Here is a 44,967-nt window from a genome sequence, read left to right as displayed (position 1 = left end):
GCAATCTGTGTTCGAGACCGCCCTTCTTTAAAGTGTGCTAGAGCAAGTAAACGCATCTTCATTTGTATAGACTTCTGCTGACTAGCGAGTTTTTTAAAGTCGATGTTGTCGAGGCTATCCATGGCATTCTCGTGTAGAAATGACAGCCTTAATTAGACCATATTTTTACTTAGATTGGTATTATGTGGGATAACAATAGCGCCAAAAATTAACTATTGACTCCATAGTCTCTTGTTATGTGAACGTTTTCGACATTTGCACTAGTTCTTCGCCTACATGCTTTCCATCTGCCAACTTAATGACTCGATAGGGTGAAAAACCATTATTCTTTAAAACTCTCTGGGAAGCTACATTACGAACCAAACACCCACTATATAGCGTTTTCAACCCCATGCGCTTAGCCTCTTCTACGGCAAACCCTAAAGCTTTTGATGCTATACCTTCTCCTTGCAAATCGAGGCGAACCCAATAGTCAAAATTAGCCTTAGACTCATGTAAGCTCAGAGCATTCATAGCTATGACACCCGCAAACTCTTTACCTAACTCGATCACAAAAATTCTAGCGCGATTTTCCGAAATCAAACTCTGGACATGGTTAAACCATATCTCTGCACCATTTTCAGGATATGGGGATGGAATATTGCTCATATCACTTAAAGATGGTTCAGATATATATTTTTGAACGTCTGAAATATCCTTTTGTTCTACGTCCCGAATATTAACACTTTCCATACAGAGTTCTCCCTAAGTCACATAACGAATGATATGGACTCCCTCTCCCTGAAACTCCGCGTGCCATACTGACTCAGTACACGCTGAAGAACTGGAGGTTATCATGTCCAACATTCAAACTATTGGCATTGATCTCGCCAAGAATGTGTTCAGTATTCACGGCGTTGATGCATATGGCAAGTGCATCCTACGAAAAACTGTCAAAAGAAACAAACTCTTAGACACATTCGCCAATCTACCACCCTGTATCATTGGTATGGAAGCATGCTCTGGTGCACACTATTGGGCAAGAGAGCTACGTAAGCTCGGACATAATCCTAAGATAATGGCATCCAAGTTCGTTATTCCATATCGACAAAATGAGAAGAACGATGCTAATGACGCAGAGGCCATTTGCGAAGCTGTATCCAGACCCCAAACACGATTTGTCTCTATAAAAAGTGAAGAGCAACAAGCAAAATAACAAGGACAGGCACCATAAAGAATATTGACCAGCAAGTCGTTGCCCTATATTTAGTACCAATTTTTAGTACAAGCAGCTTAGATATTGATTGTTAAAATACAAAAAGGGCGATAACTCAAAGAGTTATCGCCCTTTCCAAACGTTTGGTGGAGCTGGCGGGAGTTGAACCCGCGTCCAAAAACCATTCATCATTGGTACTACATGCTTAGTCGATCTTTAAATTCACCAAGTACCTGCGAACCGACACGCCAGTAAGTGACTATCCTGAATTATAATTCGCCGTTCATCTCTCAGGCGGGAGAATCCGGGCTAGCGCGTTTGGGTTTGATCCCTCGTTGGTCCCCGTCTTACGTGCGGAAGCTAGGGCGAGAGAGCTCTGAGCAGGGTATTAAGCTGCTAGTGCGTAGTTTTCGTCGTTTGCGACTATTTTTTTGCGGCTTTTAACGTGGCCAACCGCCCCACGGCATGCACCTCAGACTGCAAAATTCCTGTCGAATCCTAAATCAGCCCCAAGTGTTCTTCGCATAGTACCAGAAAAGTGTTACCTGTCTAGACTTGTGCGTTTAAGTGCTCAATATTAGCGCAGTGAGCTCTTCATTACGCGCGCTTTTTCGCGTGCCCAATCTTTTTCTTTAAGATCATCACGTTTGTCGTGCAGTTTCTTACCTTTGGCGACACCAATCTTCATCTTGACCCAAGAACGTGACCAATAGAGTGATAGTGCAGCCAGAGTCATACCTTCACGGTTAATACGACCCATTAGGTTGTCGAGTTCACGACGACTAAGCAGCAGTTTACGAACGCGGGTAGGGTTAGCCACCACGTGAGTAGACGCTTGGTTTAACGGAGTAATAGTCATGCCACTAACAAAGGCTTCACCATCGCGCATAAACACGTAGCTTTCTGCGATGTTAGTTTTGCCCTGACGAAGTGACTTAACTTCCCAGCCTTGAAGCTCCATACCTGCTTCTATTTCATCATCGATAAAATATTCGTGACGAGCTTTCTTGTTGACAGCGATGGTATTGCTACCCGCTTTTTGTTTGGATTTTTTCTTTACCATAGTGGGTGCATTATACGGCTAGGATTTGACTTAGGAAATCCCTTTATTTGCGCTTAGTGCAAATAAAAGTAAAATTGCACCATGCTTGAGGTTCAGGCGGATGTTATGAGGAGTCAATATGAAGCAAGTCAGCCGTTCTGCGTTGGTATCATTTAGTGCAGAACAGATGTTCGATCTGGTGAATGATGTGGCGAGTTACCCAGAATTTTTGCCAGGGTGCTCGGGTTCACGTGTGATTGAATCGAGCTCAGACGCGATGGTCGCTTCTGTTGATGTTGCAAAAGCAGGGATTAGTAAAACGTTCACGACTTCTAATGAGTTAGTTAAGGGTGAGGCTATCATCATGAATTTGGTTGATGGGCCATTTAAAACGCTGAAAGGCGGCTGGTTTTTTACCCCTTTAGATGAAAAAGCGTGCAAAGTTGAATTGAAGCTGGAATTTGAGTTTTCAAGCAAGATGATTGAAATGGCCTTTGGTAAGGTGTTTAACGAGCTGACCAATAATATGGTTAATGCATTTACCAAGCGCGCAAAACAGGTTTATGTAGCTTATGAGTATTGAGTCAGACATGATTCATGTTGAGGTGGTATACGCACTGCCTCATGAACAGCGTATATTTACGCTGGTGGTTAAAGGAGCGATGACAGTTGAAGAGATCATCGCACAGTCTGGTGTACTTGAGTTGTACCCAGAAATCGACTTAAGCAAGAACAAGGTCGGGGTGTTTAGTCGCAACGTTAAGTTGGATTCAACTGTTCAGGATAAAGATCGTATTGAGATTTATCGCCCGCTACTCGCTGATCCAAAAGAGATTCGTCGCAAAAGAGCTGAACAGGCGAAAGCGGCTGGAAGTGCTGACCCTGTTACTGGCGGTAAGAAAAATCCGCTCAGGAAAGAGGCTTAAGGAAAACGAGCTTCGTTCTCAAACGACTCCCTCAAAAACAAAAAGGGTTGGCACTGACTGCCAACCCTTCTGAAATCTTCCAGCTTTTTGCTAGTTGATGCTTTCGAAGAAGTCTGAGCTCGCAGGGAAGTCACCAGCAACGTCAACCAACTGACCGTTGTCATTGAAATTGACGATGAGATTTTTTTGTACTGAGTCGTTATGGCCTTCGGTGTGGTGGTAGATGTAATACCATGTATCTGGGTAGCCGTTCTCGACTAGCATTGGTGAACCCATAACGTAGCGTACTTGTTCTTTGGTCATACCAAACTTCAACTGTTCGACTGCACTTTGCTCAACATAGTTGCCTTGGTTGATATCAATACGGTATACCAGCTTTTCGAGAAGGGAGCAGCCTGTCAGCATTGTCATAGCGAGTGGTACAGCGATAAGCCACTTTTTAAATTGCATACTTAAAATTCTTGTAACAGATAAAATTTAAACTCAGCCGATAATAAACAAGCTAAGCGCCAAAGTAAAAAGCTGTGAGCATTTTGAATTGTTTCAGACCATGATTTTTGAATTTGGTTGCAAACTAGAGCCAAAATTTATCAAAAAAGATAAATCTGGCTCTTTAGAGGAGGGGTTATGCAGCGATCAAGAGTTCTTTGGCATTGGCGAGTGTAGAGTCAGTGATTTCACTTCCTCCAAGTAGTCGAGCTAGTTCGGTCACGCGTTGTTCATCATCTAGGCGGCGCATTTGAGTTTCTGTTTTACCTGCTTTGGTTTGTTTAGCCACAAATAGCTGCTGATGACCACAACCTGCCACTTGCGGTAAGTGGGTAACGCATAGTACTTGGGTTGATTCCCCCAATTTACGCAGCATTTTACCAACTACCGCGGCGGTTGGTCCGCTGATGCCAACGTCTACTTCATCAAATATAAGACTTGGTGTATCCACCTTCTGTGCGGTGATGACCTGAATAGCCAAAGAAATTCGTGACAGTTCGCCACCTGAAGCAACTTTGGCGATAGGTTGCATTGGCTGACCTGGGTTTGTTGATACAACAAAACAAACACTGTCCATCCCCAGTGGCGATGGGTGAGTTCCTTCGCTGCTGACTTCAATCTGGAACTGGGCTTTTTCCATGCTAAGTTCATGCATGCTAGCTGTGATCAGTTTGTTTAGCTCTTTGGCATAGCGGTTACGCGATTTATTTAACTTCTCTGAAGAGGTTAAAAATGACTGGTATTTATCGCTAACTTCTTGCTCAAGCTCTTCAAGACGCTCATCAGAACAATCTAATGCTTCAATCTGCGCGAGCAGGTCTTGATGGTGAGCGAACAGTTCTTCGGGCAATACATGATGTTTGCGAGCCATCGACATAACTTTAGAAAAACGTTCTTCAACGTAAGCCATACGTGCAGGGTCGACATCAATACAATCGAGGTAGTTTCGCAGCTCACTGTTCGCTTCTTCTAGCTGAATTATCGCTTCTGCAATCATATTTGGCAGCTCAGCCAGTTTTTCGTCCAGTTCCGCTAGTTGGATTAGGGAGTGATTGGCTGATTGCAAAATACCAAGCGCGTTAACTTCTTCACCTTCGTAAATAAGCTCGATAGCTTGCTGACAGGTTGAGGCAAGCTCGCCGCTGTTGGATAGGCGTTTGTGTTCTTGTTCGAGTTGTTCATATTCATCCTCGCCAAGAGAGAGTTCGTTTAGCTCTTTGATTTGGTATTCCAAGAGCTGTTTTTGCGCTAGGTTAGTAGCGCTGTTCTCTTTTAGTTGTTTGAGATTGTTGTCGGCTTGTCGCCATGCTTGGTAGGCATTGCGTGTGCTTTTCAGCAGCGCAGTGTGACCTGCATACTGATCAAGCATTGCCATCTGATACTCGCTCTTCATCAATTGATGGTGTGCATGTTGACCATGGATGTTGATCAATAACTGGCCCAAAGATTTGAGTTGCGAAAGAGGAACTGGGCTGCCATTGATGAACGCACGTGAACGACCTTCTTTACTGATAATACGGCGTAAAATGCAGTCGCTACCGTCGAGAAGATCATTGTCTTCCAACCAGCGAGTTGCGTTGATATTGTTCTCTAGGGAGAAAGCAGCACTGACTTCTGTTTTCTCTTCTCCCTGACGTACCATGCCGGCTTCAGCGCGCCCCCCTAAACATAACCCGAGAGCATCTATCGCGATGGACTTACCTGCGCCCGTTTCGCCAGTGATGGTTGTCATTCCTTTGGATAGCTCTAGCTGTAGAGACTTAACAATTGCGAAATTATTAACACTTAGATGAGCCAGCATTTTGTGTACCTGTTTAAATGAACAATACTGTATAAGAAAACAGTATATACTGTTTCTTTATACAGTAAAGATGCTGGTGAAAATTTTTGTGAGCAAGCGCGAACTTCGCTGCCGGATATCTAGAAAGAATTTGTTTCGTAGGAGATGCAATACATCCTCCCTGCTAAACAAAAAAGGGCTGACGCGCTACGCCAACCCTCCAATATTGCTAGTTATTTAAAATAATCTGCTCGACCATCCCAGCTTGTTTCGTAACACATGATAGTAGCTATAGTCTTTTGGATGGATGAGTTTGAGAATATTGGGGCTTTGATAGATGTGTACTTCATCGCCAGGAGAGACTGGAAGTGAAACCTGACCATCACAGCCGACTTCTTGGGTTCCGCGGTTATCTGGCGCCACAACCAATTTGATTCGGCGGTTTCCGTCAACCACTAGTGGTCGGCTTGATAGTGTATGTGGGAACATCGGAACGAGTGAAATAGCATTCAAGCTTGGAGATAAGATTGGACCACCACCGGATAGAGAATAGGCCGTTGAACCGGTAGGGGTTGATACGATCAGACCATCAGCTCGAAGTGAGAAGGCAAAGCTATCATCAATGTAGACTTCAAACTCAATCATATGTGCCACTTGGCCGGGGTGGAGTACGGCTTCATTCAGTGCTGCGTTGTGGCTTTTTACTTGCCCGTGGCGATGGACTTCTGCTTCGAGTAAGAATCGTTGCTCTTCAATAATCTCACCAGCAAGCACTTTCTTTAGCGCCGCCTGGAAATCCTCTGGGTTGAGGTCGGTTAGGAAGCCGAGATTACCGCGGTTTACTCCGATCACTGAGATATCGAATCGTGATAGTACTCGTGCGGCGCCGAGCATGTTTCCGTCACCACCGACGACAATGGCAAGGTCGGCAATGCGGCCAAGTTGTATCAGACTGGCGAAGTCATCCTTAGGAATATCGTCGAGAATCTCGCAAAGACGGTCATCGATATACACCTTATAACCTTCAGCTTGAAGCCAGGTATAGAGCTCTTTATGCGTTGCTATTGCTTGCTGATCTCTGGGTTTACCAATGATGGCGATCACTTCAAAAGGTTTTTTCATAGGTTTTCCGCACCAAATAGGCTTGATTCGACAATCTTCATCCCCATAATAATGGCAAGTTAGCAATTTATGCGAGTTTTTGTGTATTCCGATACGATAAACGTGAAGTGTTGGGTACCAATAAATATGAAGTCTGGAGATATCATGAGCAACGAAGAAAACAAGATCAAAGATGAAGAACTACAACAGCAAGCAGAGCTAGAAGCGGAAGTTGTAGGCACTGACGCTGATATCGAGTGGAACGAAGAGGAAACAGAACTAGACGAGCAAGAGGCAAAGATCGCTCAACTAGAAGCTGCGTTGCTTTCGAGTGAAGCTAAAGTTAAAGAGCAGCAAGATAGCGTTCTTCGTGCTAAAGCTGAAGTTGAAAACATGCGTCGTCGCACTGAAACTGAGATCGATAAGGCTCGTAAGTACGCACTAAACAAGTTCGCGGAAGAGTTACTCCCTGTTATCGATAACCTAGAGCGTGCGATTCAAGCCGCAGATACTGAAAATGAAGTGATTAAACCACTTCTTGAAGGTGTTGAGCTGACGCATAAAACGTTTGTCGATACCGTTTCTAAGTTTGGTTTGAAAGAGATCAATCCTGAAGGCGAAACGTTCAACCCAGAATTGCATCAAGCGATGTCGATTCAAGAAAGTCCAGATCATGAATCAAACACAGTCATGTTTGTAATGCAGAAAGGTTATGAACTGAACGGTCGTGTAGTGCGCCCTGCAATGGTAATGGTTGCTAAGTAAATTCTGACCTGTAGAACGACTTTTGTATCAAAAGAGAGGCTTAGCCTCTCTTTTTTTATGGTTAAAACCGGATTTCATACTGCCACACAAGGTGTTGATTTAGTGAATTATCCTTAGATAAAAGTGTAACCGAAAATTAATTTCTGATTAGAAACTTGTAACATTATCGTAAACAAAGGCTTTATTTTGTAACTTCAGTGTGTATTATGTGCGAACTCCACCATGAAACGTGGCGGAATAATCTATAAAAACATAATTAATAAACACAACATTCTGGAGATGGATGATGGATAAATCGCTTTCAAGCAAGATTTTTGTAGGCTTGTTTGCTGGTCTTCTGATCGGTACGGCAATCCAGTACTTATTTAGTGGAATTGCTATTTTTGATACTTACCTTCTTGGTGCCGCTGAAGGCGCTGGTGGTATGTTTGTATCGTTGATCAAACTACTTGTAGTGCCTTTAGTATATGTATCAATCGTATGTGGTATTGTCGATCTAAAAGACATCACCGCATTTGGTCGTCTTGGTGGTAAAACTTTTGCTCTTTACATTATCAACACCATTATCGCGATCGCAGCAGCTCTGACCGTTGGTATGATTTTCCAACCAGGTGCTGATGCCAACCTAGCTGGTACTATCTCAGAGAGCGTTAAGCTAACGACAACTGAAACACCAGATATTTTCTCTCTAGTCGTCAACATTGTACCAAGCAACCCTGTACAGGCTTTTGCTAACGGTGACATGCTACAAATCATCTTCATGGCGATTCTGACTGGACTTGCTATTCAAGCGCTTGATTCACGCGGTGGCCCTGCTATCCGTACCTTCAAGATGGCTAATGAAATTATGATGAAGCTTGTTGGTCTCGTCATGAGCCTAGCACCATACGGTGTATTCGCTCTGATGATTCAACTAGGCGCGACTCTAGACGCAAACACGCTTATGTCTGTTGCGGGCTATGTAGCACTCGTTGTAACAATGCTAGTATTCTGGATTTTCATCTTCTACCCAATGGCGGTAGGCATTGCAACGGGGACGTCTCCAAAGGCATTCCTACGTGCGACGCGTGAGCAGGTTCTGTTCTCACTATCAACAGCAAGCTCTAACGCAACGATTCCAGTAACAATGCGCACCCTAACTGAGAAACTAAACGTTTCTAAATCGGTTGCAGGTTTTGGTGTACCACTAGGTGCAACGATGAACATGTCTGGTGTGTCTATTTACATCGCATTGGCAACTATCTTCGTCGCTAACGCATTTGGTCAGCCTATCAATACAGCAGATGTGTTTACTCTAGGTCTAACTATCCTGCTTCTATCGATTGGTGCGGGTGGTGTACCAGGTGGCGGTGTTGTTATGGTTGGTGTTCTACTTCACCAACTAGGTCTTCCACCAGAAGGTCTAGCAATTATCGCAGCGGTTGACCGTATCAACGATATGTTCTGTACCTCTTCAAACGTAGTAGGTGACACAGCGGTGAACACCATTGTTGCAACAAGCGAAGGCGAAATCGGTAAAGATGAAGTAGAAGCAGAAGTGAAACCAGCTCAAGCAAACAACGCGTAATCTTAATTGATGAAAGTAGAGCGAGGCCAAGTGCCTCGCTTTTTTATATTTCATTCTTGCTCCTGCTCATTTATCTAATCTTTTTCTATTTTTTTTTGTTTTGTCCCTTGAAAAGAGATTTGGCGCCCTTATCTATTGGGCATAAGAGAAGCAAACATAATTATTTTTGTTTGTGAGCAAGGGTTGAAACCCGATTCTCGATCCCCCACATAGGGGATATAGCAAAACGAAAATAGAAATTTATTCGGAGATAGCCTGATGGGTAAAATCATTGGTATTGACTTAGGTACTACAAACTCATGTGTTGCTGTACTAGACGGCGACAAACCACGCGTAATTGAAAACGCAGAGGGTGAGCGTACCACAGCGTCAGTAATTGCATACACAGATGGTGAGACGCTAGTAGGTCAACCTGCGAAACGTCAAGCAGTTACTAACCCAGAAAACACGCTATTTGCAATCAAGCGTTTGATCGGTCGTCGTTTTGAAGACGAAGAAGTACAACGTGACATCGAAATCATGCCATACAAAATTGTTAAGGCTGACAACGGTGATGCTTGGGTAGAAGCGAAAGGCCAAAAAATGGCAGCTCCTCAAGTTTCTGCTGAAGTACTTAAGAAAATGAAGAAAACGGCTGAAGACTTCCTAGGTGAGGAAGTAACTGGCGCAGTTATCACAGTACCTGCTTACTTTAACGATGCTCAGCGTCAAGCAACTAAAGATGCTGGCCGTATCGCAGGTCTAGAAGTTAAACGTATCATCAACGAACCAACAGCAGCAGCTCTAGCTTACGGTCTAGACAAGTCTGGCGGCGACCGCACTATCGCGGTATACGACCTTGGTGGTGGTACTTTCGATATCTCTATCATTGAGATTGATGAAGTTGAAGGCGAGAAAACATTCGAAGTTCTAGCAACTAACGGTGACACACACCTAGGTGGTGAAGACTTTGATAACCGCATGATTAACTACCTAGTGGATGAGTTCAAGAAAGAGCAAGGTATCGATCTTAAGAAAGATCCTCTAGCAATGCAGCGTGTTAAAGAAGCGGCAGAAAAAGCGAAAATTGAGCTTTCTTCTACGACTCAAACTGACGTAAACCTACCTTACGTTACTGCGGATGCGACTGGTCCTAAGCACATGAACGTTAAAGTGACTCGTGCGAAACTAGAATCTCTAGTTGAAGACTTAGTACAACGCTCACTTGAGCCGCTAAAAGTTGCTCTAGCAGATGCTGACCTATCGGTTAACGATATCACTGACGTTATCCTAGTTGGTGGTCAGACTCGTATGCCTATGGTTCAAGCTAAGGTTGCTGAGTTCTTTGGTAAAGAAGCGCGTCGTGACGTTAACCCAGACGAAGCAGTAGCAATGGGTGCTGCTGTTCAGGGTGGTGTACTTGCTGGTGAAGTGAAAGACGTACTTCTACTAGACGTTACTCCTCTGTCTCTAGGTATTGAGACTATGGGCGGCGTAATGACTAAACTCGTTGAGAAGAACACGACTATCCCAACTAAAGCGAACCAAGTTTTCTCTACAGCAGAAGACAACCAGAACGCGGTAACTATTCACGTGCTTCAAGGTGAGCGTAAGCAAGCAATGTACAACAAGTCTCTAGGTCAATTTAACCTAGAAGGCATTCAGCCTGCGCCACGTGGCATGCCACAAATTGAAGTAACTTTCGACCTAGATGCGGATGGTATCCTTCACGTATCAGCGAAAGATAAGCAGACTGGTAAAGAACAGAAGATCACTATCCAAGCTTCTGGCGGTCTGAGCGATGAAGAAATCGAGAAAATGGTTCAAGAAGCAGAAGCTAACAAAGAAGCGGACAAGAAGTTCGAAGAACTAGCAAGTGCTCGTAACCAAGCTGACCAAATGATTCACGGTACTCGTAAGCAAGTAGAAGAAGCGGGTGACGCTCTACCAGCTGAAGAGAAAGAGAAGATTGAAGCAGCGATCTCTGAACTAGAAGACGCTCGTAAAGGCGAAGACAAAGAAGCGATTGATGCTAAAGTACAAGCGCTTATGGCTGCGGCTCAGAAGCTAATGGAAATTGCTCAACAGCAAGCACAAGCTCAACAAGCAGGTGACGCTGGTGAACAGTCTAAGCAAGATGACGACGTAGTTGACGCAGAGTTCGAAGAAGTGAAAGAAGACAAGAAGTAATTCTTGAATCTGATTTAACTTGAATATGATGCGGGCGTTTGAGGAAACTCATACGCCCGTATGTTTGTAAATTATGTCCATCTAACTAAAAGTGTCTTTTTAGCGCGAAGTCGTTAAAATTCAGAGCCATTAGTTAGATCGATATAACACCAAGCGGTGTTGACCGTTTGCAGTAATAAATTTGGTGACGAGAAACATGTCAAAACGTGATTTTTACGAAGTATTAGGCGTAAGCCGCGATGCATCAGAGCGTGATATTAAAAAGGCGTACAAGCGCCTAGCAATGAAGTTCCACCCGGATCGCAATCAGGGTGATGAGAGCGCCGCAGATAAGTTTAAAGAAGTAAAAGAAGCGTATGAAATCCTGCTCGATCCACAAAAGAAAGCAGCTTACGACCAGTATGGTCATGCGGCCTTTGAACAAGGTGGTATGGGCGGTAGCGGCTTTGGTGGCGGCGGCGCAGATTTCGGTGACATCTTTGGTGACGTATTTGGCGATATCTTTGGTGGTGGTCGTCGTGGCGGTGGTCAGCAACGTGCGCAGCGTGGTGCAGATCTACGCTACAACATGGAGTTGTCGCTAGAAGAAGCGGTTCGTGGTGTCTCGAAAGAAATTGATGTACCTACACTTGTTCACTGTGACTCTTGTGAAGGTAGCGGTGCTAAGAAAGGCACTTCTGCTGAGACATGTGGCACTTGTCATGGTCATGGTCAAGTTCAGATGCGTCAGGGTTTCTTCGCGGTTCAACAAACCTGTCCTACCTGTCATGGTAAAGGTAAGATCATCAAAGACCCATGTAACGTATGTCATGGTCAAGGTCGCAAACAGAAAACCAAAACTCTTAATGTTAAGATTCCTGCAGGCGTGGACACAGGTGATCGCATCCGCTTGTCTGGTGAGGGTGAAGCTGGAGAAATGGGTGCACCAGCCGGTGATCTATACGTTCAGGTTCACGTGAAAGAGCACCATATCTTCGAACGTGACGGCAACAACTTGTACTGTGAAGTTCCTGTTAGCTTTGCTATGGCAGCGCTAGGCGGAGAGGTTGAAGTCCCTACACTGGATGGTCGTGTTAATTTGAAAGTACCGTCAGAAACTCAAACCGGTCGTATGTTCCGTATGCGTGGTAAAGGTGTTAAGGGTGTTCGCGGTGGCGGTATTGGTGATCTTATCGTTAAGCTTGTCGTGGAAACGCCAGTTAACCTAAGTTCTCGTCAAAAAGAGCTGCTTAAAGAGTTTGAAGAATCATGTGGTGGTGAAGCTGCGACAAAGCACAAGCCTAAGTCTGAAGGCTTCTTCAACGGAGTGAAAAAGTTCTTTGATGACCTAACCAGCTAATGGTTTTATTCAACTGTAAAAGCCTGCCTACGCGCAGGCTTTTTTATTGCCAGCATTTTATCGGGCTGTACTCTCCAGCCTGATTTAGGCTGAGGGATTGGTACCTTTCTCCACCGCACTCGTCGCTCGTCTGAGAGTGAGTTGGGTGGGCTTTTATGGTGTAGCGGTTTTCTGTCGCTGATATCGAAAAAGAAAACTGACGGGCATTGGTTTTACACCAAGCGCAGTAGCCATCTGGCAGCACATTTTCGGCTGCCAATGCGTAACTTCCCCGATACTGACGCTCCAGTTCGAGCTGAATTTTCGCCAAGTCGCTAATGGCTGCAGCGCGATGTGCCTTGAGAATTTGGCTCTGATAGTTTGGATAGAGAATCGAGGCAAAAATGGTTACCAGCATGACGACGACTAATAACTCGATCAATGTCATACCCTTTGGTCTAATGTTGCTCGTTTTTGAATACGTCATTTGAATCTGCTTCTAGTCTTATTATTTGTTTATTTTCATAATCTTATTGACTGTTAAGGTCACTTCAAGAATGGTTGTGCATAGACATTGATTTACATGATGAAGTGGAAAACGTCTCTCGGCTTTACTCTGATTGAGCTACTCATTTGGCTGATTTTAATGGCCTTACTCATGTCAGCAGCAATTCCGAGTATGTTGCAGATGAGTCATGCTCTTCAGATGAAGCGTGTGGCGAATGAGCTAAAGGGGTTTATGATGCAGAGCCGTTCTGAGGCGATCGCAAGGAATCAAGATCTCTGGGTTCACATTACTGACCTCGGTTCTGAACAGCAAGCGGGGTTATGGCGAATAACCTTGACGGATTCACAGGTTGTCGACAGTGGGGAAACCATACTCTTAATTGACGGTCGCACGTTTGCTTCGATAAAACTGAGTTGGAATTACACTAGAGACAGAATCCGATTTTATGGGGTACGCGGTCGAGTCGAGAACGGCAGTTTTGAATTCTATGTCGAGGGGGAAAGCGATCATAAGTTGCGGCTAAAGAGTTCATTTTTTGCCAATAGGGTGGTGGTTTGCGCTGAAGGAGCCGAGCGTTTTGGTTATGCGGCATGTTAGCAACAACACTCAGTATGGTTCGACAATGATTGAAATACTGGTGGCGTCATTAATGGGCGTGATGACGTTAGGTGTCGTCGGCTCAATTCTTGAGGCAAGTCTGCAAATTACTGAGCATAGAGATGAGCGTTTACTTCTTGTCGACAGTATAGAAAGTGTCATGCTGCACATTAAGCAGGATATAAAACGTGCAGGATTCAATGATGCACGAGGAGTATCGGTTAGGCTTGTTGGTAGTACCAAAACCATCTATGTGAATCCTGACAGTCAACAGTTTGGTTATGTCTATCGAGCGGCGTCTTCTGATGAAGAGCTATTTCGCAATGTATTTTTTAAGTATTACGTTTCAACCACTTCGTCAGTCGGTCAGCTGAAAATATGCGAGAAGCATACGTCTGCACCTTTAGGTATCTCTTCAGCGGCTGAATCAGGTTTACTCGGTAACTGTTATAACCTCTTCGATCCCAAACTTATCTCTGTCTCTGAATTCGAAGTCTCAACGGAAGTCACTAGTGAGCACGCAAGTGCTAGTCAGCTTGTTTCTGTTCGTTTAGCTGGTCAGCTAACTCAAGCGCCGGAGGTAAATTACTCCTCTCAGATAACAGTGCGAGTAAGGAACGATTAGTGAAGCAGAAAGGCATAGTGACATTAATTTTGAGTAGCGTGTTACTAACAGCGGCTTTAGGTGTGTCTATGGGGCTTTTTAGAGGGGTATTTTTTCACATTAAACAGGCACAGAATCAGATTAAATTAAGTCAAACACACTGGTTAGTTGAAGGGGGAATCGAGTGTGCCTTTGCCCGAATAAAGCGACACCCGAATGTGCTAGTTCTATCATCGCCTGTAGAAAGAGAGGAGCTGTTCAATGATTGTCTGACAGCGATGGAATTAGATGAGTTATTGATTGAGCCGCTAGGCAGCCAACGTTTTGTTATTCGGGCTACAAGGCGAAATTATGGTATCAGCAGGCGTTTTTATTATGGTGAACAAACCACTGATGAGACCATACAGTCTGTAATAACCCATCCTAACGCGGAAAACACTGTGATTCGCTGGCTACATGGAGGTTGGAATGCGGAATAGGCAAACTGGCTTTAGCCTTATAGAAGTTCTTATTACTATGTTGCTAAGTGGAATGACTTCATTGGCGTTGGTGCAACTTCAGGTATACATAGAGCAGAGAGCCGAGTTTGCGGTGGATAGCGTGACAGCATTAAGTATCGCTGAGCAGAAAGCCGAGCGGCTAAGAAGTCACGCTGGTTTTCTAGGTGTGAGTTCATTAGCTAGCGGCACCGATTCCAGCTCACACTCAAAATTCCAATTGGCGTGGCAAATTCAGAGTATGTCGTGGCCATCTTCAGTAAACCTTAAACAAGTCGAAGTGTATGTTGAATGGAATGACCGACTAGGGCAGCCCCAAATGGTTACCCTGAAGACGATGTTTTCTGATTAACAATACGCATGTTGCATTAGTTTCATATCTATGTCGTATTAGCGCTCAAAACTCAAAAGCGAGATCTATGTTTTACGTTTTGGTTTCAAAATTGTTTCATGTCGTGATGGGTATTTGTATTGGCTTTGTTGCACGTTAATGGTGTTTTTGCAAAATATGTCTCCAATTATGGAAAAATACACAGAATCTTGTGCTTTTAGTAAGGCTATTTTATAGAATGACAGTCGAATCATAGGCTGACAAAACAATTACAAGAAGCCTTAGGCAACAACATCACATATGGAGTTACCATGAGTAACCAAGCAGTAAATAAGGCACCATCTTCGAAGCCGAGTGGGATGGATCGCTTCTTAAACTTTATCGAACGCGCAGGTAACAAGATCCCAGATCCTGCCATTTTATTTTTCTGGGCACTTGTTATTACTTGGGCTGCGTCAGCGTTGCTCTCCAACGTTACATTTGACCTGATCAATCCACGTTCGGGTGAAGCTCTTGAAATTAAAAACCTTTTGACTGGCGAATCTTTAGCAAGCTTTCTCGCGAATATGGTGACAACCTTTACTGGTTTTGCACCACTAGGTATCGTGTTAGTCGCGATGTTAGGTGTTGGTGTTGCTGACTCTTCTGGCTTTATTACAACTGGCCTTAAGAAGATGCTTAACTTCACTCCAGCGAAGCTGCTGACTCCAATGCTAATTCTGGTTGCGATCGTTTCGCACACAGCGGCAGATGCGGGCTACGTTCTGGTTATTCCACTAGGTGGTATTATTTTCCACGCGGCAGGTCGTCACCCTCTAGCGGGTATCGCGGCAGCGTTTGCGGGTGTGTCGGGTGGCTTCTCAGCTAACTTCATTCCTTCAGGTATTGATCCGCTACTTGCTGGCTTTACACAGACTGCGGCTCAGGTTCTCGATCCAGAATATGTAGTAAACCCTCTAGCAAACATCTTCTTTACTGGCCTATCTTCAGTGATCATTGTTGCTATCGGTTGGTACGTGACAGAGAAAATCATCGAACCTCGTCTAGCAAATTCACCTATCGACGAAGATGCTGAAAAAGCACCAGATCTTGGTTCTTTCTCAGAGCTAGAATCAAAAGCGTTCCGTTACGCTGGTTGGGCTATGATGGCGGGCATCGCGCTACTTATCGCTGCGATCATTCCTGAGAATTCAGCACTACGTTCTCCAGCTGGTGAGATTACGGCGTTCTCTGCACCGCTGATGAAATCGATTGTTCCGCTGATCTTTATTCTGTTTATCATCCCAGGCTACGTATATGGCCGTGTTTCAGGTACGTTCAAGACAAGTAACGACATCATTAAAGCGATGGCTGACACTATGTCTACAATGGGTGCGTACATTGTCATGTCGTTCTTCTGTGCACAGTTCCTATCGGCGTTCGCTCAGTCAAACATCGGTACTATGCTAGCGCTTTACGGTGCTCAAGGCCTAAAAGTCATGAACCTACCGGGTGAAGCAACAATCATTGGTATGATTCTACTGACTGCATCTGTAAACCTACTTATTGGTTCTGCGTCAGCGAAGTGGGCTCTGATTGGTCCAATCCTAGTTCCAATGCTAATGGCTGTCGGTATCTCTCCTGAGCTATCTCAAGCGGCTTACCGTGTTGGTGACTCGGTGTCTAACATCATTTCACCTCTGATGGTATTCTTCCCGCTAGTCGTGGTTTACTGTCAACGTTACGTGAAGTCGACAGGGATCGGAACACTTGCATCTCTAATGATGCCATTCTCGATTGCAATGCTGATCGGTTGGTCAATCTTCCTAGTTGTCTACTGGATGCTAGGTATCCCTCTAGGTATCCAAGCTCCATACACTTACAGCATGTAAGAACGCTGAGATTGTTTAGTAACATTTAATAAAGCGCTGGTTGAAAGACCGGCGCTTTTTCGTTTCGGCGATAAACCAGACAAATAGAGAGTTCTCCTTTCAGAACACTCACTCTTTGAGTAAAATCACCAGCCCACAGCCGCTATGCTAGATTTTGGAGTTCTCTGTGTCAGATTCTCAATTTACCCCTCAAGATGAACTGTTTATGCGCCGCGCTATCGAGCTTGCTGAGCTTGCCGAAGCAAAGGGAGAAGTGCCTGTTGGTGCGGTCTTAGTCAAAGAGGGTAAAGTTATTGCGGAAGGCTGGAATGAGTCTATTGGCCAGCATGATGCTAGCGCGCACGCTGAGATGCAGACTATTCGTAAGGCGGGCCATGTGTTGCAGAACTATCGGCTACTCGATACCACTCTGTATGTAACGTTAGAGCCATGTCCTATGTGTGCGGGAGCGTTATTACATAGTCGAGTCAAGCGAATCGTTTTTGGTGCACCTGATCTTAAGGCCGGTGCGGCAGGAACGGTTCTCAACTTGTTTGAGCATCAAGCCGCTTACCATTATGCAGATGTTGAACAAGGGTTGCTTGAAGAGGAGTGCCGGTCTCAGTTACAAGCGTTCTTTAAACGTCGACGCAAAGAGAAGAAACAGCAACGTCAGGCAATACGCTTAGAGCAAATGGACGAAACAAGCAGAGACAAAAAAGACTGAAGGAAAGCGGGTCATAAGCAAACATCTTGTGGTTAAGATGTTTGCTATGCGGGGTTATGCAGCAATAATTAATTGCATAAAGGCGCGGTGACGTGCGATCACCTTTTTCTTGTTGTTACTCAGCATGCGCTTACGGCGATTTGCAGCAACGGTCTTGTTAAGGCGTTTTGACTGCATTTTACGTCTAAGCATAAAACAACCTCCTGTTTTGGTTAATGTTTAATCAAACTCTCAAGTGCAGAGAAGCAATTGATTATGTGACGATAAACGTCTTATACCTCGCAATTGTTACAATTCCAAGAAACTTCGCAAGTGATCTTGAACACGATATTATCTCTGAGTGAGTAAATAATGATTAAGTGCGCGGATTTTAACCAAAACTGCGCACTCAAACATAGGGTGTCTACTGATTAGTTGATGGCTCGACGAGGGCTTCAGATTCCAGTGTTTCTAACTCATCTTCAGCGCTTAGGCTTTCTTCAGACTCTTCCATTTCAGGCAGTTGGATAACCGCGAGATCATCAATGCTGATGTCGCCATTTTCAACCGTCTGCTGTTCGACGTGTCCAATAATACTCTGGTAGTAGCGGCGAATATTCTCAACATAGCGGCGAGCTTCATCTCCACGAGCAAAACCGTAGCGAGTTTGGCTGTAGTATTTCTTCTGACGCAGCAGTGGCAGTCGATCTTTTACGTCAGACCAAGCATTTGGGTTTCCACCTTGCGTCTTGGTCAGTCTACGTGCATCCATCATGTGACCATAACCCACGTTATAGGAAGCCAGCGCAAACCAAATTTTTTCATGTTCATCGATCGAGTCTGGAATTCGAGCCACCATTCTGCGCAAGTACTCGACGCCTCCACGAACGGACTGCTCTGGGTCGAGACGATTGTTCACCCCCACACTTTTTGCCGTAGGGAGAGTCAACATCATCATGCCACGTACACCCGTTGGCGATTTAGCTTTAGGGTTCCAGTGTGACTCTTGATAAGCCAGAGCTGCTACAAGTCTCCAGTCAAACTCATCCGAATACTTTTTAAATAGTGGAGACCACTTCGGTAATTTGGAGTCTAGCGCACGAATGAAAGCACGTGTATCAACATAGTCAAAATTGCCAATGTGACCAATGTATTTCTCTTCAAGCGATGCGAGATGACCAGACTGATTAACCGCCCCGAAGAACTCTATGATCAAACCGTATAAGCTCTCATCTTGAGAACGACGCAAGAACCAAGAGATGGGTTGGTCTTCTGTCAGTTCAAAGGCGAGGGCAATATCTGGGTAAATTCGTTGTGAGAGCGAAATTTCTACCGAGTCCGCGACAGTAAAGCGCAGCTCTCCAGAGGAAACCTGCTTAAGGAGATCATTTACGTCGGCATTTGGGTCAATATCATAAGACAATTGTGGCTGTTCGGCCTGAATTGCTGCTAGTGTGCGGTTAAAATGAGAGTCGCTGACAATTCTCAGTACATCTTCACCACTATTGGCTTCAATAAGCTCAGCCTGCTTCTCAAGCAACTGCTCAAGGTTTCTTGGACGCCAGTTTCCTTTCTTGTATACAAGCTGTTGACTCACGTAGTAGTAGGCAGGCCCTGGGAGGAAGAGTTTTAGACGCTCTGGAGATTGGCTCAAGCCCGCTGCGATTATATCAATTTCACCATTTTTCAGTGCTGGGTATAGGCTTGATATTCTGTATGCCGGTTTCATTTCAAGCTGGACGCCGAGTTCATTGGCAAACTCACGAGCAAGTTCGTAATCCAGTCCAGCAGGGCCATCTGGTCCGATAAAGTAAGAAAGTTGATTGTTGAGTGTGCCAACACGCAATACACCACGTTCTTTAATTAAGTCCAACTCACTCTTTGGTTCGGATTCTATTTGACAACCAGAAAGCACCAAGGCGCAGAATAGCAACGCGCACACAGATTTAAGTTGGTTTAGATAATGCTTTTTCATTAACGACATTCTCATACATCTAGTAGGGCATTTATATCAAAGTGTCATGACAAGGCAAGATAATCAGTCAGGCTTCGGGATAACTGTTCTGGTAATGAGGAATTTTGGTGTATCTCAAATTTGACAAAAAAAATGACGCAAACGGTTGCTTTTGGTGTTACATCACAAAAATAATTACTATATAATGCGCTCGCAACAGAGAGGTGCAATCGGCATAAGTTCGAAGTGATATGTCCTAACTTACTGAATTTATTCCAATATCACCTCAGGTCAATAGACCTTAACCAATTGCATAAGAGACCTAAGCACATGAGAATTTTTCGTGGCTCCCCAGCTCTATCTGAATTTCGTGTTAACAAGCTTCTAGAGCTTTGTCGTGAACTAAGTCTGCCAGTAACTGGCATCTACGCAGAGTTCGCTCACTTTACAGCACTATCAGCTGATCTTGATGAGTCTGAAGTTGAGAAACTTGAAAAACTACTGACTTACGGTCCTACAATTGAAGAGCATGAACCACAAGGTTTGCTTCTGCTTGTGACTCCTCGCCCAGGAACGATCTCTCCTTGGTCGTCAAAGTCGACGGATATCGCCAATAACTGTGGTCTGGACAAAGTGGTTCGCCTTGAGCGCGGTACGGCTTACTACATCGAATCCTCAACCGAACTTACAGAACTTCAACTGGTTGAGCTAAAAGCTATCCTTCATGATCGCATGATGGAAGTCATTTTCACTGATTTCGATTCTGCACAAGCTTTGTTCCAAGTTGCTGAGCCTGCGCCAGTCGCGGATGTTGACCTAATTGCAGGTGGTCGTGATGCGCTTGAAAAAGCAAACGTTACCCTAGGCCTAGCTTTGGCTGATGACGAAATTGAATATCTCTACGATGCGTTCGTCAACAAACTTGAACGCAACCCAACTGACATCGAACTGATGATGTTTGCACAAGCAAACTCAGAGCACTGTCGCCATAAGATCTTTAATGCAGACTGGACAATCGACGGCGTCAAGCAAGAGAAGTCTTTGTTTAAAATGATCAAAAATACTTATCAAGTGACACCAGATAACGTGCTGTCGGCTTACAAAGATAATGCAGCGGTTATGGTGGGTTCTGATGTTGGTCGTTTCTTCCCTAATCCAGAAACACGTCAGTATGGCTACAACCATGAGAAAGCACACATTCTCATGAAGGTGGAAACACATAACCACCCAACGGCTATCTCTCCTTGGCCTGGGGCATCTACGGGCTCCGGTGGTGAAATCCGTGATGAAGGCGCAACCGGTATCGGTGGTAAACCAAAAGCAGGTCTAGTTGGTTTTACGACTTCTAACCTACGTATTCCAAACTTTGAGCAGCCTTGGGAAACCGATTTTGGCAAGCCTGGTCATATCGTTAACGCTCTAGATATCATGCTAGAAGGTCCTCTAGGTGGTGCGGCGTTCAACAACGAATTTGGTCGTCCAAACCTACTTGGTTACTTCCGTACTTACGAAGAGAAAGTTAATTCTCACGCAGGTGAAGAGATCCGTGGATACCACAAGCCAATTATGATTGCTGGCGGTATGGGTAACATCCGTGAAGAGCATGTACAGAAGAAAGAAATCCCAGTAGGAGCAAGCCTAATTGTGCTTGGTGGCCCTGCAATGAATATCGGCCTTGGTGGCGGTGCAGCGTCTTCAATGGCATCTGGTCAATCAGCCGAAGATCTCGATTTCGCATCAGTTCAACGTGAAAACCCAGAAATGGAGCGTCGTTGTCAGGAAGTTATCGACCGTTGTTGGCAGCTAGGCGAAGCAAACCCAATCGCCTTTATTCATGATGTTGGTGCTGGCGGTATCTCAAACGCACTTCCAGAGCTTGTTGATGACGGTGAACGTGGTGGTATCTTCCAGCTACGTGACGTACCAAATGATGAACCGGGTATGAGCCCATTAGAGATCTGGTGTAATGAATCGCAAGAGCGTTATGTATTAGCGGTTGCACCAGAAAATATGGCAGCATTTGATGCTATCTGTAAGCGTGAGCGCGCACCATATGCTGTTGTTGGTATCGCGACAGAAGAACGTGAATTGAAGCTAGAAGATTCACACTTCGACAACACACCAATCGATATGCCAATGGATGTTCTTCTAGGTAAAACGCCGAAGATGCACCGTGACGCGAAAACGCTGAAGGTGAACAACCCAGCGATTGATCGTCAAGGTATTGAACTAAATGATGCGCTAGAGCGCGTTCTACGCTTACCAACAGTGGCTGAAAAAACGTTCCTTATCACGATTGGTGACCGCACCGTAACAGGTCTGGTCGCTCGTGACCAAATGGTTGGTCCATGGCAAGTTCCAGTTGCAAACTGCGCAGTAACGGCAGCAAGCTACGACACTTACCACGGTGAAGCAATGTCAATGGGTGAGCGCACTCCAGTTGCTCTACTAGATTTTGGTGCATCAGCTCGTCTTGCGGTGGGCGAAGCAATCACGAACATCGCTGCGACCAACATTGGTGACATCAAACATATTAAATTGTCTGCAAACTGGATGTCTCCAGCAGGCCACCCAGGTGAAGATGCGGGTCTTTACGAAGCGGTGAAGGCTGTTGGTGAAGAGCTATGTCCGGCGCTTGGACTGACTATCCCAGTTGGTAAAGATTCGATGTCAATGAAAACCAAGTGGGAAGAGAACGGTGAACAGAAAGAAGTGACGTCTCCACTGTCTCTAATTATCACTGCATTCGCGCGTGTTGAGGATATTCGTAAGACGATTACACCTCAGCTTCGCACTGACAAAGGCGACACTAGCCTGGTACTTATCGACTTGGGCAATGGTAAGAATCGTCTAGGCGCAACAGCGCTTGCACAGGTGTACAAGCAGCTTGGTGACAAACCTGCTGATGTAGACAATGCAGCACAACTTAAAGGTTTTTACGAGGGTATTCAGGCTCTTGTCGCAAATGATCAAGTTGTGGCTTACCACGATAAAGGCGACGGTGGTCTATTCGTTACTTTGGCCGAAATGGCATTCGCAGGTCACTGTGGTATCAATGCTGACATCGCTGCCTTGGGTGACGATACTCTTGCGGCTCTGTTCAACGAAGAACTTGGTGCCGTGATTCAGGTGAAAAATTCTGACCTAGACACAGTGCTTTCAACCTTGGCAGCAAATGGTCTAGAAACTTGTTCACATGTGATCGGTTCAGTCGATGCTTCTGATGAGCTTGTTATTAAGTCTGGTGATTCAGTCGTTCTTGAGCGTAATCGTACTGAACTGCGTACTATCTGGGCGGAAACTACCCATAAGATGCAGGCTCTGCGTGATAATCCAGTGTGTGCGGATCAAGAGTTTGAAGCGAAGAAAGATAACTCAGACCCAGGTCTCAACGTTAAATTGAGCTTCGATGTTAAAGAAGATATTGCAGCTCCGTACATTGCGACAGGCGCCAAGCCGAAAATGGCTATTCTGCGCGAGCAGGGCGTTAACTCTCATGTTGAAATGGCGGCTGCATTTGACCGTGCAGGTTTTGAAGCGACCGATATCCACATGAGCGATATCCTGACTGGTCAGGCTGTTCTGGACCAATACCAAGGTCTCGTTGCTTGTGGTGGTTTCTCTTACGGTGACGTATTGGGTGCAGGTGAAGGCTGGGCGAAGTCTATCTTGTTCAATGAACAAGCGCGCAATCAGTTTGAAGGTTTCTTCAACCGTGAAGATACTTTCTCTCTCGGGGTATGTAATGGCTGTCAAATGCTGTCTAACCTGAAAGAGTTGATCCCAGGCGCAGAACTATGGCCAAGATTCGTACGCAATGAATCTGAGCGTTTTGAAGCGCGCTTTAGTTTAGTCGAAGTTCAGAAGTCAGATTCTGTGTTCTTCGATGGTATGGCGGGTTCGCGTATGCCAATCGCTGTGTCTCATGGTGAAGGGCGTGTTGAAGTTCGTGGAGCGGAGCATCTAGCAGCAATTGAAGCGTCTGGTACTGTCGCTGTGCGTTACGTGGATAACCATAGCAATCCAACTCAGCGATACCCGAACAACCCGAATGGTTCTCCTAATGCGATTACAGGCCTGACAACGACGGATGGTCGTGTGACTATTATGATGCCTCACCCAGAGCGTGTGTTCCGTACAGTGGCAAACTCTTGGGCTCCTGAAGGTTGGGGTGAAAACGGTGCTTGGATGCGTATGTTCCAAAACGCACGTAAGAATTTGGGCTAATCACCAAAGGTGAGTCTGATCCAAATAGAAAAGCGCTGGTTGAGAGACCGGCGCTTTTTTTGGGCTCGAGCTCTCCAGCTCGCTCGTAAAAAACTTGCAGCGTTATGCGGACTTTTGTGCTCTAATACCGCGCTTACCAAGGGATGGTGTTAAACAGCTCAGCTTAGATGGAGTTATCAAGTTGACCGAATCCCTGATTAATCCCTTAGGAAATGAATTAAATGTCTAAAAATCCAAAATTTGCTATTCGCACTTCTGAAAAACGTAACGGTTGGACTGCTGAAATCACTCGCCAAGTGACTTCTCGTAAAACTGTCGTTTCTAAGCGTGAAATGGCTTTTGAAAGTCAAGAACTTGCTCAAGCGTGGGCAGAGAAAGAACTTGCTGGTTTCGTTAAAAACCAAGCAGAGCGCAACGAACGTAAAGCGGTTCAACGTCAAGAGCGTTTAGAGCGTGAAGCACGCCTAGCTCGTGAAGCTGAAGAAAGAAAAGCACGCCGTTTAGCTCAACGCGCAGCTGATGCTGACGAAGAGTAAAGATTGCTTCTACAGATAAAAAAAACCGCCAAACGGCGGTTTTTTTATCTCTGAATCTAGCGCGTTTACCGAAACTGACCTGCTTCTGGCAAAAAGTCAAAGCCAGCGGTTGATAACTTCGCTTCTAACGCGACTCTATCAATATCGAAAAACGCGACGAGTTTATCTAAGTCGCCAGCAAAATCGTCACGCAGCTTCATGTTGATGATACTCATCAGCATAACTGGGTCCATTGACTCAAAGTTCGCTAAGTTCATTACTTATCCTCGAAATCTGAAATAAGTAAGTTTGCCGCAGCAAATGCTGCTTTTTCTCGAGTATCCTTTGGTAAGGACTCATCAGCAGCGATATCATTTAACGCTCTAACTGCACATGAGATAGCTTGTGGGACATAAGCTTGATCTCCACTACCAATCTGGGCATAAAGTTCACGAATTAGATCACAACAGCCGTATACTTGCATGGCCTTCACTCCAATAAACAGTCACTGCTGTCAAATATACACAGTCGCTCAAAGAAACTCAAAGCAGGTGCTTGTCCTAGCTCAAGGGTTACCTTTGGCTGTTGAATATCTGTTCAATGTTATGCCCTGTTTAACTGTTGTTCTAACTGAAAGGTTACTTCTGGTGACAAGTTGAGTTGTTTAGCGAGTTCTTGGAGATAGGCCTTCTCCATAAAGTTTTGTTCATCAATCACGATCAGCGAAGCGAGATATATTTCAGATGCTTGCTGAGGTGAGCGCGCTAAACGCGCAATTTCAGTCGGAACGAGTGGCTTATTCAGCTCTGAATGAAGAAAACTTTGCAGTTGAAGATCTGCGCCTGCTTGTTTAAGTGTCAGTTCAATTCGTTCCATTTCTTGCTGATCCACATGACCATCGGCTTTCGCTGCTGCAATCATCGCCGTTAAGATCAGTTCGCTGTGGATGTTATCTTCAGCGTTGAAGGTATCTTGCTGAGCATTGTGGTTTGATATCGAGGCGTTTTTATCCTGATAGTCGTTATACACCTTGTACGCCAAAGCGCCTAACGCAGCGACACTGCCAATTTTAAGTGCATTTTTGCCGAGTTTTTTGCTCTTCTTTGAACCCATCAGAAGGGAAACCAAACCGCCTCCGACGGCGCCAGCTCCCAGTGATTTTAAAGTGCCTGAGCTGGATTGTTGTTTGACGTGTTGTTGGCCTTGTTTAACAAGGTCGGAGTTAAGTGCTTGATTGAGTAAACTTTTCAGATCCATCGCGTGCCTCCATTGGTTGTTAGCACCATAGCAGGGGCAAGATGAATGGAAGATTAATATTAGGCGAGAGAATAAAAAAAAAGACGAGCACCTGGCTCTAATGCCAGTCAGCTTAACTGACTGGCATTACGCGAAGGCGACCTTTATTGTTTGAGCTTAATATTCGTGACAGGGGTAAATGGTGTAGCCATCTATAAAGCTGATGCTTTGAATTTCTCGTTTTTTTAGCTCTCGTCGGAGGCTTCCGTGAAGTTGAGCTTTTGTAAATGAGCAGTATATATGTCTGCCTTGTGATAGCTCTGTTTTTAGGAAGTCCCCTAATGAATCGTTGTGTGAAGCAATATACAAATCCTTGTCGGTAATAGGAGTCCTTTCCGAAGATGGTAGTGAGGCTTGTGACAGCATCAAGCATTCTCCTAAGTTGGTTTAATGTTATTACTCATAAATCAAGCGACCCTGAAGGTCATATCTAATTCAGCGCTACCATACATGATAGTTTGGTAATATCTAGCTAGTTGATTACTTAAACATCAAGTTGTCGCATTTTTGGTCTAGAGTGATATAGGACATTTCTTCAAAAGCTCATTTTTGTCTTATTTGTTAGATAGCGGTATTTAGCGTTAACGCCTTGGCTTTCGAAGTCGCCCACGTTTAATTGCTCCCATTTCATCTGAGTAAAAATATTCCAGTGGTTTGAGTGATTTGATTTGCTCTACGGTGAGGTCTATCTCATTTGAGATGTACTTCGCATCTAATGAGGTTTTTTGTTTGCCACACCGGATTCGATTGGATTGAGAGATGACCGTTTTAGGGACTTGCTGCGGTCTCTGGTAAATACTGTGCAGGATAAAACCAAACTTTCGACCTAGCTACACAAAGTTTGTTGAGTACGCCCTCTGCTTTGCCACTGCCAAGCTCACACACGGCTAATTCTTCTAGAACAAGGTGTAAAACTCGCCCACCATCCAGACGAACGCACAAAAAGCGGCGAGGTTTTGTCGCCTCAACCGTGCGCGCAATTCGAAAGCTGGCGCGTTTGCGCCTCGCTTGCATGGCGGCAATCATAAACTCGCGCATGTCGTAATAACGGCGCACATTTAGCCCCTGACCACCTAGAAGAGGCGTTAGAGCTAAATCCGTTAAATCAGCATTATCGTTATTAGGCGGCAGTTTGTCGTCTAATAAGGCTAACTCTTATTAATTGATTTTTAAACAAATCAACAAGATAAAAGGAAATATTGTGTCAGATATAAAACCGAGAATTAGTACATTATCTTTTGTAGGGTTCTACGTGAATTCGGCAATTGCCAATGGTCACCTTGAGAGCGTCTTATTACCGCCAAACAAAGTCATTTTGAGTGTGTATAACGTTACTTGTCTATTTTTGACTATGCTAAGCATTTGTTTTATTAGGGTTTAGGCGGTTTTACAAATCCGCGTGTTGGGAGTTCGAATCTCTCCACCCCAGCCATCTTCAATTGCATGTTTATGCAAACAAAAAAGGCCCAGTCATTTGACTGCGCTTTTTCATTTCTGGATGATATTCACATCGTAATATATTGATATTTTACATAATGAACTTTTGTTTTGTACGCTGCTGTTGCAAGTATGATACAGGGTGAAATTATGGCAGTCGCAGAATTTAGGCTTTTATATAGTGCTTTAGCGGCGATTTATGGTGAGGTGACTGGGAAGGTTGACTCGGAGCGAGTGTATCGAACTGTGGTCCCGTTAGTGTTAAATGCCATTGACGCTGGCGCAAAATATAACGATAAAGAAATTCAGGATGCGGTTGATGCACTTCATAAGCTGGCTCCTTACGGTATTAGAAGAATGCAATTCAAGCGTGACTATTTACAATCAATAGATGGGCTAAAACGCTTGCCTCCCAATCCAGATATGCTTTCTCCAGCCTATTGGTGGTAACTATGGGTAACAAGGTTATTTTTTATATTGTTATAACGCTGATGATTTTTAGTCGCGTAGCGCTTTTAACATTAACTGACGGGGCTTTGCTGAGTGAGCAATTTATACTAACAAACGTTTATTCAGTGGGTAGTGATGTAATTATTCTTCTAGGCTTATACTTCAGTGCATACAAGAAAAATATGCCTTATATTTTTGCGCTAGTCATTGTAATTAATACCATCGTATTTGCGCTATACACGGTTAATGACATGCATAGTATTACTATGACGGGGCGTGAAAACATAGCTTTATGGGTTACTTGGTTTGTTTATTACTCCATGATATTAAAAAGCCTATTTTCGCTAGTTAAAAGACAACCGTTAGTTAGTTAGAAAAACAAAGGCCCAGTTAATCGGACTGGGCCTTCTAGATTGCGAATTCGTGTTTCTTGGTCTTTCTGGACGTGCTTAAAATTTTAATTGTCGATTTTAGGTCATGCTAAGTGGTTGTTTTGTTGTAATGTTAGGCAGATTACTCTTCTGCGTAGCCGTGAATGCTAAGTAGATTACCGTCTAGGTAAGCTTCTTTACCATCTTTCATTACCAAGCGTTCTTCGACTAACCACTTAACGACCATAGGGTAGATTCGGTGTTCTTGTGTTTGAACGCGCTCAGTCAATGTGTCTACGGTATCTTCATCGAAGATGGGTACTTTCGCTTGTAGAATCACAGGACCGCCATCCAGCTGTTCTGTGACAAAATGAACACTAGTCCCATGTTCTTCATCACCCGCGTGAATAGCACGTTGGTAAGTGTTCAACCCAGGGTATTTAGGCAGTAGTGAAGGGTGGATGTTGATCATTCGACCCATGTAGTGGCGAACAAACTCGCCACTGAGGATTCGCATGTAGCCAGCAAGTACGATGACATCAGGTTTGTACTCATCGATTTGCTTCATTAACTCATGATCGAAAGCATCACGGGTATCGAAGCTTTTTGGATCAAGAAAATGAGCCCCAGCCTCAGCCATTTTCGCACGTTCTAACGCGTACGCATCGGCCTTGTTTGAAAACACGGCTGTGACACGGCCACCAGTAATACTGGTATTACAAGCGTCAATGATTGCTTGTAAGTTTGAACCGTTTCCTGATACTAAAACAACGATACTTTTCATACTTGATTGAACTCTACTTGAATACTAGTTAATTTCTACTTGCTCTTCGCCTGATGCTGCGTTGGCAATCTCACCTATGATCCAAGCGTTTTCGCCTTCAGCTTTTAGCAGTTCAACAGCTGCGCTTGCTTGATCTTGAGGTAGAGCAACAATAAGGCCCACGCCACAGTTAAATGTGCGGTACATTTCGTGAGTGGTTACGTTGCCTTTTTCTTGTAGCCATTTAAAAATAACAGGCCATTCCCAACTGCTACCATCAACAACGGCTTTAGTACCTTCTGGTAGTACGCGAGGAATGTTTTCCCAGAAACCACCACCTGTAATGTGAGAAATCGCATGGATGTCGTGTTTCTCAATCATTTTTAGTGCTGATTTGATGTAAATCTTGGTCGGCTCTAATAGGTGTTCACCGATTGTGCGTCCAGCTAGCTCTTCATTTTTGTCTGCGCCAGATACTTCAAGGATCTTACGGATTAGTGAGTAACCGTTTGAGTGAGGGCCACTTGAACCAACGGCAATAAGGGCATCACCAGCGGCGACTTTAGTGCCATCAATGACGTCTTCTTTTTCTACAACGCCAACACAGAAACCTGCAACGTCGTAGTCTTCACCTTCGTACATGCCTGGCATTTCAGCGGTTTCGCCACCAATAAGAGCACAGCCCGCTTGAACACAGCCATCTGCAATACCTGAGACAACGTCAGCCGCAGTGTCGACGTCAAGCTTACCTGTTGCATAGTAGTCTAGGAAAAATAGTGGCTCAGCACCTTGAACGATAAGGTCGTTCACACACATAGCAACAAGGTCGATGCCGATTGTGTCATGCTTTTTCATATCCAAAGCAAGGCGCAGTTTTGTACCCACACCATCTGTACCAGATACTAGAACTGGTTGCTTATATTTAGTTGGTAGTTCACACAATGCGCCAAAACCACCAATTCCACCCATTACTTCTGGGCGACGTGTACGTTTTACAGCACCTTTAATACGGTCAACAAGCGCGTTGCCTGCATCGATATCTACGCCAGCGTCTTTATAGCTAAGAGATGTGTTATCAGCACTCACAGGGAAGTCCTCGGTTTTAAGTTGGATATGAAAACGGCGCTATTCTAACAGTGGATAAACCTATATAGCAAACGTTTGCGCAAGTTTTTTCTTTTGCGCTATGACAAGAAATTGAGAACGAAATCGTTTATAATCCTGAGGTTTGTTTAAATTTTACCTGATATCCGGAGATGGAAATGAAAGTTGTTGAAGTAAAACACCCTCTTGTGAAGCACAAACTTGGTCTAATGAGAGAAGGTGATATCAGCACTAAGCGCTTTCGTGAGCTAGCGACAGAAGTTGGAAGCCTATTAACTTATGAAGCGACAGCGGATTTTGAAACGGAAAAAGTAACCATTGAAGGTTGGAACGGTCCAGTTGAAGTGGACCAAATCAAAGGTAAAAAAGTAACAGTAGTGCCAATCCTACGTGCAGGTCTAGGCATGATGGATGGCGTTCTTGAGCATATGCCAAGTGCACGTATCAGTGTTGTTGGTATCTACCGTGATGAAGAGACGCTAGAGCCAGTACCGTACTTTAACAAGCTAGCGTCCAACATGGATGAGCGTATCGCTCTTATTGTTGACCCAATGCTAGCAACTGGCGGTTCTATGATCGCAACAATTGACCTTATAAAAGAGAAAGGTTGTAAAGCTATCAAGGTTCTTGTTCTTGTCGCGGCTCCTGAAGGTATCGAAGCGCTAGAAAAAGCACACCCAGACGTAGAGCTATACACTGCGGCAATCGATCAAAAGCTAAATGACAAAGGCTACATCGTCCCAGGTCTTGGTGATGCGGGTGACAAGATCTTCGGTACACAATAAGCGAAGATTGTAATGATTGCGAAAGAGAGCCATAAGGCTCTCTTTTTTTGTCGTAATCTAGAGAATTCAGGGCAGAGACCTATGGATAACGAGCGTGTCTGCGTGAGCAATTCTACTCGTTAGCTAATCGTCTCAAGTCTTACTTCTTCAAACTCAACGTGCCGCCTTGTGACTTAGCTGGGCGCTGCGCTTTTTCTGAAGTAGGTTTGTAGAAAGTCTTTTTAGCAGGCTTGCCTTTCGATTCTGCTTGTTGGTCACTATTGCGACCTTTCTTAGAGTTTGGAGCATGGCGGAACTCTTCGGCGTTGCGACCTTTAAAGGTACGTTGCTTTTGGTTGCGACGTGCTTTCGATTCTTGGTTCTCTTCACGGCTGTCAAATAGTTTCGCGTCAGTTGCTCGACGAATGCGTTTACCTTTCGCGTCCATCTTAGAAGCTTCTTCTGTGCCACTTGAATCTTCACACATAGCAAGAATTTCAGAGACTTCTGCGTCGGTTAGGTAGCGCCATTGTCCATTTGGAATACCATCAAGCGAAATGTTCATGATGCGGACGCGGCGAAGTTTAAAGACTTCGTAGCCGAGTGCTTCACACATACGACGTATTTGACGGTTAAGACCCTGAGTTAACACGATACGGAATGAGTATTTAGTCTCTCTTACAACTTTACAAGGTAAGGTTACGGTATCAAGAATGTTGACGCCGGAAGACATCTTGTTAATGAAGTCATCACTGATGGGCTTATCGACACGAACAACATACTCCTTCTCGTGGTTGTTACCAGCACGGAGGATCTTGTTAACGATGTCACCATCATTGGTCAGGAAGATAAGGCCGTCAGAAGGCTTGTCGAGACGACCAATTGGGAAGATACGTTTTTTATGGCCGACAAAGTCGACAATGTTGCCTGGTATATCGCGTTCGGTGGTACAAGTAATACCCGTTGGCTTATTCAGAGCGATATAAATCGGTTTGTCGACTGTGGCTGAAATCGGTTTGTCATCAACACGAACGTCGTCACCTGATTGAACCTTAGTTCCCATCTCAGGTACGAGGCCATTAATTGTTACGCGGCCCTGCTCAATCAGTCGGTCTGCTTCTCTTCGTGAACAGAATCCAGTCTCACTGATGAATTTATTTAGGCGTTTGCCAGTATCTTGTGTCATGTTGTTCTCCTAACGTTTCACAACGGCGGTTAATAAAATGTGCTGACCAAAATATCAACACAGAGAGGTCGCGCATTCTAGCACCGAGCGACAAGTTAACCCAGACGTTTTTGATGCCGTTCACGAGTTTCTATTTTTTTCTCAGCGCTTTTCCTGAGGAGCACATAAACTGCGCCAGTCCCGCCATGAAAGCGTTGGGCACTATGAACACACTGAACTTCTTTGATTTGCTTTAGCCACTGAGCAACGAAACTCTTCATTAGAGCTGGTGGATTTGAACGTTCCCCTTTGCCGTGAACAATGACAACGGTACGGATATCCATACGCATACATTGTTTTAGGAACTTAACCACTTCATCTCGAGCTTGTTCTAGTGTTCTTTTATGCAAGTCTAATCTAGCTTGAATAGGGTATTTGGCTAGACGCAGCTTTTTATACACGCCATCTTGGACACCATCACGTTTAAACTCGATGACGTCGTCTGGCTTGATCATTTCCGCGTGGTCAATAGACAGATATTCAGGATCATCTTCAGTCAGCCAAATTGCGGCTTCGCGTTTGGCGAGTTGAGCATCCGTTACTTGATGGTGTTTTTTATGTTCGGTTGTATCTTGCTTGAGAGGTTTTACATCCCCCATCATTTGTTGAAACAAACCGAATTCATCGTCTTGAGACATCACGAGATCTCAGCATGGGAAATTAATAACAGTATTATACTCAACAGGCGAAGGGAGAGGTCAAAATTTTGTAGCGAGGAAATAAAAAACCGAAGCAGACAATGTATCTACTTCGGTGCATAGCGAATTATCTATTCCGAGAAATAGGGCTAAGCGATTCTAGTGAGGAGATTTGTCGTTCATCACTTTGTAGACGATGAAACCGCCATAGAATAGCATTAGACCTAAGGCTCCAAAGATAACAATCATTGAAGATAGTCCTACCGCATTACCAAATAGGAGATCAAGCCAAAAGTCCATAGTTCCTCCGTTGTCTACAAAATGAGATGACAGGGCTTAAGGTAAGCCTTGATTAAATATGCAACACTGATCTGGATCAATTGTTGTTATTAGGTTGCTATTTTGTTTGTCTTGATGTGTTTTTGCTCACACTTTGTCGCCCGTCGATGATGTTTTAGTCAAACGAACTTAATTTTTCAAAAAGTTAGCTAAAACGGCTTGCGTATGTGCTGAGAATCCGTAATATACGCATCCGTTGACGGGCATAAGCCTGAAGAAACAACTCGGTGAATAGCGCAGCTTGGTAGCGCATCTGGTTTGGGACCAGAGGGTCGGGGGTTCGAATCCCTCTTCACCGACCACATTTAGAAAGCCGTAGCAGAAATGTTACGGCTTTTGTCGTTTAAGGGTGAATAGAAATAAGCTATCTAAGCAAGGATTGGAACCCGAGTGGGGGTCGCCTGAAGTTAGAATATGGCTCTTCACCGACCACATTTAGAAAGCCGTAGCAGAAATGCTGCGGCTTTTGTCGTTTAAGGGTGTTTCGTCGTTTATGGGCGGAGTAAGCACATTAGTACTTAAATTCACATTGAGCTTTGGTGCTTTGTGACAACTGAGATATTTTGAACCCATTATCTTTGAGTAATTGCAGGACGCTTTGCTCACCGAGTAAGTGCAGCGTGCCGACCACAACGACATAGTTTCCTTTATTGTCAGGAAGCCAGTTTGGATTCGATAGTTTCTCAGCCCAGTCTAAGTTTCTATCGGTCAACAATGCAGACTCGAGTTCCTCGGACATTTCGGCCAGTGTCGCAAATTCATTAAGCTTATCTAAATCGCCTGCCTTCCAGCTGTCTATTAGGCAATGGGTAGAATCTTCAGAATGATCAAACTCCTCGATTGCACTGATTAGCATCTCTTTACCGGCTTGGTCTTGCCCAGTAAGAAGATCAATCTGGAACTGCAAAGACTCGAGACCGATAACGGGTATGTTCCATAGCGTCGCTTTGTTGGCTAAACGTATATCAACGCCATCGGATGCTGAGTAACCAAGATACTCTATTTGCTTGAGCTGGATTGCCAGAGCGACGGCCCAAGGTGGTGAGAGGAGGAGTTCGTTGCCTTTAAGTTGTAGGAGAGTCGCAATGCCCAATAGCTCATCTTGCTGCTGTTTAGATAAAACATCCTTCGCCACTAAATCGATTGGAGGGTACTGAATTCCACTGGTTTGACGGATATCGGTTTCTACAATTAATCCCTTGCTGGTCTTTAGCTGTTTAAAGATTTTCTCGGGTAAGGGATACATGCTTTCATCGCCTACATGTACTGAACCAATGATGGTATAGGTCAATGGGCCTTTTTGAGCTTTCCAGTATAAAGGCTCAGCGTTAAGGCTAATTGAAGCAACCAGTAAACTCAGAACCATCAGTATTTTCATTTCAGCTCCTAATACCATGCGGAAAAATCGTTAAATTGCGTCTTTTTGACGTAGTTTAGCGAGAGAAAAATGCGTGTTAATTCACGTTTTTATATTTCCCGCTGTTGTTAATTTTAAGATAGAAACGGCATATTGTGATCTTAATTCACCTCTCATAGTAAGCTTTCCCCAGATAATGTGAATTGCCTCTCAGTAATCTCGTTAAAATAAGTCTGTCGATTTTGACGTTTCGTTTAAATGTCTGTTTTTATTGCGTTTTAAATGCTCATGAAATCTAAATTTTGAGATTGATATTTTTCTGGGGTAAGTAAGATGTTTAAACAAAATCTGATTGCAGCGTCAGTATTGGTAACATTGGCTGGTTGTGCATCATTTCAATAAACGGAACAACGCGTGGTGAATTCACTGGCGGAGAATCTTGATGTTCAATATCAAGTACTCACTAACCACGGTGCAAATGAAGGTCTTGCATGTCAGGACTTAGGTGCGGAATGGGCATCATGTAATCAAGTCAATATGACATTGGTGAATCAAGGTGAAGCGATCGACTCAAAAGAGTGGGCTATCTATTTCCACAGCATTCGTCTAATTCTCGATGTAGACAATGAACAGTTCAAAATCACACGAGTGACAGGCGACTTACATAAGTTGGAGCCGACAGATAAATTTGATGGTTTTTCTGCTGGGGAAACTATCGTCCTTCCTCTGATCGGCGAATACTGGCAGTTATTCGAAACGGATTTCATGCCAGGCGCATTCGTTGCAGCACCCAATGCTGAGCCTAAAATGATCGCATCTCTAAATACGGAAGATGTTGCGTCGTTTGTTACTGGGCTTGAAGGGAATAACCTAAAACGAACACCGGATGACAACAATGTTTTTGCTAACGCTGTGTCTCGCTTCGATAAGAACAAAGATCTAAACGTTCAAGACGTATCGACTATCGTTTACCTGTACCTGGTGCGAAATTGGAAAATGGTCAACTTACAATGAATGTCCAGTTCCCAGGCGTTGTTCTTCAATACTCTATTGATGGTGAGACGTGGATGACTTATTCAGACCAAGACCGCCCGATGGTCGCAGGGGAAGTATTTATTCGTTCAGTATCAGCAACGGGTGATAAAGCGAGTCGTGTTACTCGTGTGAAATAGCTTTGCATTGCCAGATAAGCAAAACGCCCAGCCAAAAAGGCTGGGCGTTTGTTATTAAGATAATAAGATAAGCGAGTTACGCTACTTGAGCTTGTTGCTCTTCGACCTGCTCTGCGTTGCTAATTGGTGTTTCTGCACCGTGCATCCAACGAACGAGCGTATTTGAGAACAGAAGTAAGACTACACCAGAAATCGTTGCTGCCACAGCGATGCCTCCGAAAATCGGCAGCGCACCTAGCTCGCCTACGTGTGAACCGATCAAACCTGCGACATAGTTGGCAATGGCATTGAAGCCGAACCACGCACCCATCATTAGCGATGCAAGACGAAGAGGTGCTAGCTTAGTGACAAGTGACAGACCAATTGGTGATAGGCAAAGTTCGCCAAGCGTATGGAAGAAGAACGCACCTACCAGCCACAGCATTGATGTCTTAACGCTAGTGTCACCGCCTTGCTCCATTACAGCGCCAACCATGCATAGGAAACCAAGTGCCAAGAAGAAAAGCGCTAGCGCAAATTTAACCGGAGAATTCGGTTCTTTTGGCCCAAGTTTTACCCATAGTGCAGCGAGTAGCGGGGCGAGAGTAATAATGAAGAATGGGTTGAGTGACTGGAACCAAGCCGCTGGAACTTCAAAACTGCCAATCATACGATCGGTATACTGCTGAGTGTAGATGTTCATCAATCCGCCTGCTTGTTCAAAGCCCGCCCAGAAAACGATAACAAACAGCCCCATTACTAGAATGACTTTTAAGCGATCAACTTCTTGTTTGGTTAACGGCTGTTTGGTCGCCGATTGTTTCTTTTCGAGATCACGAGCTGCCGCGGGTACAACGCCTATGTCACCCAGCCAAGACTTAGCTAATGTCATTTGCATGATTAAGCTGATGATCATACCTAGACCCGCGACCATAAATCCGGCCTTCCAGCCAAATTCATTGGTTACAGAACCTGATACGACACCGGCAATCAGAGCGCCTAGGTTGATGCCCATGTAGAAGATAGTAAATGCGCCATCGCGACGGTTATCACCTTCTTGGTAAAGATCACCAACCATAGTGGAAATGTTTGGCTTGAACAGACCATTACCAAGGATCAGCAACGCAAGGCCAAGATAGAAGCTGTGAGTGACGCTCAACCCAAGCATATCGGCAGGCAGAGCGAGTGTGAACTGACCAACCGCCATCAAAGCACCACCAATTAGAATCGAACGGCGTTGACCTAAGTAGTTGTCGGCAAGATAGCCACCTATCATCGGTGTGATATAGACAAGTCCAGTATAGATGCCGTAGAGATCGAGGGCATCTTTAGTCGACCAACCCAATCCACCGTTAATAGTAGTATCGGTCAAATAAAGAACTAAGATCGCGCGCATCGCGTAGTAAGAGAAACGCTCCCAAAGCTCAGTACCAAAAAGTAGGAACAAGCCTCTAGGATGTCCAAAGAATTGTTGATGTTGGTTTGTCATAAGTTTTACTAATTTGAGTTATTACAGTTTTTTATTTTTCTCTACATATACTCCTTAGACTTACTCTCTGCAAATGGCGACTATCTATGGAATTTAGCGAAATTAATTCTAACTAATTGAATTGAATGGTTTATTTTCTTGGTGGGTAAGGGGTATAGTCGTGCCACAAACTTAGTTTCCAAAACTGAGGTGTGTTTTCGAGATTGTTACATTTATGGGGAGTGTGAATGGTTTGCTGGGGGATAAATAAAAAAAGACACCTAAATAGGTGCCTTTGAATCAGTTGCTGCTGGCTTAGTAAGCGTCGTTATGTACGCTCTTAACCGCACGTCCTGAAGGGTCAGCCATATTTTTGAATGACTCATCCCATTCAATCGCTTTCGCTGAAGAACAGGCTACCGATGGACCGCCAGGAACACATTCTGCTGCTGATGGCAGAGGGAACAACTCTTCAAAGATCTCACGGTATACGTAGCCTTCTTTAGTTGTTGGTGTGTTGTATGGGAAGCGGTAAGACGCCGTTTCCATTTGTTGGTCTGTGATTTTCGCTTCAGCCACTTCTTTTAGTGTGTCAATCCAGCTGTAGCCAACGCCATCTGAGAACTGCTCTTTCTGACGCCATGCGATTGAGTCTGGTAGGTAATGTTCGAAACACTCACGCAGGATATGTTTTTCCATCTTACCATTGCCGCACATCTTGTCTGCTGGGTTGAGACGCATTGCGACATCAATGAACTCTTTGTCTAGGAAAGGTACACGGCCTTCGACACCCCAAGCCGCAAGAGACTTGTTGGCACGAGCACAGTCAAACATATTAAGTGCAAGCAGTTTACGTACTGTCTCTTCGTGGAACTCTTGAGCGTTTGGTGCTTTGTGGAAGTAGAGGTAGCCACCAAAGATTTCATCCGCGCCTTCACCTGATAGCACCATCTTGATGCCCATCGCTTTGATCTTACGTCCCATCAAGAACATTGGTGTCGATGCACGAATCGTCGTTACGTCGTATGTCTCGATATGGTAAATCACGTCACGAATGGCATCTAGACCTTCTTGAATGGTGTAAGTCATTTCGTGGTGAACGGTACCGATTTTTTCAGCCACTTCACGTGCAGCTTTAAGATCTGGTGCGCCTTCTAAGCCAACCGCAAATGAGTGTAGTTGAGGCCACCATGCTTCTGATTTCTCATCATCTTCGATACGCATAGCCGCAAAGCGCTTCGCGACCGCTGAAGTGATTGATGAATCAAGGCCACCAGAGAGTAGAACACCGTAAGGAACGTCGGTCATCAGTTGGCGTTTAACCGCGGCTTCCAACGCTTCTTTTAGTTCTTCTTTGCTGCTGCTGTTACCTTGAACGGCCGCGTACTCATTCCAGTCACGAATGTAGTAACGTTGTGGCTCAGAGTCTGTGCTGCTGTAGTAACTGCCTGGAGGGAATTCACTCACGGTTTTACATACAGGCACTAATGCTTTCATTTCTGAAGCGACATAGTAGTTACCATGCTCGTCGTAGCCTTGGTAAAGAGGAATGATACCGATGTGGTCACGACCAATCAGGTATTGATCTTTCTCTTCATCGTACAGTACGAACGCAAAGATACCGTTCAGTTCTTCAAGTAAATCAGCACCCATATCTTGGTACAGGGCTAAGATCACTTCACAGTCTGAGTCTGTTTGGAAGTCGTACTTGCCTTCATAACGAGCGCGGATCTCTTTGTGGTTGTAGATTTCGCCGTTAACCGCAAGGATGTGTTTCTTGTCTGGACTGTATAGAGGTTGCGCACCACTGTTTAGACCTACGATTGCAAGGCGCTCATGCGCAAGAATGGCTTTTGGTGATGAGTAGATACCAGACCAGTCTGGGCCACGATGGCGAAGCTTTTTAGACATTTCCAACGCGACTGGACGTAGCGCTTCTGCATCACTTTTGATGTCTAAAATACCAAAAATTGAACACATACAACTTCCCTTTAAATTTTATTTAATCTGTTAAGTTCAATTTGCCATTCTGATTAAAAAAATCAACCTTCAATGATAAAAAAAATCAATAAAAAGCCATTGTGTTAGATGACGTTTAATTAAAGTGTGTTTTTGGTGAATGATTTTCACTAAAGGTCGTTTTTTGTTCGCTAGGCATAAAAAAGGCAGCGAAATTGCTGCCTTAGTTTTATTTATGCTTCGAGAACGAAGGTTGTAATTGTTCACAAACATGGCGGGCAAAACCGCTGCCTGCCTCATTGTAGATATTGAATGCCGCATCGACACCATCTTGAATGAGTGCGTCCAACTGATCGGGATACTCAGCAATTGCGGCAATTTGACCTTGGAAGTTACGACGCTTTAACTGTTCGAGCGCGATTTGATTACCTTGGTGGTGCGGCATAGCTAATAGCACCAGCTTAACATTTGCGGTGTCTAAGATGCGCTCCCAGAAGTCTGGGTCGGTCGCATCGCCTGCAATAACGTTTCGACCATGGCTTTTATGAACGTGTGCAGCGTCTTCACGTACTTCAATACCTAAACTGATTTTTCCATAACGTTTACGCAGTTCATCGTAAGCACCTGTACCAATTCGACCCATGCCGAGGATAAGTACTTGAGCGTCTCCAGGGTTGATTAACTGGTCACGTGTGTTTAACGTTTCTGCTGCGTGCTCGCGCAACCAACGACCAGAGCGTTGATACAATGCATGACCGTGACGGTTGATAGGGGCGGCTAAGACAAATGAAATTGATACAGATATCGCCAAGGCAACGAGAATGTCACTGCTCATCCAACCCATTTTATACGCCAGTCCCCCAACAATAAGGCCGAATTCACTGAAGTTGAATAGGCTTAATGATGCCAATAGAGACGTACGGACACGGAACTTAAAGCCGTTAAGTACCAGAAAATAGAGGATGCCCTTGAGAGGCAGTAGCATCAAGAAGAGTAACGCCAACGCAAGGCCTGATAGCGTTGGTTGAGCTGACAGGCCAATATTGAGGAAGAAACAGACTAAGAACAGCTCTTTGAGGTTGAAAAGCGATTTAGATAGCTCTGACGCTTTTTTATGCCCAGCAAGCAGCATTCCGAGGATCAGTGCGCCTAAATCTGGCTTCATTCCAACCAACTCGAATAACCCCGCGCCTGCGACGAGTGCAAAGAAGATTCCAAGTAGAACCAACATCTCACCATGGCCTACCCAGTCAAGCATCTTGTAAAACAGAGGTCTGAGAAGTGGTAACGCGAATAGACCAATAGCATACCACTCGGGGAGTTTACCCGTTGATGCAGTTAAGAAGACAACAGCAAAAATATCCTGCATGACTAAGATACCAATGGCGATGGTACCGTAGGTCGCGTTCATTTCCCCTTTCTCTTGCAGCGATTTCACTGCAAATACGGTACTTGAGAAAGAGAGCGCAAAGCCAAGTAGCAGCAGTTGGTCCACTGACATTGCCGCTAATGAACTTACGCCAAGAAACTTAAAGCAGAACAGAACAACGCTGAAGAGGGCAGTAGAGAGTAGGTTATGAACCGTTGCCCCTGCCCATATTTCTTTGGAGAGTAGGGTTTTAATATCGAGCTTTAAGCCAATGGTAAACAGAAGTAGCGTGACTCCTAAATCGGCCAAAGTGATGATGGTTTCATTAGATTGATAGCCAAATGCATGTAAAGCAAAGCCTGCTAACAAAAAACCGACCAGTGGAGGTAGGTTACATTTGAGCGCAATAAAGCCAGCTAGGAAAGCGGCTGAAATTAAAATGAGTTCCATATAGTTGCGATTTCGTCCTAAAAAAACGGGCTACATATTCGTAGCCCGTTATTCTAACTCAATTAGTTGCTTACTGGTGCAGAAGATTAATCTTCTAACAATTTTTGTAACAAAACGCCATTTAACATGGCACGCTTAACCATAGCAAACGCACCTAAGGTCGGTTTCTTGTCGATTTGAGAGGCTACAATCGGTAATCCGCTATGGAATGTGGTCAAAGATTGATTTTCGACGTTACGGCGGATGGCTGGGAAGACGATCTCTTCACACTGAGTGATATCACCCGCGATAACGACTTTTTGTGGGTTGAATAAGTTAATGGTAATTGCAATTGCTTTACCAAGTTGATTACCCACGCGAACCAGACTCTGTTTTGCTAACTCATCACCTAAGTTTGCGTGTTCGCAGACATCAGATATACGGATAGTTTCAAGAGCAGTCAGACTAGACTCATAGCCTTGTTTAATCAGCTTGTTTACGCGCTCAACGATGGCAGGGTTAGCTGCAACCGTTTCAAGACAGCCAAAATTACCACATTGGCATTGCTCGCCCAGTGGGTCGATCTGGATGTGACCAATCTCACCTACGTTGCGGTTATAGCCAAGGAATACCTGACCATTAACGATGATACCTGCACCGGTACCGCGGTGAACACTGACTAAGATTGAATCCTGACAATCTTTACTCGCACCAAAGTAATGCTCTGCCAATGCCATACCACGCACGTCGTTGCCGACAAAACATTGGACATGGAAAGTCTTTTCAATCACATCCGATAGCGCAAGGTTATCAATAGTGATGTTTGGCATGTATTCAACAACACCGGCTTCTGGATTCACCAGACCCGGTAGAATGACGCCAATAGCGATCAATTGATTGATGCTTGTTTGATGGGTTTGAATAAAAGCCTTTAAGTGAGACAGCAAACCTTCAACTAATTCTTCCTCGGTGGTGTAGAAGAATTCGTTGTAGTCTGAAGCAAGCTCTTTGGCACCTAAATCATAAAGGCTGAATTGAATGTAATCTCGCCCTAGGCGAATCGCGACAGAGTGGAATGGCTCTACTTCTGTTGTGAGTGATATCGCGCGACGTCCACCTGTAGAAGCTTGTTGCGCGACCTCTTTGATTAGGCCGCGCTCGAGGAGTTGGCGGGTGATTTTTGTAACACTGGCAGGAGCCAGTTGACTGACGTCTGCAACTTGGATCCTAGAAATAGGGCCCTGCTGGTCAATCAGTCTATAAACTGCTGCACTATTTAGTTGTTTTACTAAATCTACGTTACCTATTTGTCCGCCATTCATTCTTAATTTTGCTCGTATTGTCCGTTAACAACCGTCGCTTGGACGTTGAAGTCACGGTCAAAAACAGTCAGGTTGGCAATCATACCTTTTTTCACAAGGCCAAGTTTGTCTGCCATACCGATTGCTTTTGCAGGATACAGAGTAGCCATACGCAGTGCTTCGTCCAGAGCGATACCGACGTGCTCAACAGTATTTTGTACTGCTTCAATCATAGTGAGTGCAGAGCCGCCTAGTGTGCCATTTTCATCAACACACTTACCATCTCGGTAATATACTTTCTTACCAACAAAAATAAAGTAATCCATGTCGGCGCCTGCAGGAGCTGTGGCATCGGTCACTAATACTAATTTTTCGCCCTTAATTTTGTGAGCGATTCGAATGTTTGCATAGTCGACATGGAACCCATCAGCAATGATACCTGCATAGACATCTGGCGTGTCGTAAATGGCACCGACGACACCAGGTTCACGACCAACCATAGGTGTCATCGCGTTGAATAGGTGTGTTGCGAAGGTAATACCAGCCTCAAACCCACGTCGTGCTTCAGCATACGTCGCATTGGTATGACCGATAGACACAACAATACCTGCTTGTTTAAGGCGCTCGATATGAACCAAGTCGTTGTGTTCCGGTGCTAACGTGACTTTTGCAATGACATCTGCGTTGTCACACATGAAGTCAATCATGTTGTTATCTGAAGGGCGAATGTAGTCGACGCTATGAATCCCTTTCTTCATGACGTTAAGGTACGGTCCTTCAAGATGAAGACCTAGAGACTGGTTTTGGTATTTGGCGTGGTATTCACGCGCTGCAGCAACCGCTTGACGCATATCTTCGTCAGAGGAGGTGATAAGAGTCGGGAGGAAGCTTGTACAGCCTGACTTTAGGTTAGCTTGATGCATGATTTGCATTGTTTCAGCAGTGATTTCGTCATTGAGCATCACACCGCCGCAGCCGTTTAACTGTAGATCAATAAAACCTGGGCTGACATTAGCACCATTTAGGTCGCGAGTTTCGATACCTTGAGGAAGTTCAGAAACAGGGCATACTGAATCAATAACATCGTTGTTAATGATGACAGCATGGTCAACGAGCACATCGCTGCCAGTATAGATTTTACAGTTAGTTAGCGCATACATAGTTAGCTAATCCTTATAGGTTAGATTCTTAATACTTTTAGGTGTCTAATTGAGCCCTTCTCGTCACAAGGTGGCACTTTATTCGTACGCTTCAATTAGATCGCAAAATATCTTTAGCAAACGGACAATTGGGTCTTCTAAATCACGTCAGTCACCGTGGTCGATGCTGGTGGAACATACGTGTCATATTGGCTCGATAAATGTAGGCGATACCTTATATAACAGTAATCGTAGCTCTTATCTATAATGTAAGAATACCGCGAATATCGGGTAATGAATGCTATTTTTTTGGATTGTAAAATAAGTTTTATGATCTCGCTAGCAAAAACCTTGGATATTGGCTGTTTCTGGTGATTATGATCACAAATGATGAGGTTTTAATTTGCGGAGCAAAATTAATGTCATAAACTGAGCAGGACTAAATTGAGCGACTAAAAAAAGTAGCTCAGCCAAAAACAAAATCCTATAGGGGGAACTTAAGGTGAATATTCTTGGATATGCGCAAAAGTTAGGTAAAGCTCTTATGCTTCCTATCGCAACGCTTCCAGTTGCGGCGCTCTTACTACGTTTAGGTCAAGGCGACCTACTAGATATTCCATTCATGGCGCAAGCAGGTGGAGCAATCTTCAGTCAATTACCACTTCTATTTGGTCTTGGTATCGCAATTGGTCTATCTAAAGATGGCCAAGGCGCTGCTGGCCTAGCTGGTGCCGTTGCATACTTCGTGCTAACAGCAACAGCAACAACAATTAATGCTGACATCAACATGTCATTCTTCGGTGGTATCATCGGCGGTATTATTGCGGGTCACTCATACAACGCTTTCCATGCAACCCGTCTTCCTGAGTGGTTGGCATTCTTCTCTGGTAAACGTCTAGTCCCTATCATGGCAGGTCTATTCGCTCTAGTTGCAGGTGCAATCGCAGGTGTTGTATGGCCAAGCATTCAAAGTGGTCTTGACGCTCTTGCACACGCAGTTTCGACTTCTGGCGCAATTGGTCAGTTCGTTTACGGTACTCTTAACCGTGCGCTAATCCCTGTAGGTCTTCACCACGTTCTTAACTCATACTTCTGGTTCGGTATGGGTACGTGTCAAGAAGTTCTAGTTACTGGTGCTCAAGCTGCTGGTCAGGCTCTACCTGCACTACAACAGCTTTGTGTTGACCCAGCTCTAGCTAAGACTCTTGTTGCTGGTCAAACTCACACATTTGAATTTGCTAACGCTGTAACTCCAGAAATCACTGCAACTGTTAAAGAAGTAACTGAAACAGTTAAGTCTGGTGACCTACACCGTTACTTCGGTGGCGACAAAGCTGCTGGCGTATTCATGAACGGCTTCTTCCCTGTAATGATGTTCGGTCTACCAGGTGCGGCTCTAGCTATGTACTTCGCAGCTCCAGCTGAAAAACGTAGCCAAGTTGGTGGTGCACTATTCTCAGTAGCTTTCTGTTCATTCCTAACTGGTATCACAGAGCCGCTAGAATTCATGTTTGTGTTCCTAGCTCCAGCTCTATACGCAATGCACGCTGTATTCACTGGTCTATCTCTAGTTGTTGCTAACATGTTTGGTACGCTACACGGCTTTGGTTTCTCTGCTGGTCTAATCGACTTCGTACTGAACTGGGGTCTAGCAACTAAACCGTTCACTCTACTGCTAATCGGTCTAGGCTTCGGTGCTCTATACTTCTTCACTTTCACGTTCGCTATCCGCGCATTCAACCTGAAATCTCCAGGTCGTGAAGATGACGACGAAGAAGCGTCAGCTGCTCCAGCAGGTGATGCTAAAAACGGCGACCTAGCACGTCAGTACCTGAAAGCTCTAGGCGGTCATGACAACCTAACTTCAATTGACGCTTGTATCACTCGTCTACGTCTTACTCTAAAAGACCGCTCTGTAGCTGACGAAGTTGTACTTAAGAAGCTTGGTGCTAAGGGTGTTGTGAAACTAGGTGAGAACAACCTTCAAGTTATCCTTGGTCCTCTAGCTGAAATCGTTGCTGGCGAAATGAAAGCAATCGGTGCTAACGAAGACCTATCTGATGTAAAACTTCCATAATAACCTCTGGTTAATTGGTAAGTGACGAAAGCCTCCTTTGGGATAACTCCGATCAGTTAAGTAAATGATCAGTTGAACGATCCTGTGGTTGGTTGAAAATACCCTCAAACATTTCATATTTGAGGGTATTTTTTATGTTGGCTCACTGGCTTATTGATGTTGATGACTTCGCTTCTCCTGATTCACTTA

General features: G+C 44.6%; 42 protein-coding genes, 1 tRNA gene, 1 other RNA gene and 2 pseudogenes. 22 read left to right on the top strand and 24 right to left on the bottom strand.

The annotated features are described in order from the left end of the window. Positions 1 to 234: 234 nt before the first annotated feature. Complete coding sequence (locus QTN95_RS12690) at positions 235 to 732, bottom strand: GNAT family N-acetyltransferase (protein ID WP_138971742.1); 498 nt, start codon at positions 730 to 732, stop codon at positions 235 to 237. 103 nt (positions 733 to 835) lie between these two features. On the opposite strand from QTN95_RS12690, the pseudogene QTN95_RS12685 reads away from it, so the two are divergent. Next, a pseudogene (locus QTN95_RS12685) lies at positions 836 to 1,189 on the top strand (IS110 family transposase); the annotation flags it as partial. A gap of 150 nt (positions 1,190 to 1,339) precedes the next feature. Here QTN95_RS12685 and ssrA read toward each other — a convergent pair. Both ssrA and smpB read right to left on the bottom strand, forming a co-directional pair. Then, positions 1,340 to 1,706: a transfer-messenger RNA gene (ssrA, locus tag QTN95_RS12680) on the bottom strand. Positions 1,707 to 1,772: 66 nt separating this feature from the next. Then, positions 1,773 to 2,258, bottom strand: coding sequence for an SsrA-binding protein SmpB (gene smpB, locus QTN95_RS12675; protein WP_269378159.1), 486 nt, complete (start codon positions 2,256 to 2,258; stop codon positions 1,773 to 1,775). Positions 2,259 to 2,376: 118 nt separating this feature from the next. Here smpB and QTN95_RS12670 point away from each other — a divergent pair, with 118 nt between their 5' ends. Beyond that, the gene (locus tag QTN95_RS12670) at positions 2,377 to 2,820 is read left to right on the top strand and encodes an SRPBCC family protein (RefSeq protein WP_269378160.1); all 444 of its coding nucleotides are present in this window, start codon (positions 2,377 to 2,379) and stop codon (positions 2,818 to 2,820) included. Further along, the gene (locus QTN95_RS12665; protein ID WP_138971745.1) at positions 2,810 to 3,163 is read left to right on the top strand and encodes an RnfH family protein; all 354 of its coding nucleotides are present in this window, start codon (positions 2,810 to 2,812) and stop codon (positions 3,161 to 3,163) included. The genes QTN95_RS12670 and QTN95_RS12665 overlap by 11 nt, the downstream gene beginning before the upstream one ends. Before the next feature lie 90 nt (positions 3,164 to 3,253). Here QTN95_RS12665 and bamE read toward each other — a convergent pair whose 3' ends face one another. The 3 genes from bamE to nadK form a co-directional block, all read right to left on the bottom strand. Further along, positions 3,254 to 3,613 carry an outer membrane protein assembly factor BamE gene (gene bamE, locus QTN95_RS12660; protein WP_138971746.1) on the bottom strand — a complete coding sequence of 120 codons (360 nt, stop codon included), beginning with the start codon at positions 3,611 to 3,613 and terminating at the stop codon, positions 3,254 to 3,256. 175 nt (positions 3,614 to 3,788) lie between these two features. Then, positions 3,789 to 5,453 carry a DNA repair protein RecN gene (recN, locus tag QTN95_RS12655; protein ID WP_269378162.1) on the bottom strand — a complete coding sequence of 555 codons (1,665 nt, stop codon included), beginning with the start codon at positions 5,451 to 5,453 and terminating at the stop codon, positions 3,789 to 3,791. Between the two features lie 216 nt (positions 5,454 to 5,669). Further along, positions 5,670 to 6,554, bottom strand: coding sequence for an NAD(+) kinase (gene nadK / locus QTN95_RS12650; RefSeq protein WP_331417715.1), 885 nt, complete (start codon positions 6,552 to 6,554; stop codon positions 5,670 to 5,672). 144 nt (positions 6,555 to 6,698) lie between these two features. Here nadK and grpE point away from each other — a divergent pair, with 144 nt between their 5' ends. The 4 genes from grpE to dnaJ all read left to right on the top strand — a co-directional run bounded on the left by grpE (position 6,699) and on the right by dnaJ (position 12,373). Further along, positions 6,699 to 7,298, top strand: coding sequence for a nucleotide exchange factor GrpE (grpE, locus tag QTN95_RS12645; protein ID WP_138971749.1), 600 nt, complete (start codon positions 6,699 to 6,701; stop codon positions 7,296 to 7,298). Between the two features lie 286 nt (positions 7,299 to 7,584). Next, entirely contained in the window at positions 7,585 to 8,865 is a 1,281-nt protein-coding gene (locus tag QTN95_RS12640) for a dicarboxylate/amino acid:cation symporter (RefSeq protein WP_138971817.1), read from the top strand. Positions 8,866 to 9,123: 258 nt separating this feature from the next. Next, a complete protein-coding gene (dnaK, locus tag QTN95_RS12635) occupies positions 9,124 to 11,034 on the top strand; it encodes a molecular chaperone DnaK (RefSeq protein ID WP_269378165.1) in 1,911 nt (636 codons plus the stop codon). A gap of 196 nt (positions 11,035 to 11,230) precedes the next feature. Beyond that, positions 11,231 to 12,373 carry a molecular chaperone DnaJ gene (dnaJ, locus tag QTN95_RS12630; RefSeq protein ID WP_331417714.1) on the top strand — a complete coding sequence of 381 codons (1,143 nt, stop codon included), beginning with the start codon at positions 11,231 to 11,233 and terminating at the stop codon, positions 12,371 to 12,373. A gap of 43 nt (positions 12,374 to 12,416) precedes the next feature. Here the strand turns inward: dnaJ and QTN95_RS12625 are convergent, their stop codons facing one another. After that, the gene (locus QTN95_RS12625; protein WP_331417713.1) at positions 12,417 to 12,839 is read right to left on the bottom strand and encodes a type IV pilin protein; all 423 of its coding nucleotides are present in this window, start codon (positions 12,837 to 12,839) and stop codon (positions 12,417 to 12,419) included. A gap of 96 nt (positions 12,840 to 12,935) precedes the next feature. On the opposite strand from QTN95_RS12625, the gene QTN95_RS12620 reads away from it, so the two are divergent. The 6 genes from QTN95_RS12620 to tadA all read left to right on the top strand — a co-directional run bounded on the left by QTN95_RS12620 (position 12,936) and on the right by tadA (position 17,466). Next, positions 12,936 to 13,457 (top strand): GspH/FimT family pseudopilin, encoded by a 522-nt coding sequence (locus QTN95_RS12620; protein WP_138971818.1) that lies wholly within the window; start codon positions 12,936 to 12,938, stop codon positions 13,455 to 13,457. Positions 13,458 to 13,482: 25 nt separating this feature from the next. Next, positions 13,483 to 14,082, top strand: coding sequence for a PilW family protein (locus QTN95_RS12615; protein WP_331417712.1), 600 nt, complete (start codon positions 13,483 to 13,485; stop codon positions 14,080 to 14,082). Continuing rightward, complete coding sequence (locus QTN95_RS12610) at positions 14,082 to 14,540, top strand: hypothetical protein (RefSeq protein WP_331417711.1); 459 nt, start codon at positions 14,082 to 14,084, stop codon at positions 14,538 to 14,540. The genes QTN95_RS12615 and QTN95_RS12610 overlap by 1 nt, the downstream gene beginning before the upstream one ends. Then, positions 14,530 to 14,910, top strand: a complete 381-nt coding sequence (locus tag QTN95_RS12605) for a type IV pilus modification PilV family protein (RefSeq protein ID WP_331417710.1) — start codon at positions 14,530 to 14,532, stop codon at positions 14,908 to 14,910. Before QTN95_RS12610 ends, QTN95_RS12605 begins: the two co-directional genes overlap by 11 nt. A 290-nt stretch (positions 14,911 to 15,200) precedes the next feature. Further along, entirely contained in the window at positions 15,201 to 16,760 is a 1,560-nt protein-coding gene (locus tag QTN95_RS12600; protein WP_331417709.1) for an AbgT family transporter, read from the top strand. Between the two features lie 166 nt (positions 16,761 to 16,926). Further along, a complete protein-coding gene (gene tadA, locus QTN95_RS12595; RefSeq protein WP_331417708.1) occupies positions 16,927 to 17,466 on the top strand; it encodes a tRNA adenosine(34) deaminase TadA in 540 nt (179 codons plus the stop codon). 54 nt (positions 17,467 to 17,520) lie between these two features. On the opposite strand, the gene QTN95_RS12590 is transcribed toward tadA, so the two are convergent. Both QTN95_RS12590 and mltF read right to left on the bottom strand, forming a co-directional pair. Then, positions 17,521 to 17,658: a hypothetical protein gene (locus QTN95_RS12590; RefSeq protein WP_171052184.1), complete on the bottom strand. Its 138-nt coding sequence runs from the start codon at positions 17,656 to 17,658 to the stop codon at positions 17,521 to 17,523. A gap of 211 nt (positions 17,659 to 17,869) precedes the next feature. After that, positions 17,870 to 19,420, bottom strand: a complete 1,551-nt coding sequence (mltF, locus tag QTN95_RS12585) for a membrane-bound lytic murein transglycosylase MltF (RefSeq protein WP_331417707.1) — start codon at positions 19,418 to 19,420, stop codon at positions 17,870 to 17,872. A 309-nt stretch (positions 19,421 to 19,729) separates the two neighbouring features. On the opposite strand from mltF, the gene purL reads away from it, so the two are divergent. After that, positions 19,730 to 23,626: a phosphoribosylformylglycinamidine synthase gene (purL, locus tag QTN95_RS12580; RefSeq protein ID WP_331417706.1), complete on the top strand. Its 3,897-nt coding sequence runs from the start codon at positions 19,730 to 19,732 to the stop codon at positions 23,624 to 23,626. A 221-nt stretch (positions 23,627 to 23,847) separates the two neighbouring features. Then, positions 23,848 to 24,162, top strand: a complete 315-nt coding sequence (locus QTN95_RS12575; protein ID WP_138971760.1) for a DUF3622 domain-containing protein — start codon at positions 23,848 to 23,850, stop codon at positions 24,160 to 24,162. A gap of 65 nt (positions 24,163 to 24,227) precedes the next feature. Here QTN95_RS12575 and QTN95_RS12570 read toward each other — a convergent pair whose 3' ends face one another. From QTN95_RS12570 to QTN95_RS12555, 4 genes are all read right to left on the bottom strand, one after another. Then, complete coding sequence (locus QTN95_RS12570) at positions 24,228 to 24,419, bottom strand: DUF4250 domain-containing protein (protein WP_138971761.1); 192 nt, start codon at positions 24,417 to 24,419, stop codon at positions 24,228 to 24,230. Then, positions 24,419 to 24,625 (bottom strand): YaeP family protein, encoded by a 207-nt coding sequence (locus tag QTN95_RS12565; protein ID WP_138971762.1) that lies wholly within the window; start codon positions 24,623 to 24,625, stop codon positions 24,419 to 24,421. Before QTN95_RS12565 ends, QTN95_RS12570 begins: the two co-directional genes overlap by 1 nt. Before the next feature lie 119 nt (positions 24,626 to 24,744). After that, the gene (locus QTN95_RS12560) at positions 24,745 to 25,398 is read right to left on the bottom strand and encodes a tellurite resistance TerB family protein (RefSeq protein WP_331417705.1); all 654 of its coding nucleotides are present in this window, start codon (positions 25,396 to 25,398) and stop codon (positions 24,745 to 24,747) included. Between the two features lie 807 nt (positions 25,399 to 26,205). Continuing rightward, positions 26,206 to 26,493: a hypothetical protein gene (locus QTN95_RS12555; protein ID WP_331417704.1), complete on the bottom strand. Its 288-nt coding sequence runs from the start codon at positions 26,491 to 26,493 to the stop codon at positions 26,206 to 26,208. Between the two features lie 531 nt (positions 26,494 to 27,024). On the opposite strand from QTN95_RS12555, the gene QTN95_RS12550 reads away from it, so the two are divergent. Further along, complete coding sequence (locus QTN95_RS12550) at positions 27,025 to 27,324, top strand: hypothetical protein (RefSeq protein WP_331417703.1); 300 nt, start codon at positions 27,025 to 27,027, stop codon at positions 27,322 to 27,324. A 2-nt stretch (positions 27,325 to 27,326) separates the two neighbouring features. Continuing rightward, positions 27,327 to 27,698: a hypothetical protein gene (locus tag QTN95_RS12545; RefSeq protein ID WP_331417702.1), complete on the top strand. Its 372-nt coding sequence runs from the start codon at positions 27,327 to 27,329 to the stop codon at positions 27,696 to 27,698. Between the two features lie 139 nt (positions 27,699 to 27,837). Here the strand turns inward: QTN95_RS12545 and purN are convergent, their stop codons facing one another. After that, a complete protein-coding gene (gene purN / locus QTN95_RS12540; protein WP_331417701.1) occupies positions 27,838 to 28,479 on the bottom strand; it encodes a phosphoribosylglycinamide formyltransferase in 642 nt (213 codons plus the stop codon). A 24-nt stretch (positions 28,480 to 28,503) separates the two neighbouring features. Continuing rightward, positions 28,504 to 29,544, bottom strand: a complete 1,041-nt coding sequence (gene purM / locus QTN95_RS12535; RefSeq protein WP_331417700.1) for a phosphoribosylformylglycinamidine cyclo-ligase — start codon at positions 29,542 to 29,544, stop codon at positions 28,504 to 28,506. A gap of 176 nt (positions 29,545 to 29,720) precedes the next feature. Here purM and upp point away from each other — a divergent pair, with 176 nt between their 5' ends. Next, complete coding sequence (gene upp, locus QTN95_RS12530; protein WP_269378182.1) at positions 29,721 to 30,347, top strand: uracil phosphoribosyltransferase; 627 nt, start codon at positions 29,721 to 29,723, stop codon at positions 30,345 to 30,347. Between the two features lie 139 nt (positions 30,348 to 30,486). Here upp and rluF read toward each other — a convergent pair whose 3' ends face one another. The 3 genes from rluF to QTN95_RS12515 all read right to left on the bottom strand — a co-directional run bounded on the left by rluF (position 30,487) and on the right by QTN95_RS12515 (position 32,489). Then, a complete protein-coding gene (gene rluF, locus QTN95_RS12525) occupies positions 30,487 to 31,512 on the bottom strand; it encodes a 23S rRNA pseudouridine(2604) synthase RluF (RefSeq protein ID WP_331417699.1) in 1,026 nt (341 codons plus the stop codon). Between the two features lie 95 nt (positions 31,513 to 31,607). Continuing rightward, positions 31,608 to 32,189: a DNA endonuclease SmrA gene (smrA, locus tag QTN95_RS12520; protein ID WP_138971768.1), complete on the bottom strand. Its 582-nt coding sequence runs from the start codon at positions 32,187 to 32,189 to the stop codon at positions 31,608 to 31,610. A 159-nt stretch (positions 32,190 to 32,348) separates the two neighbouring features. Continuing rightward, positions 32,349 to 32,489: a DUF3149 domain-containing protein gene (locus tag QTN95_RS12515; protein ID WP_011078358.1), complete on the bottom strand. Its 141-nt coding sequence runs from the start codon at positions 32,487 to 32,489 to the stop codon at positions 32,349 to 32,351. 264 nt (positions 32,490 to 32,753) lie between these two features. Between QTN95_RS12515 and QTN95_RS12510 the strand changes: the two genes are divergently transcribed. After that, a tRNA-Pro gene (locus tag QTN95_RS12510) sits at positions 32,754 to 32,830 on the top strand. A 209-nt stretch (positions 32,831 to 33,039) separates the two neighbouring features. Here the strand turns inward: QTN95_RS12510 and QTN95_RS12505 are convergent. Then, the gene (locus tag QTN95_RS12505; protein ID WP_331417698.1) at positions 33,040 to 33,906 is read right to left on the bottom strand and encodes a TraB/GumN family protein; all 867 of its coding nucleotides are present in this window, start codon (positions 33,904 to 33,906) and stop codon (positions 33,040 to 33,042) included. 312 nt (positions 33,907 to 34,218) lie between these two features. Here QTN95_RS12505 and QTN95_RS12500 point away from each other — a divergent pair. Both QTN95_RS12500 and QTN95_RS21265 read left to right on the top strand, forming a co-directional pair. Further along, a pseudogene (locus QTN95_RS12500) lies at positions 34,219 to 34,848 on the top strand (carbohydate-binding domain-containing protein); the annotation flags it as partial. A 47-nt stretch (positions 34,849 to 34,895) separates the two neighbouring features. Continuing rightward, positions 34,896 to 35,057, top strand: coding sequence for a chitobiase/beta-hexosaminidase C-terminal domain-containing protein (locus QTN95_RS21265; protein WP_443088792.1), 162 nt, complete (start codon positions 34,896 to 34,898; stop codon positions 35,055 to 35,057). A 76-nt stretch (positions 35,058 to 35,133) separates the two neighbouring features. Here QTN95_RS21265 and QTN95_RS12495 read toward each other — a convergent pair whose 3' ends face one another. The 5 genes from QTN95_RS12495 to nagA form a co-directional block, all read right to left on the bottom strand. Beyond that, positions 35,134 to 36,525: a peptide MFS transporter gene (locus tag QTN95_RS12495; protein WP_331417697.1), complete on the bottom strand. Its 1,392-nt coding sequence runs from the start codon at positions 36,523 to 36,525 to the stop codon at positions 35,134 to 35,136. 294 nt (positions 36,526 to 36,819) lie between these two features. After that, on the bottom strand, positions 36,820 to 38,484 hold the full coding sequence (asnB, locus tag QTN95_RS12490) for an asparagine synthase B (RefSeq protein ID WP_269378188.1): 1,665 nt from the start codon (positions 38,482 to 38,484) through the stop codon (positions 36,820 to 36,822). 208 nt (positions 38,485 to 38,692) lie between these two features. Then, positions 38,693 to 40,282 carry a cation:proton antiporter family protein gene (locus QTN95_RS12485; protein ID WP_331417696.1) on the bottom strand — a complete coding sequence of 530 codons (1,590 nt, stop codon included), beginning with the start codon at positions 40,280 to 40,282 and terminating at the stop codon, positions 38,693 to 38,695. Positions 40,283 to 40,368: 86 nt separating this feature from the next. Beyond that, positions 40,369 to 41,583, bottom strand: coding sequence for a DNA-binding transcriptional regulator NagC (gene nagC, locus QTN95_RS12480; protein WP_331417695.1), 1,215 nt, complete (start codon positions 41,581 to 41,583; stop codon positions 40,369 to 40,371). A 2-nt stretch (positions 41,584 to 41,585) separates the two neighbouring features. Continuing rightward, positions 41,586 to 42,722: an N-acetylglucosamine-6-phosphate deacetylase gene (nagA, locus tag QTN95_RS12475; protein WP_331417694.1), complete on the bottom strand. Its 1,137-nt coding sequence runs from the start codon at positions 42,720 to 42,722 to the stop codon at positions 41,586 to 41,588. Between the two features lie 481 nt (positions 42,723 to 43,203). Between nagA and nagE the strand changes: the two genes are divergently transcribed. Beyond that, on the top strand, positions 43,204 to 44,778 hold the full coding sequence (gene nagE / locus QTN95_RS12470; protein ID WP_331417693.1) for an N-acetylglucosamine-specific PTS transporter subunit IIBC: 1,575 nt from the start codon (positions 43,204 to 43,206) through the stop codon (positions 44,776 to 44,778). Positions 44,779 to 44,967 lie beyond the last annotated feature (189 nt).

It is taken from the genome of Vibrio sp. M260112, assembly GCF_036533775.1.
Taxonomy (GTDB): Bacteria; Pseudomonadota; Gammaproteobacteria; order Enterobacterales; family Vibrionaceae; genus Vibrio.
This window is presented reverse-complemented; position numbering and strand designations above follow the sequence as displayed.

Bases quoted from the DNA above. Each gene is read 5' to 3' on its own strand.
- QTN95_RS12690 (WP_138971742.1), bottom strand. From the start codon at position 732: ATGGAAAGTGTTAATATTCGGGACGTAGAACAAAAGGATATTTCAGAC.
- smpB (WP_269378159.1), bottom strand. From the start codon at position 2,258: ATGGTAAAGAAAAAATCCAAACAAAAAGCGGGTAGCAATACCATCGCT.
- QTN95_RS12670 (WP_269378160.1), top strand. From the start codon at position 2,377: ATGAAGCAAGTCAGCCGTTCTGCGTTGGTATCATTTAGTGCAGAACAG.
- QTN95_RS12665 (WP_138971745.1), top strand. From the start codon at position 2,810: ATGAGTATTGAGTCAGACATGATTCATGTTGAGGTGGTATACGCACTG.
- bamE (WP_138971746.1), bottom strand. From the start codon at position 3,613: ATGCAATTTAAAAAGTGGCTTATCGCTGTACCACTCGCTATGACAATG.
- recN (WP_269378162.1), bottom strand. From the start codon at position 5,453: ATGCTGGCTCATCTAAGTGTTAATAATTTCGCAATTGTTAAGTCTCTA.
- nadK (WP_331417715.1), bottom strand. From the start codon at position 6,554: ATGAAAAAACCTTTTGAAGTGATCGCCATCATTGGTAAACCCAGAGAT.
- grpE (WP_138971749.1), top strand. From the start codon at position 6,699: ATGAGCAACGAAGAAAACAAGATCAAAGATGAAGAACTACAACAGCAA.
- QTN95_RS12640 (WP_138971817.1), top strand. From the start codon at position 7,585: ATGGATAAATCGCTTTCAAGCAAGATTTTTGTAGGCTTGTTTGCTGGT.
- dnaK (WP_269378165.1), top strand. From the start codon at position 9,124: ATGGGTAAAATCATTGGTATTGACTTAGGTACTACAAACTCATGTGTT.
- dnaJ (WP_331417714.1), top strand. From the start codon at position 11,231: ATGTCAAAACGTGATTTTTACGAAGTATTAGGCGTAAGCCGCGATGCA.
- QTN95_RS12625 (WP_331417713.1), bottom strand. From the start codon at position 12,839: ATGACGTATTCAAAAACGAGCAACATTAGACCAAAGGGTATGACATTG.
- QTN95_RS12620 (WP_138971818.1), top strand. From the start codon at position 12,936: ATGATGAAGTGGAAAACGTCTCTCGGCTTTACTCTGATTGAGCTACTC.
- QTN95_RS12615 (WP_331417712.1), top strand. From the start codon at position 13,483: ATGATTGAAATACTGGTGGCGTCATTAATGGGCGTGATGACGTTAGGT.
- QTN95_RS12605 (WP_331417710.1), top strand. From the start codon at position 14,530: ATGCGGAATAGGCAAACTGGCTTTAGCCTTATAGAAGTTCTTATTACT.
- QTN95_RS12600 (WP_331417709.1), top strand. From the start codon at position 15,201: ATGAGTAACCAAGCAGTAAATAAGGCACCATCTTCGAAGCCGAGTGGG.
- QTN95_RS12590 (WP_171052184.1), bottom strand. From the start codon at position 17,658: ATGCTTAGACGTAAAATGCAGTCAAAACGCCTTAACAAGACCGTTGCT.
- mltF (WP_331417707.1), bottom strand. From the start codon at position 19,420: ATGAAAAAGCATTATCTAAACCAACTTAAATCTGTGTGCGCGTTGCTA.
- purL (WP_331417706.1), top strand. From the start codon at position 19,730: ATGAGAATTTTTCGTGGCTCCCCAGCTCTATCTGAATTTCGTGTTAAC.
- QTN95_RS12575 (WP_138971760.1), top strand. From the start codon at position 23,848: ATGTCTAAAAATCCAAAATTTGCTATTCGCACTTCTGAAAAACGTAAC.
- QTN95_RS12570 (WP_138971761.1), bottom strand. From the start codon at position 24,419: ATGAACTTAGCGAACTTTGAGTCAATGGACCCAGTTATGCTGATGAGT.
- QTN95_RS12565 (WP_138971762.1), bottom strand. From the start codon at position 24,625: ATGCAAGTATACGGCTGTTGTGATCTAATTCGTGAACTTTATGCCCAG.
- QTN95_RS12560 (WP_331417705.1), bottom strand. From the start codon at position 25,398: ATGGATCTGAAAAGTTTACTCAATCAAGCACTTAACTCCGACCTTGTT.
- QTN95_RS12550 (WP_331417703.1), top strand. From the start codon at position 27,025: ATGGCAGTCGCAGAATTTAGGCTTTTATATAGTGCTTTAGCGGCGATT.
- QTN95_RS12545 (WP_331417702.1), top strand. From the start codon at position 27,327: ATGGGTAACAAGGTTATTTTTTATATTGTTATAACGCTGATGATTTTT.
- purN (WP_331417701.1), bottom strand. From the start codon at position 28,479: ATGAAAAGTATCGTTGTTTTAGTATCAGGAAACGGTTCAAACTTACAA.
- upp (WP_269378182.1), top strand. From the start codon at position 29,721: ATGAAAGTTGTTGAAGTAAAACACCCTCTTGTGAAGCACAAACTTGGT.
- rluF (WP_331417699.1), bottom strand. From the start codon at position 31,512: ATGACACAAGATACTGGCAAACGCCTAAATAAATTCATCAGTGAGACT.
- smrA (WP_138971768.1), bottom strand. From the start codon at position 32,189: ATGTCTCAAGACGATGAATTCGGTTTGTTTCAACAAATGATGGGGGAT.
- QTN95_RS12515 (WP_011078358.1), bottom strand. From the start codon at position 32,489: ATGGACTTTTGGCTTGATCTCCTATTTGGTAATGCGGTAGGACTATCT.
- QTN95_RS12505 (WP_331417698.1), bottom strand. From the start codon at position 33,906: ATGAAAATACTGATGGTTCTGAGTTTACTGGTTGCTTCAATTAGCCTT.
- QTN95_RS21265 (WP_443088792.1), top strand. From the start codon at position 34,896: ATGAATGTCCAGTTCCCAGGCGTTGTTCTTCAATACTCTATTGATGGT.
- QTN95_RS12495 (WP_331417697.1), bottom strand. From the start codon at position 36,525: ATGACAAACCAACATCAACAATTCTTTGGACATCCTAGAGGCTTGTTC.
- asnB (WP_269378188.1), bottom strand. From the start codon at position 38,484: ATGTGTTCAATTTTTGGTATTTTAGACATCAAAAGTGATGCAGAAGCG.
- QTN95_RS12485 (WP_331417696.1), bottom strand. From the start codon at position 40,282: ATGGAACTCATTTTAATTTCAGCCGCTTTCCTAGCTGGCTTTATTGCG.
- nagC (WP_331417695.1), bottom strand. From the start codon at position 41,583: ATGAATGGCGGACAAATAGGTAACGTAGATTTAGTAAAACAACTAAAT.
- nagA (WP_331417694.1), bottom strand. From the start codon at position 42,722: ATGTATGCGCTAACTAACTGTAAAATCTATACTGGCAGCGATGTGCTC.